The sequence below is a fragment of the Nonomuraea sp. NPDC052116 genome (genome assembly GCF_040680035.1).
GTDB lineage: Bacteria > Actinomycetota > Actinomycetes > Streptosporangiales > Streptosporangiaceae > Nonomuraea > Nonomuraea angiospora_A.
This window is the reverse complement of the sequence record NZ_JBFAWA010000029.1, coordinates 1-57,120: the sequence shown is the minus strand read 5'-3', so window position 1 is coordinate 57,120 and position 57,120 is coordinate 1. Positions and strand designations below refer to the sequence as shown.

At 71.0% G+C, this 57,120-nt stretch carries 49 protein-coding genes and 1 pseudogene; 26 read left to right on the top strand and 24 right to left on the bottom strand.

The genetic code is table 11. The annotated features are described in order from the left end of the window. Positions 1-409 precede the first annotated feature (409 nt). Entirely contained in the window at positions 410-1,399 is a 990-nt protein-coding gene (locus AB0L65_RS42645) for an aldo/keto reductase family protein (RefSeq protein ID WP_364258450.1), read from the top strand. 57 nt (positions 1,400-1,456) lie between these two features. Here the strand turns inward: AB0L65_RS42645 and AB0L65_RS42640 are convergent, their stop codons facing one another. Then, positions 1,457-2,071: a hypothetical protein gene (locus tag AB0L65_RS42640; RefSeq protein ID WP_364258177.1), complete on the bottom strand. Its 615-nt coding sequence runs from the start codon at positions 2,069-2,071 to the stop codon at positions 1,457-1,459. Next, positions 2,068-3,027, bottom strand: coding sequence for an oxidoreductase (locus tag AB0L65_RS42635; protein ID WP_364258174.1), 960 nt, complete (start codon positions 3,025-3,027; stop codon positions 2,068-2,070). Before AB0L65_RS42635 ends, AB0L65_RS42640 begins: the two co-directional genes overlap by 4 nt. Before the next feature lie 93 nt (positions 3,028-3,120). Between AB0L65_RS42635 and AB0L65_RS42630 the strand changes: the two genes are divergently transcribed. Next, positions 3,121-3,732: a TetR/AcrR family transcriptional regulator gene (locus tag AB0L65_RS42630; RefSeq protein ID WP_364258171.1), complete on the top strand. Its 612-nt coding sequence runs from the start codon at positions 3,121-3,123 to the stop codon at positions 3,730-3,732. A 25-nt stretch (positions 3,733-3,757) separates the two neighbouring features. Here the strand turns inward: AB0L65_RS42630 and AB0L65_RS42625 are convergent, their stop codons facing one another. After that, complete coding sequence (locus AB0L65_RS42625) at positions 3,758-4,339, bottom strand: TetR/AcrR family transcriptional regulator (RefSeq protein ID WP_364258168.1); 582 nt, start codon at positions 4,337-4,339, stop codon at positions 3,758-3,760. A gap of 64 nt (positions 4,340-4,403) precedes the next feature. Here AB0L65_RS42625 and AB0L65_RS42620 point away from each other — a divergent pair, with 64 nt between their 5' ends. Further along, positions 4,404-5,447 (top strand): FAD-dependent monooxygenase, encoded by a 1,044-nt coding sequence (locus AB0L65_RS42620; protein ID WP_364258165.1) that lies wholly within the window; start codon positions 4,404-4,406, stop codon positions 5,445-5,447. Here the strand turns inward: AB0L65_RS42620 and AB0L65_RS42615 are convergent, their stop codons facing one another. Next, positions 5,448-6,140: a type 1 glutamine amidotransferase domain-containing protein gene (locus tag AB0L65_RS42615; protein ID WP_364258162.1), complete on the bottom strand. Its 693-nt coding sequence runs from the start codon at positions 6,138-6,140 to the stop codon at positions 5,448-5,450. It abuts the gene before it with no gap. A gap of 181 nt (positions 6,141-6,321) precedes the next feature. Continuing rightward, entirely contained in the window at positions 6,322-6,591 is a 270-nt protein-coding gene (locus tag AB0L65_RS42610; protein WP_364258159.1) for a hypothetical protein, read from the bottom strand. Positions 6,592-6,808: 217 nt separating this feature from the next. Here AB0L65_RS42610 and AB0L65_RS42605 point away from each other — a divergent pair, with 217 nt between their 5' ends. Then, a complete protein-coding gene (locus AB0L65_RS42605) occupies positions 6,809-7,339 on the top strand; it encodes a hypothetical protein (protein ID WP_364258157.1) in 531 nt (176 codons plus the stop codon). A 103-nt stretch (positions 7,340-7,442) separates the two neighbouring features. On the opposite strand, the gene AB0L65_RS42600 is transcribed toward AB0L65_RS42605, so the two are convergent. Continuing rightward, the gene (locus AB0L65_RS42600) at positions 7,443-9,443 is read right to left on the bottom strand and encodes a serine/threonine-protein kinase (protein ID WP_364258154.1); all 2,001 of its coding nucleotides are present in this window, start codon (positions 9,441-9,443) and stop codon (positions 7,443-7,445) included. A 93-nt stretch (positions 9,444-9,536) separates the two neighbouring features. On the opposite strand from AB0L65_RS42600, the gene AB0L65_RS42595 reads away from it, so the two are divergent. Then, the gene (locus AB0L65_RS42595) at positions 9,537-10,364 is read left to right on the top strand and encodes a DUF899 domain-containing protein (protein WP_364258151.1); all 828 of its coding nucleotides are present in this window, start codon (positions 9,537-9,539) and stop codon (positions 10,362-10,364) included. On the opposite strand, the gene AB0L65_RS42590 is transcribed toward AB0L65_RS42595, so the two are convergent. Then, positions 10,343-11,080, bottom strand: a complete 738-nt coding sequence (locus AB0L65_RS42590; protein ID WP_364258148.1) for an SDR family oxidoreductase — start codon at positions 11,078-11,080, stop codon at positions 10,343-10,345. The two genes, AB0L65_RS42595 and AB0L65_RS42590, sit on opposite strands and share 22 nt — an antisense overlap. 132 nt (positions 11,081-11,212) lie before the next feature. On the opposite strand from AB0L65_RS42590, the gene AB0L65_RS42585 reads away from it, so the two are divergent. The 6 genes from AB0L65_RS42585 to AB0L65_RS42560 all read left to right on the top strand — a co-directional run bounded on the left by AB0L65_RS42585 (position 11,213) and on the right by AB0L65_RS42560 (position 19,069). Beyond that, positions 11,213-11,569 carry a helix-turn-helix domain-containing protein gene (locus AB0L65_RS42585; RefSeq protein ID WP_364258145.1) on the top strand — a complete coding sequence of 119 codons (357 nt, stop codon included), beginning with the start codon at positions 11,213-11,215 and terminating at the stop codon, positions 11,567-11,569. A gap of 214 nt (positions 11,570-11,783) precedes the next feature. Next, the gene (locus tag AB0L65_RS42580) at positions 11,784-13,838 is read left to right on the top strand and encodes a CBM35 domain-containing protein (RefSeq protein WP_364258142.1); all 2,055 of its coding nucleotides are present in this window, start codon (positions 11,784-11,786) and stop codon (positions 13,836-13,838) included. A 36-nt stretch (positions 13,839-13,874) separates the two neighbouring features. After that, complete coding sequence (locus AB0L65_RS42575; protein WP_364258139.1) at positions 13,875-15,968, top strand: glycoside hydrolase family 36 protein; 2,094 nt, start codon at positions 13,875-13,877, stop codon at positions 15,966-15,968. A gap of 11 nt (positions 15,969-15,979) precedes the next feature. Then, entirely contained in the window at positions 15,980-17,299 is a 1,320-nt protein-coding gene (locus AB0L65_RS42570; RefSeq protein ID WP_364258136.1) for an extracellular solute-binding protein, read from the top strand. A 1-nt stretch (position 17,300) separates the two neighbouring features. After that, positions 17,301-18,215, top strand: coding sequence for a sugar ABC transporter permease (locus AB0L65_RS42565; RefSeq protein ID WP_364258133.1), 915 nt, complete (start codon positions 17,301-17,303; stop codon positions 18,213-18,215). Then, a complete protein-coding gene (locus tag AB0L65_RS42560; RefSeq protein ID WP_355210575.1) occupies positions 18,212-19,069 on the top strand; it encodes a carbohydrate ABC transporter permease in 858 nt (285 codons plus the stop codon). Before AB0L65_RS42565 ends, AB0L65_RS42560 begins: the two co-directional genes overlap by 4 nt. 8 nt (positions 19,070-19,077) lie before the next feature. On the opposite strand, the gene dapB is transcribed toward AB0L65_RS42560, so the two are convergent. The 5 genes and pseudogenes from dapB to AB0L65_RS42535 all read right to left on the bottom strand — a co-directional run bounded on the left by dapB (position 19,078) and on the right by AB0L65_RS42535 (position 23,285). Further along, the gene (gene dapB, locus AB0L65_RS42555; RefSeq protein WP_364258129.1) at positions 19,078-19,878 is read right to left on the bottom strand and encodes a 4-hydroxy-tetrahydrodipicolinate reductase; all 801 of its coding nucleotides are present in this window, start codon (positions 19,876-19,878) and stop codon (positions 19,078-19,080) included. 95 nt (positions 19,879-19,973) lie between these two features. Continuing rightward, a pseudogene (locus AB0L65_RS42550) lies at positions 19,974-20,066 on the bottom strand (SAM-dependent methyltransferase); the annotation flags it as partial. 40 nt (positions 20,067-20,106) lie between these two features. Continuing rightward, positions 20,107-22,281, bottom strand: a complete 2,175-nt coding sequence (locus AB0L65_RS42545) for a fibronectin type III domain-containing protein (RefSeq protein ID WP_364258126.1) — start codon at positions 22,279-22,281, stop codon at positions 20,107-20,109. 191 nt (positions 22,282-22,472) lie between these two features. Then, complete coding sequence (locus tag AB0L65_RS42540) at positions 22,473-22,655, bottom strand: PQQ-binding-like beta-propeller repeat protein (protein WP_364258123.1); 183 nt, start codon at positions 22,653-22,655, stop codon at positions 22,473-22,475. A 21-nt stretch (positions 22,656-22,676) separates the two neighbouring features. Beyond that, a complete protein-coding gene (locus AB0L65_RS42535) occupies positions 22,677-23,285 on the bottom strand; it encodes a TetR family transcriptional regulator (RefSeq protein WP_364258120.1) in 609 nt (202 codons plus the stop codon). Positions 23,286-23,372: 87 nt separating this feature from the next. Here AB0L65_RS42535 and AB0L65_RS42530 point away from each other — a divergent pair, with 87 nt between their 5' ends. Continuing rightward, positions 23,373-24,164: an SDR family oxidoreductase gene (locus tag AB0L65_RS42530; protein WP_364258118.1), complete on the top strand. Its 792-nt coding sequence runs from the start codon at positions 23,373-23,375 to the stop codon at positions 24,162-24,164. A 115-nt stretch (positions 24,165-24,279) separates the two neighbouring features. Beyond that, positions 24,280-25,635: an OFA family MFS transporter gene (locus AB0L65_RS42525; protein ID WP_364258115.1), complete on the top strand. Its 1,356-nt coding sequence runs from the start codon at positions 24,280-24,282 to the stop codon at positions 25,633-25,635. Positions 25,636-25,738: 103 nt separating this feature from the next. Here AB0L65_RS42525 and AB0L65_RS42520 read toward each other — a convergent pair whose 3' ends face one another. Next, on the bottom strand, positions 25,739-28,630 hold the full coding sequence (locus AB0L65_RS42520) for an alpha-L-fucosidase (protein ID WP_364258112.1): 2,892 nt from the start codon (positions 28,628-28,630) through the stop codon (positions 25,739-25,741). Between the two features lie 124 nt (positions 28,631-28,754). Here AB0L65_RS42520 and AB0L65_RS42515 point away from each other — a divergent pair, with 124 nt between their 5' ends. Genes AB0L65_RS42515 through AB0L65_RS42495 form a run of 5 tightly spaced genes read left to right on the top strand, consistent with a single transcriptional unit; the run spans position 28,755 to position 33,121 of the window. Further along, on the top strand, positions 28,755-29,339 hold the full coding sequence (locus AB0L65_RS42515) for a hypothetical protein (RefSeq protein WP_350742817.1): 585 nt from the start codon (positions 28,755-28,757) through the stop codon (positions 29,337-29,339). A gap of 18 nt (positions 29,340-29,357) precedes the next feature. Next, positions 29,358-30,053 carry a fibronectin type III domain-containing protein gene (locus AB0L65_RS42510; protein WP_364258109.1) on the top strand — a complete coding sequence of 232 codons (696 nt, stop codon included), beginning with the start codon at positions 29,358-29,360 and terminating at the stop codon, positions 30,051-30,053. 7 nt (positions 30,054-30,060) lie between these two features. Next, the gene (locus tag AB0L65_RS42505; protein ID WP_364258106.1) at positions 30,061-31,359 is read left to right on the top strand and encodes an extracellular solute-binding protein; all 1,299 of its coding nucleotides are present in this window, start codon (positions 30,061-30,063) and stop codon (positions 31,357-31,359) included. Beyond that, positions 31,359-32,294: a sugar ABC transporter permease gene (locus AB0L65_RS42500; protein WP_350742822.1), complete on the top strand. Its 936-nt coding sequence runs from the start codon at positions 31,359-31,361 to the stop codon at positions 32,292-32,294. Before AB0L65_RS42505 ends, AB0L65_RS42500 begins: the two co-directional genes overlap by 1 nt. Further along, on the top strand, positions 32,291-33,121 hold the full coding sequence (locus AB0L65_RS42495; RefSeq protein WP_350742823.1) for a carbohydrate ABC transporter permease: 831 nt from the start codon (positions 32,291-32,293) through the stop codon (positions 33,119-33,121). The genes AB0L65_RS42500 and AB0L65_RS42495 overlap by 4 nt, the downstream gene beginning before the upstream one ends. On the opposite strand, the gene AB0L65_RS42490 is transcribed toward AB0L65_RS42495, so the two are convergent. Then, the gene (locus tag AB0L65_RS42490; RefSeq protein ID WP_364258102.1) at positions 33,096-35,162 is read right to left on the bottom strand and encodes a glycogen debranching N-terminal domain-containing protein; all 2,067 of its coding nucleotides are present in this window, start codon (positions 35,160-35,162) and stop codon (positions 33,096-33,098) included. The two genes, AB0L65_RS42495 and AB0L65_RS42490, sit on opposite strands and share 26 nt — an antisense overlap. 162 nt (positions 35,163-35,324) lie before the next feature. Between AB0L65_RS42490 and AB0L65_RS42485 the strand changes: the two genes are divergently transcribed. From AB0L65_RS42485 to AB0L65_RS42465, 5 genes are read left to right on the top strand one after another with little or no spacing between them, the layout of a single operon-like run. After that, on the top strand, positions 35,325-36,308 hold the full coding sequence (locus AB0L65_RS42485; RefSeq protein WP_364258100.1) for a LacI family DNA-binding transcriptional regulator: 984 nt from the start codon (positions 35,325-35,327) through the stop codon (positions 36,306-36,308). 43 nt (positions 36,309-36,351) lie between these two features. Then, positions 36,352-37,602 (top strand): extracellular solute-binding protein, encoded by a 1,251-nt coding sequence (locus tag AB0L65_RS42480; protein WP_364258097.1) that lies wholly within the window; start codon positions 36,352-36,354, stop codon positions 37,600-37,602. Further along, positions 37,599-38,624, top strand: a complete 1,026-nt coding sequence (locus AB0L65_RS42475; RefSeq protein WP_364258094.1) for a sugar ABC transporter permease — start codon at positions 37,599-37,601, stop codon at positions 38,622-38,624. Before AB0L65_RS42480 ends, AB0L65_RS42475 begins: the two co-directional genes overlap by 4 nt. Beyond that, complete coding sequence (locus AB0L65_RS42470; protein WP_364258091.1) at positions 38,617-39,462, top strand: carbohydrate ABC transporter permease; 846 nt, start codon at positions 38,617-38,619, stop codon at positions 39,460-39,462. The genes AB0L65_RS42475 and AB0L65_RS42470 overlap by 8 nt, the downstream gene beginning before the upstream one ends. Positions 39,463-39,516: 54 nt before the next feature. Next, complete coding sequence (locus tag AB0L65_RS42465; protein WP_364258088.1) at positions 39,517-40,554, top strand: hypothetical protein; 1,038 nt, start codon at positions 39,517-39,519, stop codon at positions 40,552-40,554. 10 nt (positions 40,555-40,564) lie between these two features. On the opposite strand, the gene AB0L65_RS42460 is transcribed toward AB0L65_RS42465, so the two are convergent. From AB0L65_RS42460 to AB0L65_RS42440, 5 genes are read right to left on the bottom strand one after another with little or no spacing between them, the layout of a single operon-like run. Continuing rightward, on the bottom strand, positions 40,565-41,482 hold the full coding sequence (locus tag AB0L65_RS42460; RefSeq protein WP_364258085.1) for an NAD(+)/NADH kinase: 918 nt from the start codon (positions 41,480-41,482) through the stop codon (positions 40,565-40,567). 25 nt (positions 41,483-41,507) lie between these two features. Then, positions 41,508-42,779, bottom strand: a complete 1,272-nt coding sequence (locus tag AB0L65_RS42455) for an MFS transporter (protein WP_364258082.1) — start codon at positions 42,777-42,779, stop codon at positions 41,508-41,510. Between the two features lie 28 nt (positions 42,780-42,807). Next, positions 42,808-43,602 carry a hypothetical protein gene (locus tag AB0L65_RS42450; protein WP_364258079.1) on the bottom strand — a complete coding sequence of 265 codons (795 nt, stop codon included), beginning with the start codon at positions 43,600-43,602 and terminating at the stop codon, positions 42,808-42,810. Further along, on the bottom strand, positions 43,599-44,639 hold the full coding sequence (locus tag AB0L65_RS42445) for a Gfo/Idh/MocA family oxidoreductase (RefSeq protein ID WP_364258076.1): 1,041 nt from the start codon (positions 44,637-44,639) through the stop codon (positions 43,599-43,601). Before AB0L65_RS42445 ends, AB0L65_RS42450 begins: the two co-directional genes overlap by 4 nt. Continuing rightward, positions 44,636-45,514 carry a sugar phosphate isomerase/epimerase gene (locus AB0L65_RS42440; RefSeq protein WP_364258073.1) on the bottom strand — a complete coding sequence of 293 codons (879 nt, stop codon included), beginning with the start codon at positions 45,512-45,514 and terminating at the stop codon, positions 44,636-44,638. The genes AB0L65_RS42445 and AB0L65_RS42440 overlap by 4 nt, the downstream gene beginning before the upstream one ends. A gap of 172 nt (positions 45,515-45,686) precedes the next feature. On the opposite strand from AB0L65_RS42440, the gene AB0L65_RS42435 reads away from it, so the two are divergent. Further along, entirely contained in the window at positions 45,687-46,325 is a 639-nt protein-coding gene (locus AB0L65_RS42435) for a TetR/AcrR family transcriptional regulator (protein ID WP_364258070.1), read from the top strand. Positions 46,326-46,376: 51 nt separating this feature from the next. On the opposite strand, the gene AB0L65_RS42430 is transcribed toward AB0L65_RS42435, so the two are convergent. The 4 genes from AB0L65_RS42430 to AB0L65_RS42415 all read right to left on the bottom strand — a co-directional run bounded on the left by AB0L65_RS42430 (position 46,377) and on the right by AB0L65_RS42415 (position 53,483). Further along, the gene (locus AB0L65_RS42430) at positions 46,377-47,672 is read right to left on the bottom strand and encodes a VCBS repeat-containing protein (protein ID WP_364258067.1); all 1,296 of its coding nucleotides are present in this window, start codon (positions 47,670-47,672) and stop codon (positions 46,377-46,379) included. A 122-nt stretch (positions 47,673-47,794) separates the two neighbouring features. Continuing rightward, positions 47,795-48,640 (bottom strand): ABC transporter permease, encoded by an 846-nt coding sequence (locus tag AB0L65_RS42425; RefSeq protein ID WP_364258064.1) that lies wholly within the window; start codon positions 48,638-48,640, stop codon positions 47,795-47,797. Then, positions 48,637-49,527: an ABC transporter ATP-binding protein gene (locus tag AB0L65_RS42420; RefSeq protein ID WP_364258061.1), complete on the bottom strand. Its 891-nt coding sequence runs from the start codon at positions 49,525-49,527 to the stop codon at positions 48,637-48,639. The genes AB0L65_RS42425 and AB0L65_RS42420 overlap by 4 nt, the downstream gene beginning before the upstream one ends. A 122-nt stretch (positions 49,528-49,649) precedes the next feature. Then, entirely contained in the window at positions 49,650-53,483 is a 3,834-nt protein-coding gene (locus AB0L65_RS42415; protein WP_364258058.1) for a S8 family serine peptidase, read from the bottom strand. 115 nt (positions 53,484-53,598) lie between these two features. Here AB0L65_RS42415 and AB0L65_RS42410 point away from each other — a divergent pair, with 115 nt between their 5' ends. Both AB0L65_RS42410 and AB0L65_RS42405 read left to right on the top strand, forming a co-directional pair. Beyond that, the gene (locus tag AB0L65_RS42410) at positions 53,599-54,552 is read left to right on the top strand and encodes a LuxR C-terminal-related transcriptional regulator (protein WP_355210662.1); all 954 of its coding nucleotides are present in this window, start codon (positions 53,599-53,601) and stop codon (positions 54,550-54,552) included. 34 nt (positions 54,553-54,586) lie between these two features. Next, positions 54,587-55,567, top strand: coding sequence for a helix-turn-helix domain-containing protein (locus tag AB0L65_RS42405; protein WP_364258055.1), 981 nt, complete (start codon positions 54,587-54,589; stop codon positions 55,565-55,567). A 197-nt stretch (positions 55,568-55,764) separates the two neighbouring features. Here AB0L65_RS42405 and AB0L65_RS42400 read toward each other — a convergent pair. Continuing rightward, positions 55,765-57,120 (bottom strand): N-acetylmuramoyl-L-alanine amidase (locus AB0L65_RS42400; RefSeq protein ID WP_364258052.1); only part of this gene is annotated, 1,356 nt, incomplete at its 5' end.

The following is a 57,120-nucleotide window of genomic DNA, read 5'->3' as shown; positions in this document are numbered from 1 at the left end:
GAGGAGGGCTCTGGCGGCCTAAACGCACGCGCCCGGCACGGACATCCTGCTCAGTCCTTATGTGATCCGGTGCTTCTTACACGACCGCTTCGACCCCGGCCGCGCCCCACCACATCCCGCGCAAGGCGTACCTGCCGTTCGGCGCGGGCCCGCACAATGCATCGGCAACGCCCAGCCCTGGGCCGAGCCGGTCACCGTACCGGCCACACGGTGACCGCCGTCCCCGGCCGGACAACCTTCTCATGATCCCGGAACCTCGCACGCAAGCCCCCGACGAGCGACCTGCGCAACATTTGACAAATTCACCTTCACCTGCTCTCTCAATTTACCCTGAGAGCGCCTTTAATTAATTTGTCAAATCGCCTGAATAAAGGCCCGAGTGGTCAAAATGAAGCGCTACCTTAAATGCATGGAATTTCGTCGTCTCGGCCGTAGCGGCCTGTCCGTCAGCGCGATCTCCTACGGCCACTGGCTCGCGTACGATGCCCCGGACCAGGAAGAACGTGCGCGAGCGTGCGTCACGGCGGCGCTGGACGCGGGCATCACCACATTCATCACCGCGGACGCGTACGCGAACACCGCAGCCGAGTCGGTGCTCGGCCGCGCACTGAAAGGACAGCGGCGGGAAAGCCTGGAGATATCCACGAAGGTGTTCTGGCCCACCGGGCCGGGCGGGCCCAATGACAAAGGTCTGGGCCGCAAGCACGTCATGGAGTCGGCACGTGCGTCACTGCGGCGGCTGGGCACCGACTATCTCGATGTGTACCAGGCGCATCGATTCGACCGGACGGTGCCGCTGGAGGAGACCATGATGGCGTTCGCCGATCTGGTCAGGCAAGGCCATGTGCTCTATGTCGGCGTCTCCGAATGGACGGCCGAGCAGATCACGAGGGGCGCCGCGCTCGCCCGGGAGCTGCACGTGCCGTTGGTCTCCAACGAGGCGCAGTACAGCGCGTTGTGGCGGGTGATCGAGGCCGAGGTCGTGCCGGCGTGCGAGCGGGAAGGGGTCGGCCAGCTCGCCTGGTCCCCTGTCGCACAGGGCGTACTGACGGGTAAGTATCGGCCGGGGCAGCCCGCCCCTGCCGGGTCGCGCGGCGCGGACCTGAACGGTGCGGGCAGTTTCATCCAGCCCTTCCTGCGCGAGGACGTGCTGGAACGGGTGCAGCGGCTGCGTCCCCTGGCCGACGAGGCCGGACTGTCGCTGGGACAGCTCGCGCTGGCCTGGGTGTTGCAACGCCCGAACGTGACCTCGGCGATCATCGGGGCATCGCGGCCCGAGCAGGTGCGGGAGAACGTCGAAGCGGCCGAGGTCCGGCTCGACGCCGACCTCATGGAGCGCATCGATCAGGTGCTGGACGGCGTCGTCGAAACGAACCCGGCGCTGACGACGAGCCCGTAAAGGGCCTTCACCCAGGTCGACCGGGCGCGGGTTGATCTTGACACAGGCTCCGATCAGTCAGCCACCACGCAGGTCGTCGACGATCACGGTCGGGCCAGGCCACGCGCTCGCAGAGCGGCACAGGTCATCGGCGAGCGGGGGCAGGTGCGCGCCGGGAAGAAAGTGCACGGTCGTCCCCGTGGTGCCGTCGCCTGCGATGGGCTCCAGGCCGGTGACGGGGACGCCGTGCTCGTACCGCTGGGTCCAGGACCCGTTCAGGCGGCGGTTGGTGTGGACGAGCCACTCGCTGAGCGCGGCGACGACGGACATGCCGCGGCGCGGATGCCCGTCGGCAAGCACCTCCGCGCCCGGGTCGTCGAAGAAGCGCAGGTCCTTGGACGCCATGACGGGCTTCTTCACCGGCCGCCCCTGCTCGTCGAAGCGGGTGTCGGTGCCTCGCCCCTCGTCGGCCACGGACACCGAGCCGTCGGCGTGGAGGGTGACGGTGCAGCGTCCGGCGCCCGTGCTCGCCATCTCGTCGGCCGGGTAGGCGAGGACTTCGAGGATCAGGTGCCGGACGCCGCCGGGGGCGAACTCGTCCGGGTTCTCCCGGATGTGGGAGAGGTGACCGAGGTCGACGTCGGCCGCCCAGTCATGGGTGGTGTTACGCCAGGAGGCTCGGGGTGCGCTCACCCCCGCACCCTATCCACGGTGGCTGCGGACAGAGCGTAGGTGACGCCGGTCAGGCGTTCGGACAACTGCCAGAGGCGTGCGGCCGTGGCCGTGTCGCGGATGGCGCGCTCACGAGTGCGACCGGTGGGCTCTCCGCGCAGTTGCAGCGGCCCGTCGGGGACGATGTAGCTGCCGCCGGGCAAATCCGGCGCGGTCGCCGCGTACAGGGAGGTCTTCGCCCCTTCCGGGGTGGGCCGGAAGGCCACGCGCACCAGCAGGCGGGCAAGGGCCGCATACAGCCGTCCCCTGCCGCTGTTGGCGCCGCCGGTGAGCACGTTGGTGCGGGTCAGCCCGGGGGCGACCGCCATGCTGCGCAACCGCCGTCCGGCGGCGTCGGCCCGGCGCTGCAGCTCCATCGCGAAGTAGAGGTTGGCCCGCTTGGACTGCACGTAGGCGAACGCCGTCCGGTAGCCGCGTTCGGCGTTGAGGTTGGCCAGGTCGAAGCGGGCGAAGCGCTGGCCCTCGCTGCTGACGGTGACCACCCGCGGATCGGGCGCGGCGAGCAGATGCGGCAGGAGCAGACCGGTCAGGGCGAAGGTGCCCAGGTGGTTGACGCCGAACTGCGACTCGAACCCGTCGATGGTCAGCGCGTACGGCACCATCGCCACCCCGGCGTTGTTGACCAGCAGATCGATCCGGCCGCGGTCCCAACCGGCGGCGAACTCCCGGATGGAGGCCAGGCTGCCCAGGTCCACCCGGCGCAGCTCCACGTGAGCGCCGGGCACCTCACCCCGCATGCGGGTGAGGGCGGCCCGGCCGCGTTCGGGGTCGCGGCAGGCCAGCACGACGTACGCGCCACGACGGGCCAGCTCGCGGGCGGTCACGTAGCCGATGCCGCTGTTGGCTCCGGTCACCACGGCGACGCGCCCGGTCTGGTCAGGGATGGTACGGAGAGTCCTGGAGGGAGAGTTGCGCATGATGTATCACCTCAACGGGATATGTATCGCAACTTCGAGTTGCGATACATTCATCCTGTCAGCAGCCTCCGAATATCGCAACTTGGAGTTGCAATGCAGTCCGATCCTTCCACCGCCAGGCCGGTCGGCCGCGGCGCCAAAGTACGCGCCGCCGTCCACGCCGCCACGCTCGCCGAGCTCGTGGACAAGGGCTACGCCGCATTGACCATCGAGAACATCGCCCAGCGCGCCGGAGTCCACAAGACGACGGTGTACCGGCGATGGAAAGATCGAGAGAGCCTGCTCACCGACGCCCTGTCCGAGCACATGGCGCTGGACATCCCCGTCCCCGACAGCGGAGCGATCGAGACCGACCTGCGGGCGCTGGCGCGCTCGCTCGCCCAGGCGTTCACCAGCCCGACCGGGCAGGCCATCCTCGCCGCCATGTTCACCGGGGCCGCCCATCTTCCGGAGATCGCCGCAGCCCGGCGTCACGTGTTCGACGACCGGCTCGCCAGAGCCGAACCGGTGGTCACGCGCGCCATCGAGCGCGGCGAACTTCCCGGCGGCACCGACCCCGCCGAGCTGTTGAAGACCTTGGCCGCACCGATCTACCTGCGCCTGCTCATCACCGCCGAACCGGTCGACGAGACCACCGCCGACCAGGCGGTGCGCGTCACGCTCGCCGCCGCGCACGCCGGCGCCCTGCAGCCGGCCAAAGGATGACACGGCCCAGCCCTGGGGACGCCGGTCAGCTTCGGTGGCGGGGGTAGGCGGAGGCGAGGAGGCGGCTCAGGAATTGGTCGAGGTCGTCGAGTCCGTAGGAGGCGAGCACGTCGGGCGGCTGGGTGAGCAGGTAGGTCAAGGCGCTGTTGACGGCCAGGGTCACCATGGCGGCGCTCTCACGGGTGACCGGGAGGCCGGCGGCCTGCTGGGCGGCCAGGTGCAGGTCGAGGTCGGCGCGGGAGAGCCGGGCCAGCGTCTCCTGCACCTGGGGGTTCCTGGCGGCCTCGGCGTGCAGCTCGATGTAGGCCAGGACCCGGGACCGGTTCACCGTCATCGCCCGCTCGATCATCAGGCGCAGCAACGCGAGCAACTGGTCGACGGTGTCGATCTCGGCCTGCTGCAGCTCGCTCCAGTAACGCTCGACGCAACGCTCGGCGGCGGCCTGGAGCAGGCTGTCGCGGGTCGGGAAGTAGTTCTTGGCCGTGCCTTCCGGCAGCTCGGCAGCACGGTCCAGCGCCCGGTGGGTCAGCCCTCTGCCACCCTCCCCCGCCAGCACCTCGATAGCCGCGTCGCGCAACCGGTCGCGGCGGTCCCTGTTCTCCACCATGACCCCCATCCTCCCGCCTTTGTGTAATCACCATAGCTGTGGTACCACATGTGTGGTGATTGAGATGAAAAGAGCTGTCGTCGTCGGCGCCGGAGTCGGCGGGCTGACGACCGCGATCGCACTGCGCGCGATCGGCTGGGATGTTTCGATCTTCGAGCGATGGCCTCAGGTCGTCGCCGAAGGCACGGCGCTGGGCCTCCGCCCGGACGCCCAGGCCGGCCTGGCCCGTCTGGGGCTGGGTGAGCAACTGCGCGAGCGCACCGTCCCCTACCGGCGCGCGCGGATCCGCACCCCCGATGGCAGGCGCCTGGCCGACCTGCCGTTGGAGCGCATCGAACGGCGCGGAGGGGCGCCGGTCCGCATGCTGTCGCGGGTCTCGCTGATCGAGATGCTGGTGCAGCGGGTGGACCCGGCGACGATCAGCACGGGCGTGGAGATCACCGATCCCGCCGCGCTACGCGCCGACTACGACCTGGTGATAGGCGCCGACGGGGTGCGCAGCGCGGTGCGCCAGGCGTTCTTCGGCGCCGTGACCCGTCCCCGCTACGCGGGCATCGTCGCCTGGCGCGGCGTGATCAAGGGCTTCGAGCCGCAGGACTACGGCGAGACCTGGGGGCGCGGGCAGATGTTCGGGATGACGCCGCAGGCTCCGGGGGTGACGAACTGGTACGCGCCCGTACGCACCCCGGAAGGGGTTCGCGAGAGCCTCGACGACCTGCGCGCACGCTTCGCCGGCTGGCACGACCCCATCCCGCGCGTGCTCGCGGCCGCCGAGGCGGACGCCGTGCTGCGGCACGAGGTCTACGACCTGGCGCCACCCCTGGGGTCCTACGTCACGGGGAACGTGGCGCTGATAGGAGACGCGGCCCACGCGATGACGCCCGCACTGGGGCAGGGCGCCTGCCAGGCCCTGCTCGACGCGGTCGAGCTCGCCACCTGCCTGCGTACGCACCCCGGCGACGTGGCGAAGGCGCTGCTCTCCTATGACGCACGGCGGCGCCCGGCCGCCCAGCGGATGGTCACCGCCTCCAGTTGGATGACCCGCCTGGCGGGAGCCGGTCGCCTGGCAGGGCCGCGCAACACTCTGATGCGGATGCTGCCCATCTAACTACGAGAGGACCTTGAGCAGCCGGTCGGCCAGGACGGCTGCCGAGGCCGGGTTTTGGCCGGTGAGCAGGTTGCGGTCGACCACCGTGTACGGCTTCCACGCCTCGCCCTTGGTGAAGTCGACGCCCAGGTCAATGAGCTCGTCCTCCAGCAGCCAGCGGGCCCTGGGGCCGAGACCGACCGCGTTCTCCTCCTCGTTGGTGAACGCGGTGACCCGGTAGCCGGCAAAGGGCGATACGCCACGGATCCTGGTCGCCAGCATCGCCGCCGGGGCGTGGCAGACCACGGCCAGGGGCTTGCCGGAGGCCAGCGCCTCGGTCAGCAGCCGGCCGGCGTCCGCGTCGACGCACAGGTCTTCCATGGGGCCGTGGCCGCCGGGGAAGTAGACCGCGTCGTAGTCCTCCAACCGGGCGTTCGCCAGTCGGATCGGCCGCCGCATCTCCTCCGCGGAGCGGATGATCGCCTCCAGATCGAGAGCGATCTGGGCGCTACCGGCCATTTCGGGGCGCAGGCTCATCATGTCGACGGTCGGGACCACTCCGCCGGGCGTGGCGACGACGATCTCGTGGCCGGCGTCGGTGAGCGCCTTGTACGGGGCCGCGAACTCCTCGGCCCAGTAACCCGTCGCATGCCTCGTGCCGTCCTTGAGCGTCCAGTACGCCGTCCCGGTCATCACGAAAAGTAGCTTCGCCATCGGACAACCGCCTCCCCGTCCCGCGTCTGATGCGGTTGGCGCAGGTCTTACAGACAGCATTTTATGTCCGGCGTGATGTTCCAGATGAAAGCCTGCTACGCCGACATTGTTCTCTTTTTGCCAGGCCGCCGAGTTTCCGGCAGTCGCCGGGACCGGATATTCACCGGCGAATGATGAAGGCTTACGAACACGAGACCCACCGCTCACACGGCGTTTCCCGGCGCGCCTGAAAGCGAGTCAGGGGCAGGCGCACTCCGAGGACCCGTTCGACGCTGTCCTCCATCTCGGCCATCGTCATCGGCGCACCCGGCCCCGGGAAATCGCCTGCCGGTTGATCATCCCATTCGGCCGTGTTGACCAGCGGCCGCTCCGGGTCGTGCGCGAGGAGGGTGAAAACGCCCCGCTCGGTACGGTGGAAGTGCGCCGGGATCTCGCCGAGGCCCTCGATCACGACCCGTCCCCCCGGCACGAAACGGAAGCGGTCGCTCGGCCCGCTGAGTGCGCCGTCTCTGAAGCCAGATCGACGGAGTGACACGTCGGGCCAGAGCATCGGCGGTACGGGACGCGTACCTCAACGGTCGCGAAGACATCTGATGATCTCGTCAATCACCGGCACCCCCTGCCGCGTTCGGGCTACAGTTTGCAGTCATGATCACGGAGGAAGTGCTGTGAAACAGTCCAAAGCCCAACGAATCGGCCGGTCGGCGCTGGTCACTGCGCTGGCCGCAGGCGTCATGATGGCAGGCGTCGCGCCCGCGGCGAACGCCGCCGCCACCGCCCAGAAGAGGACGCTGGGACCGTTCGGGTACGGCAACCTCAAGCTCGGGATGACGGAGGCGCGGGCCAGGGCGACCGGGAGGATCGTCCGCAAGACCATCGACGTCCCCACCAAGTGCTCGACTTATGACCTGAGGGAGCGGCGGTACAGCGGCAACCGGGCAGGGATGTACATTTCGAAGAAGCAGGGCGTGGTCACGATCTCCGCGCCCGGCCGCGGCGTCAAAACGCCCCAGGGCATCGGCATAGGCGCCACTCCCGCGCAGTTGAAGGCCGCCTACCCCAACCTGAAGCAGAATGCGCTGTACGGCACCTTCGCCACCGTGCCGGGCAACCCCAAGGCGTCCTACGTCTTCCTCGTGTCGAAGAGGATGGTCCTCGGTGTGACCCTGGTCCTGACCGCTCAGGACTGCCTCGGGTAGCGCGGTCCCTTCACAGGAACGCGAGACCCGGTGGCAGGCCTGCCTGGCGCCCGAACAGCTCAACGGGGAGCTCGCCGAGGCGGGCTCTGTCGATGGAATCCGTTCATGGCGACGGGTACGGGGAGCTCAGGCTCCAGACCCGGACCTTGCCGTCGTTGCCCCCGGAGACCGCCACCAGACGGCCGTCCAGGTGTCCGGTTGCCACCGCTTCGATCAGGCCCACGTGGTCCTTGAAGGGTTCGCCGATCGGCTTGCCGGTCGCCAGGTCCCACACCCGTACGGTCTGGTCGTTGTAGCCGCCGGAGACCACGATCGGGCGGCCGTCGTCCAGCTGCGCCGCGGCCAGGCCGAGCGCCCAGCTCCGGTGGCCCCTGAAGGGCCGGCCGATCGGTTCGCCCGTGGCCAGATCCCAGACGCGTACGGTGTGATCGCCCTTCCCGCCGCCGGAGATCGCCACCGGGCGGCCGTCGAGTCGCGCCACCGTCGCCGATTCGACCGGCCCCTCGTGAGCGTTGACGCGTCTGGCCATGGGAGTGCCGGTGGCCAGGTCCGTCATCAGGATGGTGCCGTCGACGTCCCCGGAGACCACGACCGGGCGGCCGTTCACCTCGCCCACCGCCACCGAGAGCACCCAGCCGCGGCCGGTGCCGACGGGGTCGCCGACCCGGTCGCCGGTGGCCAGGTCCGAAACCTGCACCGTGCCGTCGAGACCGCCGGACACCGCCACGGAGCGGCCGTTCACCTGCCCGACCGCCACCGATTCGACCGAGCCCCGATGGCCTTGGAAGGGTTTGCCGATCGGTTCGCCGGTGGTCTGGTCCCAGACGCGTACGGTGCCGTCGCGACCACCGGAGACGACGACCGGGCGGCCGTTCACCTGCCCTGTCGCCACCGACCAGACCGGACCCTCATGCCCCGCGAACGGGGAGTGGAGGGGTACGCCGGTGGCGAGATCCGATATCAGCACCGTGCCGTCGTAGCCTCCCGAGGCGACCACGGGACGGCCGTCCCACTGTCCGACGGCCAGCGACAGCACCCACGGCTGCCAGCCGTTGAAGGGCTCGCGGATCAGGGTGCCGAACGGCGCGCCCGTCGTGGAGGGCTTCGCGTCGGCGGTGGGGAGCATGGTGCCGGGGAGGCCCCCGGGCAGGACGGACGCCAGCCATAAGACCACGGGGATCGCGAGGACGACGGCGGCCGCCGCGAACACCTTCGCCCAGCCGGGCGGACGTCGACGGCGGCGGCGCGGGGCGTTTCCGGGCGGCGGTGCGGGACGCCGGTAACCCGTGTCCTGGAGGGGGGTCTCGTGGGTGAGCGCGGTGAACAGGTCGGTGATGCTCGGCCGGGACGCGGGATCCTTGGCCAGGCCGGCGGCCAGGAGGGGACGGAGGCGGTCGGGGACGCCGGCCAGGTCGGGCTCGCGGGTCATGATCGCGTTGAGGACTCCCGCGGTGACCGTGCCGGAGAAGGCCCGGTGCCCGGTGGCGGCGTACACCATGGTCGCGGCCCAGGCGAACACGTCCGAGGCGGCCCCGGCCGGCTCTCCGTTCAGCTGTTCGGGCGCCAGGTAGGCCGGGGTTCCGATCAGGCCGGATCCCGTGGTGGAGTGGTCCAGCACCCGGGCGATGCCGAAATCGATGACGACGGGGCCCTCCTGGCCCATGATCACGTTGCTGGGCTTGAAGTCCCGGTGCACGATGCCGGCCCGGTGGATCGCGTCGAGCGCGACCAGGGTGGTGATCGCCAACCGGTCCAGCCCGCCGCCCGTGCGCGGCCCCTCCCGGGTCACGAGCTCGTCCAGGGACGGGCCCTGTACGTACTCGCTGACCAGGTAGGGCGCCCGGTCGGCGATCCCGGCGTCGACGACCCGCGCCGTGCAGAACGCCGCCACGGACCTGGCTATCTCGGTCTCGCGCAGGAACCGCTCCAGGGCTTCGGGCTCGGAGGCCATCCGGGCGTGCAGCGTCTTGACGGCCACCTGCCGGCCCGAGGGGGCCCGCCCCAGATAGACGACCCCCTGCCCGCCCACGCCCAGCACGCCGATCAGTCGATAGTCCCCGATCTGCCGGGGATCGTTCTCGGCCAACGGGCGCGGACCGGACATGAGGCAATCTTCTCCTGGGGTCAGGGAGGATCCACTCGGCTGCTCAAAAGGTATACGTCCGCATGATGACGTAAAAGCCTTGCCAATGGGCGTATGTGGCGGCGATCGCTCAACGCCTCTCCGAGGCGGGCCCGCGACCGGGACGGCACGCCGGAGGCGTTGAAGGATCATCCCGACGGGGAGGGGGAGGGGAACGCGGAACTGGACGGGAAGGTGAACGACACCATGAAGACACCCGCGATCGTCACGCCACAGGAGTGGGAGGCAGCGCGCCGTCGGTTGCTCGTCAAGGAAAAGGAGCTGACCCACGCCCGGGACGCGCTGGCCGCGGAGCGCCGGCGGATGCCGTGGCTGGCGGTGGAGAAAGACTACGCGTTCGACGGGCCGGCGGGTAAGGCGAGCCTGCCGGACCTGTTCGAGGGCCGTCGTCAGCTGGTCGTCTACCGCGCCTTCTTCGATCCCGGCGTGCACGGCTGGCCCGATCACGCGTGCGTCGGGTGTTCCATGGTGGCCGATCATGTCGGGCACCTCGCCCACCTGAACGCCCGTGACACCACTCTCGTCTTCGTCTCCCGCGCGCCCCAGCCGGACATCGCGCGGGTGAAGGCGCGGATGGGCTGGACGATGCCCTGGTACACCCTGACCGACGACTTCGACGCCGACTTCGGCGTGAACGAGTGGCACGGCACCAACGCGTTCATCCGCGACGGCGGCAGGGTGTTCCGCACCTACTTCATCAACGACCGCGGCGACGAGGCGCTGGGGAGCACCTGGAGCTACCTCGACATGACCGCGCTCGGGCGGCAGGAGGAGTGGGAGGACTCCCCCGAGGGCTATCCCCAGACCCCGCCGTACCAGTGGTGGAACTGGCACGACGAGTACGGCGCGGACGAGGGCCGTCAGCCGGACAGGACCCGATAGCCCGCGTCCACCGGGATACGGGCGCCGGTCACGGCGTCGAACCCGCCGTCAAGGATGGAGCCGATCACCGCGGCGACGTCCTGCGGATCGAGCATCCGGCCGAGGACCGAGCGGCGCCCCAACGCCGCCTCCGTCTCGGGTGTTCGCATCATGGCGCTGGCTTCGGTACGGACCGCGCCGGGCGACACGACGTTCACCCGGATTCCCCAGGCATCGGCCTCCGCGGCGACGTGCTGGGCAAAGGTGTTGAGCGCCGCCTTCGCCGTCGCGTGCGCGGCCGCGCCCGGACGTACCAGCTCGGCGCTGAGGCTGGAGACGTAGACGATTCGGCCGTCGCCCTGCTCGCGCATGCGGTCCAGTGCCCGCTGGGTGAGGTGGAAGACCCCGGCGAGCTCCCCGGTGACCTTGCCGGCGAAGTCCTCCCACGACATCTCGGCCAGCGGGCCGAACGGCGGGGGGATGTTGGCGTTGCAGACCAGCGCGTCCACCCGCGCGCAGGCCTCGACGAGTTCGGCCACCTGGCCAGGGTCGCGGACATCGGCCTGGACAGCCTGCGCCGTACCGCCGGCCGCCTGGATCTGCTTGACCACCGAGGTGGCCGCCGACGTGTCGGCGCGATAGTTGACGATCACGTGGAAACTGCGACGGCCCAGCTCATGTGCTGTCGCGGCACCGATACCGCGCCCCGCGCCGGTGATGAGTGCGATGCGTCGCATGTCATGCCTCCTCTGCTCTACGGCTTCGGGGGCAGACTCTAGGTATTGAGCATTCCAGGAGAAAGTACCTACCTCTTGGTAAGCTCCATACCTTGCCGTCGGCTCTCTGCTCGTCAAGGGGTGGCACGAGGTATGAGTGACGCGTTTCACAGGGACTGCCCCGCGCGCATGGTGCTCGACCACGTCACCAGCCGCTGGGCGGTGCTCGTGCTGACGGCCATCCGCGGTGGCCCGCTACGGTTCCACGAACTGCGCACCAAGATCGAGGGGATCAGCGAGAAGATGCTGTCCCAGACGCTGCGCACCCTCGAACGCGACGGCTTCGTCCGTCGAACGGTCACCCACACCACGCCGCCACAGGTCAGCTACGGCCTGACGGCCCTCGGCGAGGGGATCACCGAGCCGCTCCAGACCCTGTCCGACTGGATCCGGGACCATGCGGGTGACATCCTCGCCGCCCAGGCCGTGTACGAACAGGAAACTCCCTGAGCGGTTCCGGCGACCCGGGGTGGCAGGCCGCATCCCGCGCACGCGGCGGACTCTCGCTCGAGATTTGCCGGTAACAACCTGGTAACAGGGTCTTCTCCTCGGCAATGTGAGCGGTCACACTCAGGCAACAAGAAATGTGACCGGTCACATCTGCGCACCTCCACGTCCCCCCAAGGGCTCTGACGCCCGCAGCACGCAAGGAGGTTGTCTCGCCATGAGGAGGAAACATGCCTGGTCAGCGATGCTGGCGGTGGTCCTGTTGACGGGTGCCGTGCACGCCGCCCCCGCCCAGGCCGCGTCTCAGCTCGTCGTCGATCTCGGCAGCTCGACCGGCGCGCTCAGGTACGGAGCCACCGGCTTCCTGTACGGGCTCGGCGACGAGGGGATCCCGAACGAGACCATGCTCGCCGCCCTCAAACCGCAGGTCACCGCCCAGAAGGCGCCCGACGGCCTGCAGCACCCGAACGGCGACGCGCTCAAGATCGCCCCCATGTTCAAACGCGCCGGCGGCCGCGAGATCCAGATCTACATGCAGGACGTCTACAAGCAGTGGCCGTACGAGAACCTGGGCATCACCGACTACCTGGCCAAGGTGGACACGATGGTCAGGAAGGTCGTCGCCGACCCATACCGCACCTCGTACGTCTACGTCCCCTTCAACGAGCCCGACCAGATCTGGTACGGCGGCAACCTCGCCGGGTTCATGAACGACTACCGGACCGTCTACCGCCGGATCCGCTCCCTCGACCCCGGCGCCCGCATCGCGGGCCCGAACTTCGCGAGCTACCGCTCGGCCGACATCCGGACGTTCATGCAGTTCGCCCGGGACAACGCCATGCTGCCGGACGTCACCACCTGGCACGAGCTCGGCGACGACTTCTTCACCAGCTGGCACACCCACTACACCGACTACCGGGCGATCGAGTCCAGCCTGGGCATCTCCCCCAGGCCGATCACCATCAACGAGTACGGGCGCTTCGCCGGGGACCTCGGCGTGCCGGGCAACCTGGTGCAGTTCGTGGCGAAGTTCGAGAACAGCAAGGTCGACGGCTGCCTGGCGTACTGGACGACGGCCGGCGGACTCAACGACCTGGTCACCAGGAACAACCAGGCGACCGGCGGCTGGTGGCTGTACAAGTGGTACGGCGAGCTGACCGGCAACACCGTGGCCGTCACCCCACCCGCTCCCGACGGCTCCCTCCAGGTCCTGGCCGCGCTCGACCAGGGCAAGAAGCAGGCCAGGGTGATCTTCGGCGGCAACAACCCGGCCGGCGGCACGTACGACACCAACCTGGTCGTCAAGGGCATCCCGGGCACCCTGGGCACCACGGTCCACGCCGCCGTCTGGGGCGTGGACAACACCGGGCTGAACCCCTCCCCCGGCCCGTACAAGGTCACCGAGGCGGACTTCACGCCGTCCGGCGGCCAGATCACGATCCCGCTCACCGGGCTGAAGGGCTCCTCGGCGTACCAGGTGATCGTGACCCCGGCCAAGGACCCGACCGCCGGCTCCCGCTACGAGGCCGAGTACGCCGCCGCGCCGGGCGCGATCACCTACGGCCCGGTCTCCTACGCGGACGGCGGCGCCAAGTTCGTGGTCACCGCCCCCTCGGACGGCTACTACAACGTTGACCTGCGTTACGCGGCCTCCGCCGCCCGCACGGCCAAGCTGCGGCTCAACGGCTCCGACCTGACCGACGTCAGCCTGCCCGCCGCCGCGAGCTGGAGCACCGTCACCACCAAGGTGTTCCTGACCGCCGGGATCAACCGCCTGGAGGTCAGCGCCGCCGGCGTCAAGGTCGACTACCTCGACGTGTCGGCGACCACGGGGACGATCACCGCGTACGAGGCCGAGTCCAGCGCCAACACCCTGGGCGGCGCCGCCAGGGTCGCGGCCAACTCCGCCGCCTCGGGCGGGAAGTACGTCGGCTACGTCGGCGCCGGCGCGGCCAACACCTTGCGCTTCAACAACGTCACCGTCGCCTCGGCCGGCCGCTACCGCCTGGTCGTCACGTACGCCAACGGCGAGCTGGGCGAGGGCGCCACCAACTACAACAGCAACATCGTCGACCGCTACGCCGACATCTCGGTCAACGGCGGCGCGGCCCAGCGGCACTACTTCCGCAACACGCTGGGCTGGTCGAACTACCGGACCACGGTCGTGGACGTCACCCTGGCCGCCGGAGCGAACACGATCACGTTCGGCAACGCCTCCACCGGCTACGCGCCCGACATCGACCGCATCCAGATCGCCAAGCCGGTCGGCTGAGACAAGCCGGCCGGTAAGAAGCAGCAGAGGAGATCCATGAACACCAGCGTCGTCTGGGGCCACCCGAGCCTGCGGGTCGTGCTCGACGTCTCACCCGACGGCCCGGTCGGCGTCCGGTCGCTGTCCGGCGGCGACGCCGCCACGGCGCACCTGCCCAGGGCGACGCAGCCGCTGGTGGAACTGCTGGTCCCGGAGGAGGGCCGGGCGCGGGCCGCGCACCGCTTCTCCCGGACGGCCGTCGGCCTGCGCCTGGCCTACCGGGGCTGCGAACAGCGCAGGGAGGGGGCCTGGCACGTGCTGCAGCTCGACCTGCACGACGCGCGGAGCGGGCTGAGCGCCGAGGTGTTCCTGCGCTCGGCGGAGGGCGTCAGCGCGTTCCAGGTCTGGACGCGGGTGACCAACCGCGGCCAGAACCCCCGGCTGCTGCTGGGCCTCACGTCGTTCGCCGCCGCCTTCGCGGGGGCGGTGGACGACCTGGACGTGGTACGGGCCGACAGCGAATGGCTGGGCGAGAGCCGCTGGGTCCGCGAGGCCCTGCGCGGGCAGGCCGTACCCGATCTCCGCCTGGGCGGCCACGGGCAGGACGGCCGCGGGCGGCTCGCGGTCGTCAGCACCGGCACCTGGTCGACCGGCTCCCACCTGCCCACCGGCGGCCTGATCGACCGCGCCGGCGGGCAGGCGTGGCTGTGGCAGATCGAGCACAACGGCGCCTGGCGCTGGGAGGTCGGCGAGCGGCTCGACGACCCGTACGTCGCGCTGCTCGGCCCGACCGACATCGACCACCAGTGGCAGCACCTGCTCCAGCCCGGCGAGTCGTTCACCACGGTGCCGGTGTCGGTGGCGGTGTCCGGCGCGGGCCTGGAAGGGGCGGCCGCGGCGCTCACCGCGCACCGGCGGATGATCGTCCGGCCGCACCCCGACCGGGAGCGGCTGCCGGTGGTGTTCAACGACTACATGAACACGCTGTCGGGCGACCCGACCACGGCCAAGCTCCTGCCGCTGATCGACGCCGCCGCCTCGGCCGGGGCCGAGACGTTCTGCGTGGACGCGGGCTGGTACGACGACGGCGGCACCTGGTGGGACAGCGTCGGCGAATGGCAGCCGTCGCAGACGCGCTTCCCGCGCGGCATCGAGGAGGTCCTCGGCCGCATCAGGGAGCACGGCATGGTGCCGGGCCTGTGGCTCGAACCCGAGGTGATAGGCGTCCGCAGCCCCATGGCCGACAAGCTGCCCGCCGAGGCGTTCCTGCAGCGTGGCGGCGTACGCCTGGTCGAGCACGGCCGCTACCACCTCGACCTGCGCCATCCCCGCGCGATCGTGCACCTGGACCAGGTGGTGGACCGGCTGGTGGAGGAGCTCGGCGTCGGCTATTTCAAGCTCGACTACAACATCGACCCGGGCGCGGGCACCGACCTGGACGCCGACAGCGCCGGGGACGGGCTGCTGGCCTGCAACCGGGCCCACCTGTCCTGGCTGGACGGCGTCCTGGCACGCCATCCGGGGCTCACCCTGGAGAACTGCGCGTCGGGCGCCATGCGCATGGACTACGCCATGCTGTCCCGGCTGCACCTGCAGTCCACCAGCGACCAGCAGGACTTCCGCCTCTACCCGCCGATCGCGGTGTCGGCGCCGATGTCCGTGCTGCCCGAGCAGTCGGCGAGCTGGGCGTACCCGCAGCCCGACATGTCGGACGAGGAGATCGCCTTCGCGCTGTGCACCGGCATGCTGGGGCGGCTCTACCTGTCCGGCCACCTGGACGGGATGAGCCCCGCCCAGCTCGACTCGGTCCGCGACGCCGTACGCGTCCACAAGGAGATCCGCGCGGACCTGGCCCGCGCGACGCCCGTGTGGCCGCTGGGGCTGCCGAGCTGGAGCGACCGCCACCTCGCCCTGGGTTTGCGGACGGCTGACGTCACATACCTTGGCGTATGGCGACGCGACGGGGCGAAGCCCGTACGGCTGGACCTGCCACATTTGGCGGGCCGCGCGGTCGAAATCGACGTGATCTACCCGCGGCACCTGCCGGACTGGGCCCGCGACTGGCAGCCCGGCACCGGCGTGTTGACGCTCACCCCCTGCTGCGACGAGCCCCACTCCGCCCGGATCCTCCGCATCCGCACCGCCTCATGAAAGAGACCACCATGAAGACCACCTGGACGGCCGCCGCCGCCGCGACGGCGCTCGCGCTCGGCCTCGCAGCGTGCAGCGACCCCTCCGTCGAGACCTCCACCGCCGCGCCCGCCACCGCCGCGGCCTGGCCCGGCCCGGCCACCAAGCTCGACGGCGTCAAGCTGACGATCTGGGCCGCCCAGAACAGCAACACCGTGCCCAAGGCGGTCATCGCCGGGTTCCAGCAGGCGACGGGCGCGACGGTCGAGGTCGTGACGATCCCGGACCCGTACGAGCAGGGCATCCAGACCAAGGTCGCCACCGGCGACAAGCCCGACCTGGCGTTCTGGCAGCCGACCGCGTCCATGCTGACCGCGATCAACGCCAAGGCCAACCTCCAGCCGCTGAACGACGCGCCGTGGCTGGCGCAGCTGTCGCCGGACCTGAAGGACATCACCGGCATCCTGGACGGCGCACGGTACGCGGCCCTCATCACGAGCCCCGCGGTCGAGGGCGTCTACTACAACAAGGAGGTCTTCGCCGCCAACAAGATCACCAGCACGCCGAAGAGCTTCGACGAGATGGTGAAGCTGGGGCGCACGCTGAAGGCCAAGGGCGTCACGCCGTTCTTCGAGATGGCCGGTGACAAGTGGGCGACCCAGTGGTGGGTGCAGGTCCAGCTCGCGGACGCGGCCAAGGACGGCCTGTGGGAGCGGATCAACACGGGCAAGGAGACGTTCAACGGCCCGGCCGTCGTCGGGGCGATCAAGACGTACAAGTCGCTGATCGACGAGGGGCTGTTCAACTCCGACATCAAGACCGCGAAGTTCGAGGACCAGGGCGCGGCGCTGCTGTCCGGCAAGGCGGCCATGGTCGTGCAGGTGAACTCGTTCTTCGGGCAGCTGCAGGCCTCGGCCGACACCGCCACGCTGAACAAGAAGATCGGCTTCTTCCCGATCTCGCCGTCGGGGAACGTCGGCACGTTCATCCCCGACCAGTCGAACGCGCTGGTGGCGTTCAAGACCGGGGACGCCAAGCGCGAGGCCGCGGCGCGGCAGCTGCTGGCGTACTGGATGGGGCCCGGCTACAAGGACTTCGTCGCCGACCGCAACACCGTCTCCCTGGAGCCGTCGGTGCCCAGCCCGGCGGGCGTGCCGCAGGCGCTGCTGGACGTGCACGCCGCGCTGCCCACCGCGGTCGGGTCGATGCAGGCGCTGGCGGTGGCCAACCCGGACCTGTACCTGAACCTGGCCGACATGATCACCGGGACCATGACGCCGGAGAAGGTCGCCTCGGCCACCCAGGATCAGTTCGCCCAGCTCGCCAAGGCCGCCGGGGCGAGCGGTTTCTGACGTGCTGATCACCACTTCGCGGCAGGCCGCCTCCCGCACCACGGCCGCCGCCCGCGGGCGCCCGGTCGTCGGGAGGCGGACGCACCCCATGTGGTTCATGGCTCCGGCGTTCGCCATCCTGCTGGTGTTCTTCTTCCTGCCGACGCTGTTCAACTTCGTCTACGCCTTCACCGACTGGTCGGGCTTCAAGAGCGCGATCCGGCCCGTCGGGCTGGACAACTTCACCGACCTGGCCTCCAACGGCACGCTGTTCCGGTCGCTGCGGGTCACGGTGGTGTACGCGGTGCTGGTGGCGCTCTTCCAGAACGCGTTCGGCTTCGGCCTGGCCGTGCTGCTCGAACGCGACACCTGGCTCAACCGGGTGGCCAGGGTGTTCTTCCTCATCCCGGTGCTGATGTCGGCCCTCGCCGTCGGCTACATCTTCCAGGCCCTGCTCAAGCCGACGGGCGGCCTGAACCGGCTGCTCGGGATCGACTACGCCTGGCTGGGCGACACCACCTGGACGGTCGTGGTCGTCGCGCTGATCCACGCGTGGAAGTGGATGGGGTTGTCGATGCTCATCTACCTGGCGGGGCTGAAGACCGTCCCGGAGGACATCGTGGAGGCCGCCCACATCGACGGGGCGTCGCGGTGGCGTACGTTCTGGGCGGTCCGCTTCCCGCTGCTGGCGCCCGCGATCACGTTCAACGTCGCCACGGCGCTGCTGGGCTCGATGAACGGCTTCGACATCGCCCAGGCCACCACCGGCGGCGGGCCGGCCCGCACGACGGAGATCCTGAACATCTTCATCTACCGCACCTTCGGCCAGGGGCTGTTCGCGCAGGCCACGACGATGAGCCTGGTGCTGTTCCTGCTGGTGGCCCTCATGGCCTTCCCTGTCATCTACGTGCTGCGCAAGCGGGAGGAGATCCTGTGACCCCCGTCGTCCCCGACCGCCGCGGGGTGAGCGACGCGCCCGTGTGGCGCCGGCTCCAGCCCGTGGTCACGTTCGTGCTCGTGGTGCTGTCCATCGGCATCCCGCTGTGGCTGGTGCTGGTGACGGCGGCCAAGTCCCGCGGCGAGGCGCTCACGCCGGACCTGTCGCTGCCGACCGAGTGGCACCTGCTGGAGAACCTGCGGCAGGTGTGGGGCGACGGCGAGGTCCTGCGGGCGTCGCTGGGCAGCCTGCTCGTCGTCGTGCCCTCGGTGATCGGGGTGCTGCTGTTCGGGTCGATGGCGGCCTGGATCCTGGCCCGCCGCGCCACGCGGCTCAACGCCGTCCTGTACGCGCTGGCGATCAGCGGCATCGTGCTCCCGCCCGCCGTCGTGACCGTCGTCCTCCTGCTGCGCCAGCTCGGCCTGGCCGGGAGCGCGGTCGGGATGATCGGCGTCTACATGGGCATCTACATGTCCACGGTGATCTTCTTCGTCACCGGCTTCGTGCGGACCATCCCCACCTCCCTGGAGGAGGCGGCTCAGCTCGACGGGGCGAGCCCGATGCGGGTGTTCTGGCTGGTGGTGCTGCCGCTGCTGCGCCCGGTGCTGGCCACGGCCACCATCCTGGTCTGCCTGTACGTGTGGAACGACGTCTTCTACGCCTTCTTCGTGATCGGCGGACGCCTGGACACGCTCCCCCTCAACCTCTTCCGCGTGGCCAGCGCCGGGCTCTATCTCAACAACTGGCACCTGATCTTCGCGTACGTGATCCTGATGAGCCTGCCGCTGGTCGTGGTCTTCGCCGTCGCCCAACGAAAGATCATCTCGGGTATCACCAGCGGCGCCGTCAAGTAGCGGGCCGGTCAGCTCCTGAAGAGCAGTGAGTCCAGTCCCCTGCGCACGCCGGTCTCCTCGCCCGCGTGGCGCACCGCCAGCATCGTCCCGGCCACGTACGGGCTGGGGTCGGTGCCGGGGTCGTGCCGCATGACCAGGCGTTCCCCCGGACCGCCGAACACGATCTCGGTGGACACCACGAAGCTGGGCAGCCGAACCGAGTGGATGCGGCTCCCGGCGACCTCGGCACCGCGCGCCTCCACCGGGCCGTGCAACTCGCCGAGCGGCACGGCCGGCTCGGGCGTGCGGACCGTCGCCAAGGTCTCGGCCAGCTCCCGGGCGGTGCCGCTGGGCACGTCCGGCTTGGTGACGCCGGCGTAGTCGATGATCTCCCAGTGGTCCAGGTGCTCGGCGGCCATCGCGGCCGCCCGGCGCAGCACGGTCGCCATCACGGAGAAGTTCCCCGCCGCGATCACCCCGACGCTGTGCTCGCGGGCCAGCCGGTCCAGCTCGGCGTAGTCGTCGGCGGTCAGGCCGCTGGAGCCGACGACCACGTTCACGCCGGCGCGCACCGCCGTCCACACGTTGTCCTTGACCGCGGCCGCGCTGGTGTAGTCCACCAGCACATCGACCGGAGCCGCCGCCAGCGCCTCGGCGACCGACCCGTACACCCGCCCGGCGCTCTTGGAACCGGCCGCCTCCGCCAGGGACTGCCCCGCCGCGGACCGCGACACCCCGGCGGTCAGCGTCAGGTCGTCGGCCCGGTCGATCGCCGCGACGATCGGCGGCGCCGTCCAGCCGGTGACCCCGGCGAAACACACGTTGATCATGCCGTCACTCTAAGCGTCCGGGCCGCGCGTCACGACGCCTTCTCCCAGACCGACACGTGGCTCCTGCTGTCACCGGTGAAGGGGCTCCCGCTCCCAGCCGGCGACAGTTCGATGCCGTGCACCCGGACACCGCGCCGGCTGAGCGGCAACGCGATGCGACCGGTCCCGATGCCCAGCTCCGCCCGGCCCGGGATTGGCGGGCCGGGCACGACGGGAGAGCCGGGGCGGTCAGGCGCAGGTGTAGCCGGAGGGGAGGGCGGTGTTGCCGTTGGGGCGGGTCGCCTGGAAGCCGACGCTGGTGGTGGCGGCTCCGGGGGCGAGGGTGCCGTTGTGGCTGACGTTCCTGATGGTCACGGTCTGCCCGCTGACGGTGGCGGTGCCGTTCCACGAGCCGGTCAGCGTGTGCCCGGCCGGCAGTGTGAAGGTGACCGTCCATCCGTTGATCGTCGAGGTGCCGGTGTTGGTGATGGTCAGGGGCTGGATGACGTACCCGGTGGCCCACTGGGTCTGGACGGTGGGGACGGCCGTGCACGTTCCGGTGGAGGTGCCGGGCTGGGTGGTGACCTGCGCGGTGTTCGAGACCGGCGAGGTGTTGCCCGCGGCGTCGCGCGCCCTGACCTGGTAGCGGTAGGTGGTGCTCGGGGTCAGGCCCGTGTCGCTGAACGAGGTCGTGGCCGAGGCGCCGACCTGGGTGAACGTGCCGCCGCTCGCGCCGGGCGCGCGCAGGATGTCGTAGCCGGCGACGCCGGTGTCGTCCGTCGAGGCCGTCCAGCCCAGGGTCGTGCCCGTGGACGTGGTCGCCGAGGCCGCCAGGCCGGCCGGGGCCGTCGGCGGCGAGGTGTCGCCACCGCCGGTCGTCGTCGTGAACGTGACCGGTGGCGAGTCGCCGGACAGGTTGCCCGCGCCGTCCCGTGCCCGCACGTACACCTGGTACTGGGTGTTCGCGGTCAGCCCGGTGAGGGTGATCGAGTTGGTGGTGGACTGGCCGAGCTGCGGGTCGGTGGTCCCCTGCTCGCGGTAGACGTTGTAGCCGGCCAGGCCGGAGCCGCCCTGGTCGGTGGACGCGGCCCAGGTCAGCGTGGCGCCGGTGGCGGTCACGTTGGACGCGGCCGGGGTGCCCGGGGTGCTCGGCGGGGTGGTGTCGCCGGAGTCGCCGAGCGTGGGAGTCTGCCAGTCCCTCCACTCGGCCAGATTGCCGAGCGCCTTGGACGAGATCCTGATCGCGCCGGGGGCGTTGCCCGTCTTCAGCAGGAACTTCTGGATGTTCTGCTGGAGCGGGGTCCGCCATTCCGCCCTGTTGGCGCAGTGGTTGCCGTCCTGGATGTCGGACCAGTACGTGATGTTGTCTCCCGCGCCGAGCGCCTTGTAGACCTCCGCCCCGCCCAACGCCGCCACGCTGGCGGACTTGGGTCCGAGATTGGTGATGTGCGGATTGTCCATGATGAACAGTCCGCGCGGCGCGACCATGGCCACCATTTCATGCGTGTCCACCGGCAGCCTGGTCGGGCTGCTCGTGAAGGAGCCGAAGGCGTCGCCCAGCCACGGCTGCTCTCCGTACGCGCTGCTCAGGCTCTGGGCGCCCTCCCCGGGAATTCCGCGGAAGATGGGAACGCCGGCGCTGCCCGACTCGATCGGCATGGTCAAGGCGATGCGCTGATCGAACGCGCCGATCACGAAAGCGCCCTTTCCGAAGCGCGAGCATCCCGTGACGCCGGTCGCATCCGCTTTGAGAATGCCGCCGCCCGACTGTTCGATGACGTCGATGATCCGGCTCACGCCCCAGGCCCAGGCGAGCAGCAGCCCCGTGCTGCTGGAGGAGCCGTAGACGCTGTAGAACGCGCCCTGCTTGTTATTGCGCGGCGTTCCCTCTTTTCCGACCGCGTACGGGTCGTAATTGATGACGGCGGCGCCGGCCGCTTTGATGGCGGCCGTGTCCGCGCCGAATCCGCCCAGGACCACGACGGCCGGGAACGGTCCGGAACCGCTCGGCAGATCGACGCTCGCCGAGAAACTCGAGCTCTTGCCGTTGTGGTTCACGTTCACGGTGATGCCGGTCCTCGAGACCGTTCCGGTGACGCTCGCCGGCTTTCCCGGCTTCTCGCCATAGACGAATTTCTCCGCCAGTTTCTTGATCTCCTGGCGTCGGCACCGCCAGTCGGACTTGGCGGAGATGCGCGTACCGTCCAGCTTCTTGAAGGGGTCGGGAAGCTTGGAGTCGGTGGGTAAGGAGCCCGCGTCGGGCAGGCCGGTCACCGTGCAGTCGGCACCCTCGTCCTCGACTCCGGCCGCCGCGACGGCCTCGGGGGGCGCTATCGTCACCGCTCCGGCGATCGACAGCGTCGCTGCCGCCGTCAGCGCGACGACCCTCGTACGGATCTTGGAGCGGGCCAAGCTGGTGATCACCAGGGCTCTCCCTTCCGGGTGGAGTGTTGGCGATCAGTCTGGGAATCCCTTTGAAACATGTCAATATAAGACAGAAATATTTCAAAGATCAATCTTTTGCCAGGATTGTGAGCTGGGAATACACCAGCGCGAATGTCGAAACTTTCGGGGATCGGGCGATGCATAGAGCATCACCGTCCCCATTGAGCCCGCTATCCCGAAAGTTTCGAGATATCGCCGTTCGAGCCGCCGACGTACACGAAGTCGCCTGCCACGACCGGTCTGGTTTCGATGGGGCCGCCGGTCGGGAAGCTCCGGCGCACCGTACCGGTGGTGGGGTCGAGCGCGTGCAGCATGCTGTCGGCGCCTGTGGCGTACACGAGTCCGGAGGCCACGGCGGCGCCCGCTCGCCTTTGTCAACGGCCGATAGGCGGACGGCTCTCGGCGAGGGTGCGGACGGCCGACACCACGCTCTCGCGGCGCCGGGCCAGGGCCGCCTTGTCGTCCTGCTCGTCGAGGACAAGGCGGCACAGCTGGGGGACGGCGAAGTTCCAGGCGACCAGCCCGAGCACGGTGAACATCCAGTCCTGGGCGGCGCAGGTGCGCTCGGGCCCGTCCAGTCCGGCGCCGACGCCGGCGTCCACGAGGTCGCGTACGTTGTCCCGGTACGCCGCGCGCCGTTCGTCCTCGCCCTGGACGGGACCCGGGCCGCTCTCCAGGGCCTCCCACAGCAGCAGCCTGATCAGGTCCGGGTGGTCCTGGTACCAGTCGAACAGCTGCCCCACGGAGTCGGCCACCGCACCGGGATCGAGGGTGTCCGCGTGGCAGACCTCGTCGACCTTGGCCTGCACCACGGCGCCGAACAGCTTCTCCTTGCCCCCGAAGTACAGGTAGATCGCCTGCTTGTTGGCCTTGGCGGCGGCGGCGATGCGCTCGACCCGGGCGCCGGCCAGGCCGTGCGCGGCGAACTCGGCGGTGGCGGACTGGAAGATCCGCTGTCGGGTGGCCTCCGCGTCGTAGCTCATGAACTGAATTAAACCATCCAGTTGACTTTCTGCGCGACATCCGCTTCGATCTAAACCAACCAGATGGTTTATTGCTGAGGAGACATCATGTCCATAGCTCCCGTACCGGTCCGCTCGCCGCTCCCCACCGGCCTGGCCGGCTCCACCGTCGTCCTCATCGGCGGCACCTCGGGCATCGGCCTGTCCGCCGGTGTGCTGCTGAGCGGGGTGGGCGCCCGGGTCGTGCTGGTCGGCCGCGACCAGGCCAGGCTCGCCGCCGCAGTGGACCGGGTACGCGACGCGGCCCCGGCGGACGGCCCGGCGGACTCGGTGCTCGGCATCTCCGCGGACGGGTCGGACGAGGACGCGCTGGCGGAGATCTTCGAGCGGGCCGGGCAGGTCGACCACGTGCTCGTGACGGCCGGCGGCCTGAGTGGCGCGGGCCCGGTGACCGAGCTCTCCCACGACGACCTCCGCTCGGCCCTGGACTCCCGGCTCTGGGGGGCGGTCGTCGCCGCCCGGCTCGCGGCGACCCGGCTGCCGGCGGGCGGTTCGATCACCTTCACCTCGGGCACGTACGTCGTCCGCCCGATCCCCGGCATGACCGGCCCGCTGGCGGCCGTCGGCGCCGTCGAGACCTTCACCAAGGCGCTCGCCGTCGAGCTCGCGCCGAAGCGGCTCCGGGTGAACGCCATCCGCTACGGCACCTTCGACACCCCGCTGCTGCGCACGCTGTCCGGGCTCGACGGCGACGACGCGGTCGCCAAGGCCGGAGAGGGCTCCCCGCTCGGCCGCTTCGGCACCGCCGAGGAGGCCGCCGCGTCGGCGCTCTTCGTGATGGCCAACAACTACGTCACCGGCCAGGTGATCACCGTGGACGGCGGGCAGAGCCTGGCCTGAGCCGACCGGGGTGAGCGGCCCGGGCGCCGCTCACCCTTGTCCGCTCGTCGCTCGTTTCTGACCGCTCATCGTAAAGATCTTCAACACTGCATACCGTATGTGGTACGCGTGTGAGGTGGCAAGATTCCTCGACCGTTCCCGGATCGTGGCGGCACCCGGCTGGAGCCGGTGGCTGGTGCCGCCCGCCGCACTCTCGGTCCACCTCGCGATCGGGCAGGCGTACGCGTGGAGCGTGTTCAAGCCCCCGCTGGAGTCCTCCCTTCACCTGTCGGGCACGCAGAGCGCGCTGCCGTTCCAGCTGGGCATCGTCATGCTCGGCCTGTCGGCGGCCTTCGGCGGCACGCTGGTGGAGCGCAACGGGCCGCGCTGGGCGATGTTCGTCTCGATGGCCTGCTTCTCCTCCGGCTTCCTGCTGTCCGCGCTCGGCGTGGCCACCAGCCAGTACTGGCTGGTCGTGCTCGGCTACGGCGTCGTGGGCGGGATCGGGCTCGGCATCGGCTACATCTCCCCCGTCTCCACGCTGATCAAGTGGTTCCCCGACCGGCCCGGCATGGCGACGGGGATCGCGATCATGGGGTTCGGCGGCGGCGCGCTCATCGCCTCGCCGTGGTCGGCGCAGATGCTGGAGTCGTTCGGCACGAGCACGGGCGGGATCGCCACCACGTTCCTCGTGCACGGCGTGGTCTACGCGGTCTTCATGACGATGGGCGTGCTGCTGGTGCGCGTCCCGGCGGAGGGCTGGTCGCCGCCGGGGTGGACGCCGCCGGTGGTCGCGTCGAGACCGCTGATCACCGACGCGGACGTCTCGGCCCGCAACGCGATCCGCACCCCGCAGTTCTACTGCCTGTGGGTCGTGCTGTGCTGCAACGTCACCGCGGGCATCGGGATCCTGGAGAAGGCCGCGCCGATGATCAGGGACTTCTTCGCGGACACGGCCACGCCGGTCGCGGTGGGGGCGGCGGCGGGGTTCGTCGCGCTGCTGTCGCTGGCGAACATGACCGGCCGCTTCGTCTGGTCCTCCACCTCCGACGTGATCGGCCGCAAGAACATGTACCGCGTCTACCTGGGGGTCGGCGCGCTGCTCTACCTGGTGATCGCGCTGGCGGGCAACTCCTCCAAGCCGCTGTTCATCGTGTGCGCGCTGGGCATCCTGTCCTTCTACGGCGGCGGCTTCGCGACGGTCCCGGCGTACCTGAAGGACCTGTTCGGCACCTACCAGGTCGGCGCGATCCACGGCCGCCTGCTCACGGCCTGGTCCACGGCGGGCGTGCTCGGCCCGCTGATCATCAACGCCATCGCCGACGCCCAGAAGGCGGCGGGACGGTCGGGGCCGGCGCTCTACACGACCTCCCTCTACATCATGATCGGGCTGCTGGCGGTGGGCCTGCTCGCCAACGAGCTGATCCGGCCGGTGAGCGACAAGTACCACGAGAAGCCGGCCGAGCCGGCCATGGAAGGGCAGGCGACATGACGTCCAGGCGGACCGCCCTGATGGTGCTGGCGTGGGCCTGGGTCGCGCTGCCCTTCGCGTTCGGCGTGTACGAGCTGGTGCTGAAGCTCACGCAGCTGTTCGACTAGCCGAGCGAGATCCGGTCCAGGTCGGGCGCGGCCTCCGTGTCGTTGTAGATCTTGACGGTGTTGGCGCCGGCCCGCAGCGTGACGGGCACGGTCGTGGTGTAGGGGGTGTTGTTGCCGGCGCCGCTCACCTTCACCTCGACCGGCGCCTCGCCGTTGACGCTCACGAAGTACGAGCGCGGCCCGTTGACGGTGAAGTCGATGAACAGCGTGTACTGCCGGGCCTCGGGCACCACCACGTCCTCGAACCGCACGAAGGCGTCGGGGGCGCCGCCGAGGTTCCGGACCTTCTGGCCGCCGGAGCACGGCGAGCAGTTGGTGATGCCCGCGCTGCCGAGCCCGTTGCGCGAGTCCTCGGCCTCGCGCATGAACACCCGGTCGGCGGGGCGCGGCCGGACGCGTACCTGCCGGGTGACCGTGCCGGGCCGGCCCAGCACCTCGAACGCGGCCGTCACCGGGATGTCGGCCGGCGTGACGTCCTGGCCGGGCGGCGAGGTGAGGGTCCAGGTGCCCTCGAGGGTCTGCCCGAGCCGCATCGAGGCCGCGGTGACGGGGTCGCCCTCGACGGTCCAGCCCGCGGGCGCGACCGGGGCGAGCCGCACCTGGTCGAGCGCGTCGTCGGCGTCGAGGCGCAGCTTGGCCGACACCTTCATCGTCTGCTGCCCGGGGCCGGCCCACTGCAGGCCGCCGGGTTCGACGGTCATGGTCGTCTTGGGCACGTACGAGGCGGGCGGCAGCGGCGCCACCGCCAGGCGGTCCACTCCCGGGCCCTTGGCCGCGTCGCTGAACAGGGTGATCGTGTTGGCCCCGGCCTTGAGCGGCAGCGGCAGCGCGGTGGAGAGCGGCACGTCCGGGTTGTCCCCCGGGACCCGGACCTCCACGGGCGCGGCGCCGTTGACGGCGACCTTCAGGGACGTGGGCGTGGCCGCCGTGTGGTCGATCTGCAGGCGGTAGTCGCCGGCCGCCGCCACCGTGACGTCCCGGTACGTGATCGCGTTGCGCGCCCCGCCGCCGAGCCCGGCGACCTGCGCGTGGCCCGAGCACGCCTGGCACAGGTCGGGACGGGCCACGCCCGAACGGTGCTGACGCTCGGCCTCCAGCGGCACCGGTTCGCCGAAGGAGAGCGGATATTCGTTCGCGACCCTGATCTCGTCGATCTGCAGCTCACGGAAGAAGCGCGGCGCCTGCGGGCCGGCCCAGGTGTTCAGCACCTCGAGCTTGAGGTAGCGGGCGCGCAGCTCGCCCAGGTCGACGACCTGCGTGCCGCGGGCGCTGCGCATCGCGCCGGCGCGGACCGGCCGGCCCCAGTGCCGTCCGTCGTCGCTCGCGTAGACGCGGTAGTCCTTGATCCGCGCGGAGTCCTCGGGGCGGCCGAACGTCTCCCGCGCGTACGTCGGCGACCATTCGCGCTGGCTGACCGCCAGGTACGCGGCCTTGCGCACGCGGCCGAGGTCGAGCGTCACCGAGACGGGCAGGCTCGCGCCGCTGTCCCAGTAGACCTCGTGGCTGCCGTCCACGAGCGCCGCGGCGGGGTGGCCGTCACGGGAGGCGGAGGCGGTGGCCTTGAGCCCGTCGTGGAAGCCCGGCCGGCCGGCCGTCTCGACCTTGAACACCGTGTCGTAGTCGTCCCATCGGGTGACGCCGAGGATGGTCAGGTAGCCGCCGGACTGGCTGAAGCGCATCCGCTCGCCCGTGCGCAGGTCGCTCACCCGGGTCACCCGGTGGCCGTTGTCGCGCAGCCGCACCTGGTCGGTGCTGGGCCTGGTCACGACGTGCGCGTACTGGATCTTGGCGCCGGGCTCCACGGTGACGACGCCGTGGGCGCCGTCGTTCCAGAAGCCGGGCTGCAGGCCGCCGTACATGTAGCCGCCGCCCTCGGTGCCCCGCAGGGACGCCTGGATCGGCGGGACCCACGTGGACATGAAGGCGTTGAACTCCTCCTGCTGCGGCGGGAACCTGCCGTTGACCATCGGGGTCTCGGCCATCAGCGACTTCATGGACGAGCCGGCGTTGGTGACGTAGCGGCCGGTGCTGAGGCGGAAGTCGACCGGGTGGCTGCCGCCGTCGTACCACCAGTCGCCGGTGGTGGGCAGCTTGTAGTCGGCCTCGACCAGGCGCGGCATCGGGGTCCAGGCGGCCTGCGGGTAGTCGTAGGCCGGGGTCATGCCGGTCTTCTGCTCGTTGCTGACCGTGTCCATGATCGGGGTGTCCTCGTTGTTGTTGCTCAGCAACCAGGACGGGCGCTTCTCGCGGATCTGCTCGTAGAGCCGGTTCTGCTCCCAGTACTCGTTGTCGTTGTCGATCCAGAACCCCGCCAAGTCCTGATATTTGGCCATTACTTCGAAGAAGAGGTCATAGCTGAACATGCCGAAGCCGGCGCGGGTGGTCAGATCGACCTGCCGCCCCTTGTACGCCGAGTACGCGGCCGAGTCGAGCGTCTCGACCCCCTGCTCGTTGTGCCACTGCGGATCGTCGGTCATGTAGAGGATGACCCGCACATTCTTGGCCTTCCCGGCGTTCACCAGCTCGCCGAGGAAGTCCCGCTTGGTGCTGCACGAGCCGGGGATCTGCGACGGCCACGGCCGCGCGTACCCGAGCCTGCTGTGGAAGGTCGCCAGCACGATGTACGAGGCGCCCAGCTTGCGGGCCTCGTCCACCCAGTAGTCCGGGCTCCAGCCGCCACCCGTGACGTCGCTCTCCCAGGCCGCGCAGTCGAGGTGGCGCGGCGCGGTGAACATGCCCCAGTGCAGGAACAGCCCGGCGGTCGAGTCGCGTAACCACTCCTGCCTCGGATGCTGAACCTCCGCGCCGGCGGGCGCCGCGCACAGGCTCGCGATCACGGCGAGAACGAGTGCGGCGAGGAGGGTACGGCGATGCGGTCGAAGTCCCATAGATCGCTTCCCTTCAGACATCCGACGAATACAGCAGCCACAGCCCTCGGTCAAGAGACTTGACGCGCCGACGCGCTAAGTGATCCTATGACTCGTGATAGGAAAGTTTCCTAATGGAGGGTCGATGCGATTACTCACGACGAGCGCGCTGACCGCCGGACTGCTGCTGCCCGCCCTCCCGGCCGCGGCCGACCCCGTGGAATCGGGGCCGTGGACCTCGTACTCGCCCACGTTCACCGTCCAGGAGCGGGGCTGCGGCGACGTCGGTGACCTGACGTTCAAGCTGACCTGCTCGACCGACAGCGGCGACCAGCGGGCCGAACGGCGCTACGCCACCTACTCCGACGGCACGCGCCAGTTCGAGGGCTACTTCAAGATCACCAGCCTGCCCGGTTCGCGGATCAGCCTCAAGCAGACGTTCAAGACCACGGGCCCGTTCTTCATGCTCGCCGTCGAGCGCGGCGGACGGCTGTACGCGGTGCACGGCGGCGACACGATCGCCACGGGCGCGACGATCGGCACCACGGTCCGCGTCAACACCGTCCACGTGGTCGGCAGCGTCCACCGCACCTACATCAACGGGTCGCTGAAGCACACCGTGGCCAGCGAGAGCGGCAGCTTCTACGACAAGTTCGGGGCGTACCGGACGGCCAGCGGGCAGGGGCCCGCCACGGTCGAGTGGAGCGGCGTCCGCTTCTGGCGTAAGTAGGGGGCGATGAGGGCCCGGATGGTGTTGGCGTTGGCGCTGGTGGTCGTCGGGTGCGCGGCCCCGCGGCAGGATCCGGCGGTCCGGCTGGAGGCCGCGCTCGTGTCGCCGACCGACGTCGCGCTGCGCTGGCGGGGCCGCGATCCGGGCGCCGCCGGGCACGTGATCGAGTTCGCCACCGAGCCTCAGGGGCCGTACACGATCCTGGGTTTCCTGCCGCCGGAGCAGACCGCGTACACCCATCCCGACCTGATGCCGCGCACCACGTTCCACTACCGGCTGCGGCCCTACTACGGCGCGGCCTCCGCGCCGGTCGACGTCACGCTCGGCGACGGCCCGTACCCGAAGCCCGGCCCCGGCTGGGCCGAGCCGCGCGTGATCCCGGGAGGGTCCCCCGGGAGCCGGTCGGTGGGCGGCGAAGGGGCCGCGCCCACCGGCCTGACGGCCACGGTGACGCAGGCCGACGGGATCGCGTTCCGGTGGGCCGACCGGGCCCGCGACGAGGAGGGCTTCCTGCTGGAGGACCGGCCCGCCGGCCGGCCCGACTACCGCGTGACCGCCGTGCTGGCGCCGGACGTCAACGCGTTCGGCCTGGTGACCCTGCCCGAGGAGCGGCACGCGTCGTACCGGGTGCGCGCCTTCCGCTACGGCCCGCCGTCGAACGTCGTCAGGCGGACGACCGGCGACCTCCCATCCCCCACCACCGGAGAAGACTGAGCTCACCATGAACAAGCTGTCCGCGGCCGGCGCTCTCTCGCTGGCCGTCACGTTGGCGCTGAGCGCCTGTTCGAGCGGTACGCCGAGCACGTCCGCCGCACCCTCCACCGCGTCCTCCGCCGGGGGCAAGCAGAAGGTCACCTTCCTCGTCTTCCCGTCGCCGAACCTGCCGGAGTCGTACTGGAAGGCCCAGGTCGCGCTGGTGACGAAGGCCAACCCCGACCTCGACGTGGAGCTCGTCGCCGCGCCGTCGGAGTCGGAGCGCAACGACTACGCCAAGCAGCTCGCCGCCTCGGGCCAGCTGCCGGACGTGCAGATCGGCATGCAGGACCTGATCGCGCTGGAGCCGAACCTGGCGACCTGGACCGAGCAGGAGCTCAAGGACTTCATCTGCCCGACCTGCGGGGCGGTCAACGGCAAGGTGCTGCAGCTGCCGGCCAACACCCAGACGATCCCGAACGTCTACTACAGCAAGAAGCTGTTCAAGAAGGCCGGGATCGAGGCGCCGCCGAAGACGTACGCCGAGCTGCTCGCCGACGCCGGCAAGCTCCAGGCCGCCGGGATCACGCCGTTCGTGAGCGGCGGGGTGTTCGTCACCTCCCAGCCGTGGACCGCCATCCTGGCCACCGACCTGTACGCCAGGACGCCCGACTGGATCGCCAAGCGGCGCGCCGGCCAGGTGACGTTCGCCGCCGACCCGGCCATGAAGGCGGCCACGCAGAAGTTCGCCGACCTGGCCGCCAAGGGTTTCATCGACAAGCGGCAGATCGGCCAGGACTACCCGAAGACGCAGGAGGCGTTCCTGGGCGGCAAGGGCGCGATGTACGCGATGGGGAGCTGGTTCGCCGCCGCGGCCGACCAGTCGGAGATGAAGGACGACATCGGCGTGTTCGCCTGGCCGAGCGACGACGGGAGCCTGCATCTCCCGGCGTTCACCGGCGGCGGCCTGTCCGTCAGCGCCACGGCCAAGAACATGGCCGCGGCCAAGAAGTTCGCGCTGGCCTTCCAGCTCACCAAGGAGAACCTGGACGCCTCGGTCAAGGCCGACGCGCTCTTCCCCGCCGTCAAGGGCTACACGCCGCCGCCCACCACCGGCCCGGTCTTCAAGGCCGTGTACGACCTGTGGCAGCAGGCGCTCCAGCAGAACGCGACCGTCCCGGCGTTCAGCTGGGAGGCGGGCGACGCGGCGATGCTGCCCGGCATGCAGGGCAAGTTCTGGTCGACCGCGCAGGACCTGGTCAGCGGCAAGAAGACGACGGACCAGGCGCTGGCCTTCCTCGACACCGAATGGGAGAAGAGCGGCTGATGGCCGTCAGCACCACCCATCGCAGGCCCGGCACGCTCACCCGCCGTGGGAGCAGGCGGCCGGCGTGGCCGGGCCTGTGGCACTTCCTGACGTTCGCGGCGCCGGGCACGCTCGTCTACACGTGCCTGGTCCTGCTGCCGATCGCGATGAGCGTCGGCTACAGCCTCACCAACCAGGCGCTGCTCAGGCCGAACACGCAGTTCGTGGGCCTGCGCAACTACGCGCTGCTCCTGCGGGACGAGACGTTCCTGAACTCGCTGCGGGTCACCACGATCCTGACGCTGATCGTGGTCATCGTCCCGAACGTGCTCGGCGTGGCCGTCGCCGTCGTCCTCGACCGGCGCGGCTGGCTCTACAACGCGCTGCGCAGCGTCTTCTTCACGCCGATGGTGATCAGCTCCGTGGTCATCAGCGTGATCTGGACGCGCGTGCTCGCCGACGACGGGCCGGTCAACCAGGGGCTGCGGGCCCTCGGCGTGGCCGAGCCGCCGGGCTGGCTGTCCGACCCGGACATCGCGCTGTACTCGCTGGCGTCCATCGTCTGCTGGCAGATGCTGGGCTTCTGTGTGGTCGTCTACCTGGCCGGGCTGCAGGGCGTGCCGCAGGAGCTGGCCGAGGCGGCCGCGATCGACGGGGCCGGCCCGCTGCGCCGCTTCTGGAAGGTGACCTGGCCGCTGCTGGCGCCCGCGCTGACCATCAACACCGTCGTGCTGCTGATCTCGGCGTTCAAGATCTTCGACCACGTGAAGGTCATCACGAACGGCGGCCCGGGCACGGGCACCACGGCCAGCGTGGCGTTCGTCGTCCTCCAGGAGGGGTTCGTGGAGAACCGCACCGGTTACGCCTCCGCCGAGGCGGTCGTCATGCTCGTCGTCATCGCCGCCCTGTCGGTGGTCACGCTGCGGATCCTGCAGCGCAGGGAGGTGCAGCTATGACCGGTTCGCGGCTGCCGTGGGTGCGCCCGCTGGTGGCGCTGGTCATCGGCGCGGTCTTCTTCATCCCCCTCTACATCGCGCTGATCAACGTCTTCAAGGCGAGCGGCCAGGTCTCCCGCGACACGATGTCGCTGCCCGATCCGTTCACCCTGGACAACCTCACCCGCGTGCTGACCGACCCCGACAGCCTCTTCTGGTCGTCGCTGCGCACCAGCGTCGTCGTCACCTCGCTGTCGATCGTCATCCTGACGCTGCTGTCGGCCATGCTGGGCCACTACCTGGCGCGGCACACCCAGTGGTGGTCGCGCGCGGTCATGGTGCTGCTGCTGTGCGGGCTGATGATCCCGCCGCAGGTCATCCTCATCCCGGTCACGCAGGTGCTGAAGTCGCTCGGGCTGATGTCCACGCTCCAGGGGCTCATCCTGTTCAACGTCGGCTACTACGTGCCGTTCGGGGTGTTCGTCTTCTCCGGGTTCATGAAGGGCATCCCGCGCGAGCTGGAGGAGGCGGCCGCGATCGACGGGGCGACGCGCTGGCAGACGTTCTGGCGCGTCGTCTTCCCCCTCCTGCGGCCGGCCACCGCGAGCGTGCTGATCTTCCTCGGGGTGTGGATCTGGAACGACTTCCTCAACCCGTTGATCATTTACGGCCCGCGCGAGGGCACGACGATCATGACGGGCGTGTACAAGTCGCTCGGCCAGTACGCGGCGGACTTCGGCGGCATGTTCGCGCTGATGTTCCTGGCCACGCTGCCGATCCTGGTCTTCTACCTGCTGCTGCAGAAGCAGTTCGTCAAGGGCCTCACGGGCGGCGCGACGAAGGGGTGACGGCCTCCTCCAGGCGGATGCCCGGGGGCAGGCCCTTGACCGTGGCGGTGCCGTCGTGGTCCACCCGTACCTCGACCTCGGCGTCCGCCACGCGCAGCCCGGCGGTCAGCGCGCCCAGGGGCGCGCCGGACAGCGGGCGCAGCTCCACCCGGCCCGCCGGCACGTCGGGGTAGAGCCCGGCCGCCGCATGGGCGATGACGACCGCGGCGGCGGCCGACCACGCCTGGGGGCGGCAGGAGGCCGGGTAGGCCACCGGGCGGCCCACCCGGTCCCGGGCGTCGCCCGCGAACAGCTCCGGCAGCCGGTAGCCGAACGACTCGGCCGCCTCCAGCAGCCCTTCGGCCAGGGTGGTGGCCTGCTCGTCGAAGCCCTCCCTGGCCAGGCCGGCGATGACGATGGCCGTGTCGTGCGGCCAGACGGATCCGCAGTGGTACGACAGCGGGCTGAACCCGCCCTCCTCCGACGACATCGTCCGCAGCCCGAACGCCTCCGCCATGCCGGGAGAGGCCAGCAGGCCGGCGACCCGGGCCGACTCCTCGCGCGAGAGCAGGCCGGTGCCGAGCAGGTGGCCGATGTTGCTGGTCAGGGAGTTCACGGGGCGCTTGTCGCGGTCGAGGGCGAGCGCCGGGAAGGGGCCCTGGGGTCCGTCGACCCAGAAGGCGGCGCGGAAGCGCTCGGCCAGCGTCCCGGCGTAGTCACGCCATCGGCCGGCCCCCGGGAGGTCGAAGGCGTCCAGGAGGGCGGCCCCGTGCAGGGCGGCCTGGTGGGCGTAGCCCTGCACCTCCGCCAGCGCGATCGGCGGCTCGGCCTGGCGGCCGTCGTGGAAGCGCACCGAGTCGCCCGAGTCCTTCCAGCCCTGGTTGGCCAGGCCGCGGCCGCTGGAGTCGATGTACTCGAGGAACCCGTCCCCGTCGGGGTCGGCGTGGTCGGCGAGCCAGCCCAGCGCGGCCTGGAGGTTCGGCAGCAGCGCCCGCACCTCGGATTCCGGCAGGCCCCAGCGCCACGCGTCGTGCAGCAGGCTGATCCAGAGCGGGGTGGCGTCGATGGTGCCGTAGTAGGCGGCGGGCAGCCGCCCGCCCTTGTCGTCCAGGTCGAAGGCGTCCCGGCGCAGCTCGTGCATGATCTTGCCCGGGGCCTCGCCGGAGTCCGGGTCGAGGCGCCGGCCCTGGCGGCGGGCCAGGACGCGCAGGGTGCCCGCGGCCAGCCGGGTGCCGAGCGGGAGGAGCATGCGCGCCGCCCAGATGCTGTCCCTGCCGAAGAGGGTCAGGAACCAGGGCGCGCCGGCCGCGAGGAAGGTGTCGCCGGGTTCGCCGGGCTCGGCCAGCCGCAGCGAGCGCAGGTCTTCGAGCGACTGGTCCAGCAGCCTGGTGACGCGCCGGTCGGCGGCGGTGACGTGCGGCGGGGTCCATTCGAGGGTCGCGGCGGGGGGCACGACGACGGCGGCGGGGTCCTCGACGGCGAGCTCCCAGCGCAGGGTGGCCCGGCCGCGGGGCGGCAGGCTCACCTCCCACCGCAGGCAGGCCCCGTCGCCCGCCGTCGCGTGGGCGCCGTGGCCGGTGACGGTGACGCGGGCGGTGTCGGCGTGCCAGGTCAGGCGTCCGTCCCCGGCGGCACCCGCCGGTACGAGGGTGCCGGAGCGCCCGGACTTGACCGCTTCGACGGCCGCGAAGTCGCACGCCAGCTCGACGGTGACGGTGGCCGTGACCGGCGACGACGCGGTGGAGACGATCTCCACCTGCTCGCCCATGCCGAACGGCGACACCTCCCGCGAGCGCTCGATCCGGACCGTGGGGTCGATCGTGCGGTCGCCGAGCCAGCGGGCCAGGGACACGAACCGGGCCTGGCCGGCGGCCCCGGGCGCGTACCCGATGGACTCCGGCTCGCGCCCGTCCACGAGGAGCCGGGCCTGGGACAGCACCCGGCGGTCCGCGCAGAAGAGCCCCTGCACGCCGGCCTGACGGATCTGGCCGTCGGCGTCGCTCAGCGCGCTCGCCGGCGCCATGACGGTGCTGACCAGATCGTGCAGCAGCGGCTGAAGCACTACGTTTCCCCCTGAGGTTAGGTCAATGATCACCCCGGGTCTTGACAGACGGACGCCGGGGGTGCAGATTTCGAAACACTCCGCTAACTTTGAACGATCAAATCATGCCTCACCAGACTTTGAACGTTCAACCCCCTCGAAAGGCGATTTATGGCGGAAAAGGTGACGATCACCGATGTGGCGAAGGCAGCAGGCGTGTCGCGCCAGACGGTGTCGAACACGCTCAACAGCCCGGAAGTGGTCCGAGAGGAGACCCGCAAGCACGTCCTCGAGGTGATCGAACGGCTCGGATACCGCGCCAACCAGGCCGCCCGCCAGATGCGCACCGGCCGCTCCCGCCTGATCGCCATCGGCATCGAGCCCGACGGCGACGGGATCAGCGGCTCGTGGGCCGACCGCTTCCTGCACAGCCTGTCGGAGACGGCCGCGCAGGAGGGGTACCGGATCCTGCTCTACACCGCCGCGGACGACCACGCGGAGATCGCGACGTACGAGGACCTGCTCGGCGCGTACAAGCCGGACGCGTTCGTGCTGACCGGCACCCACCACGACGACCTGCGCGCGTCCTGGCTGCTGGAGCGGGGGCTGCCGTTCGTGGCGTTCGGCCGGCCCTGGAGCGACCTGCCCGACGCGCGCCATCCGTGGGTGGACGTGGACGGCGCCGCGGGCACCGAGGCCGCCACCCGCCACCTGCTCGCCGCCGGTCACCGCCGCATCGGCTTCATCGGCTGGCCGCCCGGCTCCGGCGTGGGCGACGACCGCCGCGCGGGCTGGGCCAGAGCGCTCGGCGGTCAGGACCTCAGCGGGCTGCAGCGCTCGGTCGAGGACGGCATCACCGCCGGTGAGAGCGCCGCCCGCGACCTGCTCGCGGCCGACCCCGGCGTGACCGCCCTGGTGTGCGCGAGCGACTCCCTCGCCCTCGGCGCGCTGCAGGCCCGCGAGCCCGGCCGCCCCGTCGCGGTGATCGGCTTCGACGACACGCCCGCCGCCAGGGCCGTCGGCCTCACCAGCGTCCACCAGCCGCTCGGCGAGGCCGCCGCGGCCTGCGTCGACCTGCTCGCCCGCGCCCTGGAGAGCCCCGACGCCGAGCCTCCTTCCGCGCACGTGCTGCTGCCCCCCTCTTTGACCATCCGCCAGTCCGCCTGAACCCTTTCACCCCCCGAATAACGCGAGAACAGGAACAACTCCGATGACGTCACGTACCCGCCGCGCCGCTGCGATCAGCGGCCTCGCCTGCGCCACGCTCGTTCTGTCAGCCTGCGGCAGCGGCTTCGACGACAAGCCGAGCCAGGCCCCCCAGCAGAGCGGCGGCCAGGTCAACCTGCAGATCCTCATCGGCTCCTCCGGCGAGGCCGAGACCGCCGCCGTCAAGCAGGCCGCCCAGACCTGGGCCTCCTCGGCGGGCGCGGCCGCGACGGTGACGCCCGCTCAGGACCTCGCCCAGCAGCTCGGCCAGGCCTTCGCCGGTGACAGCCCCCCGGACGTGTTCTACGTGGACGCCTCCCGCTTCGCCGACTACGCCAGCGTCGGCGCCCTGGAGCCGTACGGCGACAAGATCAGCCAGCCCGACGACTTCTACCCCTCCCTGCGCACGGCGTTCACCCGTGACGGCAAGCTCTACTGCGCTCCCAAGGACTTCTCCACCCTCGCGCTGATCGTCAACAAGGACCTGTGGTCCAAGGCCGGGCTCACCGACGCCGACGTGCCGACCACCTGGGAGCAGCTCACCTCGGCCGCCGAGAAGCTCAAGGCCAAGGACGTCACCCCGCTGGCGATCGGCCCGACCCGCGACCGCGTAGGCGCGTTCATGGTGCAGGCCGGCGGCTGGCTGACCAGCCCCGACGGCAAGCAGGCCACCGCCGACAGCCCGCAGAACCTCGCGGCCCTCGAGTACGTGCGCTCGCTGGTGTCGGCCAAGCTGGCCCGCTACCCCGACCAGCTCGACGCCGGCTGGGGCGGCGAGGCGTTCGGCAAGGGCAAGGCCGCCATGACCATCGAGGGCAACTGGATCAAGGGCGCGCTCAAGGCGGACTTCCCCGACGTCAAGTACTCGGTCCACGAGCTGCCGGCCGGCCCCAAGGGCAAGGGCACGCTGTCGTTCACGAACTGCTGGGGCATCTCCGCCAAGAGCAAGCACAAGGAGCAGGCCATCTCGTTCGTCGAGGCGATGACCAAGGCCGACCAGCAGATGACCTTCGCCAAGGCGTTCGGCGTCATGCCCTCGCGCCAGTCCGCCAAGGCCGCCTACACCGCCGAGTTCCCCGACGACGGCCCCTTCGTCAACGGCGCCGACTACGCCCAGGGCCCCGTGAACGCCCCCAAGATGGACAGCGTCCTGGCCGACTTCGACACCGGGCTGCAGCAGCTGGCCACCACCGCGCCCAAGACGCTGCTCCAGCGGACGCAGAAGAACATCCAGGCCGCGCTCGGCACGTCATGACCATCAGCAAGACTCGTGAGAACCTGGCGGGCTGGCTTTTCGTGGCCCCCGTCGTGGTGATCCTGGGCCTGTTCATGCTGGCGCCGATCCTCATGGCGCTGTGGGTGAGCCTGACCGACTGGAACGGGCAGGGCAGCCCGTTCCGGGGCAGCGTGCCGTTCGTCGGCGTGGACAACTACACCCGCCTGTTCACCGAGGAGGGGCTGACCAGGCAGGACTTCATGACGAGCGTCCGCAACAACGTCTACTACGTGGCCATCGTGGTCCCGTTGCAGACCGCGCTGGCGCTCGGCCTGGCCCTGGTCGTCAACAGCCGGCTGCTCAGGGGCCGGACGTTCTTCCGCGCCGCGTTCTTCTTCCCCTCGGTGACCAGCTCGGTGGCGATCAGCGTGGTGTTCCTGTTCGTCTTCGCCAACTCCGGCGCGGTCAACGCCCTGCTGGGCCTGTTCGGCGTGGACGGGCCGCAGTGGTTCGCCGACTCGCGCGGCGTGCTGCACCTGCTGCTCGGGTCCGTCGGCCTGGTCGATCCGGCGGCCCCGCCGGAGGCGCTGACCTCCGGCGGGCCGTTCGGGCTGTCGTGGTGGGAGTGGCTGTCCGGGCCCAGCGTGGCGATGACGACCATCATCGCGCTGGTCGTCTGGACCACGTCGGGGACGTTCATGCTCATGTTCCTGGCGGCGCTGCAGGACATCCCGGTGTCGCTGGAGGAGGCCGCCATGCTGGACGGGGCGGGCCGCCGCCAGGTCTTCAGGAACGTGACGCTGCCACTGCTCAAGCCGACCATGTTCCTGGTGCTCACGCTGGGGCTGATCTCGACGTGGCAGGTCTTCGACCAGGTGTACGTGATGAGTCAGGGCAATCCCGCCAAGACCACCCTCACGCCGGCGTTCCTGTCGTACCAGACGGCCTTCCGCAGCTTCGAGTACGGCTCGGGCACCGCGATCTCGTTCGTGCTGTTCGCCATCATCGTGGTGCTGACCCTGGTCCAGCGCTGGGTGATGAGAGAGAGGCGTCATGCGTAAGGACAACGCGCGGTCGCTGGCCTCCACCTTCACCGGCTACTTCATCCTGATCTTCTTCGCGCTCGTCTTCCTCTACCCGTTCGTCATCCAGATCGCCGCCTCCTTCAAGACCGAGTCGGACGCGGCGGCGCATCCCCTGTCGCCCATCCCCGACCCGGTGACGCTGGGCGGCTACGAGAAGGTGTTCCTCAGCACCGACCTGCCGCTGTGGCTGGGCAACTCGTTGCTGGTGACCGTGATCATCACGGTCGGGCGCGTGCTGCTCGACTCCATGGCCGGGTACGCGCTGGCGCGGCTGCGCTTCCCGGGGCGGCGGGCGATCTTCTCGACGGTCATCGCGATGCTGGCGGTGCCGGGCGTGGTGCTGTTCATCCCGAAGTTCCTGGTGCTGAACCAGTTCGGCCTGTACGACAGCTACACCGCGCTGATCCTGCCGGTGATCGCGGACGCGGCCGGGGTGTTCATCATGAAGCAGTTCTTCGAGTCGCTGCCGGTCAGCGTCGAGGAGGCGGCGAAGGTGGACGGGGCGGGCGTCTTCCGCACGTACTGGTCGATCGTGCTGCCGATGGCCCGGCCCGCGCTGCTCACGCTCACCATCATCTCGTTCCAGGGCTCCTGGAACGAGTTCGCGCACACGCTGGTGGCGGTGCAGAACCCCGAGCTGTTCACGCTGCCGCGGGGGCTGGCCGACCTGGTGAGCGGGTCGCTGGGCAAGGGCACGCAGTATCCGCTCAAGCTGGGGGCCGCGCTGATGGCGACCATTCCGGTGGCGGTGGTGTTCGTGATCTTCCAGCGGTACTTCGTGCGCGGCGCGAACGAGGGCTCCGACAAGGGCTGACCGTTCCTCTGGACGTCAGCGGATGTTCAGAAGCACCCCCTAGATTCCGGTCACGTGAAAGTCGATGACAGATCTTCCCTGCTCACCCGTCGTTCCCTCCTCGCCGGCGCGCTCTCCGGAGCGGGCCTCGCCGTCCTGGGCGGCACCGCCGCCCAGGCGGCCACGCTCGGGAGGGCGCCCCGGGTTCTGATCGCCACGAACGAGCCGTGGGGCACCTACCACGTGGCCCCGCTGCTCCCGGAGGCGCGGCGGCGCGGGTGGGAGATCACGCAACTGGTGCCCGACCTGACGGGGATCAAGCCGGGCGACCCGGTGCCGGTCGCGACGCCGGACCGCGTTCCGGACGCCGATCTGCTCGTCGTGACGGGCGCCGGGGACTGGCCGGCGGAGTGCGCCGCCCGGTTCCGGACGCTGCCGTTGGTCGCGAGCTCGCTGGCGTACCAGCTGCCGGTCGAGGCGCCGCGCGCCAAGGAGTTCCGCGACCGGCTCAGGGCGGTCACCGCGTCCTCGCCGGCCGAGGCCAAGGTGTTCGACGACTACCTGGGCACGCGCCGCCCGATCACGGTGGTCGGCACCCCGCAGACCGACGACCTGCCCAGGCACGCCCCTGAGCCCGGCACCGTCCTGGTGCTCACCAGCGTGACCAAGTCCAGCAGCACGGGCGGCTCGGCCCCGGGCACCGAGCTGCTGCTGGCCGCCGCCGATCGGCTGGCGGCGGCGGGCAAGCACATCCTCGTGGGACTGCACCCCCGCGAGGACCGCTCGCTCTGGGAGAAGTACGAGATCAGCTCCGTGCCGTCGGTCCAGGCGTCGGCCAGGGCCGAGGCCGCCATCGGCATCCCGGGCACGGTCTTCCCGGTGGTCGCGGCCGTGGGCGTCCCGCTGGTGGGCTGCACGGACCCGCGCCTGAACATCCCCGCCTACCTGCTGAGCGTCTGCTCCCACACGATCACCAACGCGGACGAGGCCGTGACCGCCGTGACGCAGGCCGAGCCGGTGTCGCGGGAGGTGCTCTACGAGGCCGTCGGCCCGATCGGCGGCTCGGCCCGCCGGCTGCTGAAGGCGTGGCGGAAGGCCGGCGTCCGGGTCTAGCGGGTCAGGTCTAGCGGGTCATCGTCTGGCGCAGCCGCTCGGCCTGCTCGCGCAGGGGTTGCGGGATCAGCTCGACGAGCTGGTCCGGCCTGAGCGGCAGGTCGAGCAGGCTGAGCTTGATCCGCTTGCGCTGGGCGTAGGTGTCGGCGTCGAACCGTACGACGTCCACCGCGTCCGTACGCAGCCGCGCGGACAGCTCGGCTCCGGGGCCGAGCTGCCTGGCGGGGGTGCCGTCCACGGAGAAGAGCAGCGTCATGTCGTCCGACGGGTTGCGCAGCACGATGTGGTCGTCCTTGCCGAGGATGACCGAGCGGCTGATGCCGGACATCGGGGCCACCGGGGTCAGGGCGACGGCCTCGGTGGACGGGGAGATGATCGGGCCGCCGGCCGCGTGGTTGTAGGCCGTCGAGCCGGTCGGGGTGCAGACGATCACCGCGTCCGCGCGGTAGTAGCCGTGCCTCAGGCCGTTGACCTCGAGGTCGAGGGTCAGGCTGGACAGCGGCTCGGCGGCGGTGACCACGATGTCGTTGAACGCGGTGTGGTCGTCGGCCTCCAGGCAGCTGTGCGGTTCGAGGGTGTAGTGGCCCTCGGCGAGGCGGTCGAGGGCCGGCTCCAGCTCCGACGGGGTCACCTCGATGAGGAAGCCCAGGTGCCCGTGGTTGACGCCGAGCACCGGCACCTGGCGGCCGACCACCAGGCGCATCGCGCCCAGCATGGTGCCGTCGCCGCCCAGGCTGATCACTCTGGTCACCCGCTCGACGAACTCCTCGGGCGTGACGATCTCGACCTCCGGCCCCACCCGCCCGGCGTCGCACCGCCGGGCGATGACCGCGCCTCCGGCGCGCCGCGCGTGCCGGAGGATCAGCCGTACGGAGTCCTGCACCGGCCGGTCGGGGTGCACCACCAGCCCAAGAGTGAAGTGCTTCACGTGGTGCCCCTACCCAGCGATGCGGTCAGCGGACCTTTCGGATGGGAATCACCGTCAGGGCGCCGAGCACGGCGAACACCAGGGCGGCCGTGAAGGCGGCGGGATAGTTGTCGGTGCCGCCGCCGATGGTGAGGAAGAGCGGCGCGATCAGCGGGGCCAGCGACTGGGGCAGCGAGTTGGCGATCTGGAAGACGGCCAGGTCCTTGGCCGCGTTGTCGGGGTTGGGCAGGACCCGCACGACCAGCGCGATGTCGACGGCCATATACGCCCCGGTCCCCAGGCCCAGGATCAGCGAGCCGACCAGGTACTGGGGGTAGGTGGTGGTGAAGCCGAGGGTCAGCAGCCCCACCCCCATGATCAGGGACGCCACCAGCACGAAGATCTTCCTGCGTCCCAGCCGGTCGGAGAGCCACCCGCCGATCGTGGCCGTGACCAGCGAGCCGCAGGTGAAGACGAGCGTGGCGGTGAAGACCAGGGACACGGCCTCGGTGGGGCTGTAGCCGAGGCGGTCGGTGATGACGTAGAAGCCGAACGTCAGCTTGAACGCGTTCCCCGTGAAGATCAGGAAGCGGCCGGCGAAGGCCCAGCCGAAGTCGCGGTGGGCGAAGGGGTTGACCCACAGGCTGCGCAGCAGGTCGAGAGGGCGGAACGGGCCGAGCGCGGCCCGGTCGGCGGGACGGTCGGGCAGGAACGCGATCAGCAGCCCGAGCGCGACGAACGCGAAGACCCCCGGCAGCAGGAACATGAGGAACGTGCTGCCGGCGACGGATGTGGTGATGAACGTGCCGGCCAGGATGCCGACGTTGCTCATCAGGCCGATGACGCCGGAGACCCGTCCGCGCTGCCGCTCCGGTATGTGGTCGGGGTTGATGGCGTTGAGCGCGGCCTGGGCGGCGTTGTAGCCGGCCTGGGTGACGCACCAGCCGAGCAGGATGGTGGGGACGTTCTGCGCGAGCGCCATGATGAGCAGCCCCGCCGCCCCCGCGAGGGCGCCGCCCGCCAGCCAGGGTCGGCGGCGGCCGAAGCGGCTGGTGGTGCGGTCGGAGAGGTTGCCCCAGATGGGGGTGATGGCCATGGACAGGAACGCGCCCACGGACAGGATGAGCCCGAGGCTGGCGGCCTTGGTGTCGGGGGCGACGGCGCCGACCTTGACCGAGAGGGTCACGGTGATCGGGGTCAGCAGGGCGGCCCAGAGGCCGAGCTGGCCGAAGGCGTACAGGGTGATGAAGCGGGTGCTCGCGGGGGCGGCCGGCGCGTCGTGCGGGCCGGTCGCGGCCGGGGTCGGGAGAGCGGTCACGGGGACCTCCGGAGGTGGAGCAGGGGGGTCAGTTGTGGAGCAGGTCGAGGTCGTCGGCGAGGTCGTGCAGCGAATACGGCGGGACCGTGCCGTCGGTGACGGCGGCGTGCAGGTGACGCCAGGCGGCGCGGTACGCGCTCTCGTACAGGGTGGGGAGCAGGCGTTCGCCGTCCGCGTCGGTGCGGACGACGGTGGCCGGGCGGGCCGTCGCGGGATCGGGGAACGAGAGCCGCCACTGGACGGCCGGCCCCAGCACGTCCAGCCGCGCCCGCCGGGTGCCCAGGCCGGAGACGGCCGCGGCGAGGTGCACGGGCACGTCGCCGACGTGGGCCCGCGCGAGGTGCCCGTGGGCGTCGGCCTGGATCACCTCGACCCCCCGGGCGGGGCCGATCGCGGTACGCAGCAGGGCGAGCTGGTCGAGCAGGACGTCCGTTGGTGAGCTCCCGGCCGGGACCGTCGCGGTCACCTCGATGAGCGAGGCGTCCTCGGCGTCCAGGGCTCCGGCGAGGGCTGCGACCGCCGGGTCGAGCGCCCAGGGCCCGGCCACGACGACGGGGATCCCGGCTGCGGCCGCACGTTCGGCGAGCTCCCGCACGTCCGCGACCCCGGCGACCTCGGCGAGCAGGGTGCCGGTGGGTCGGGCATCCAGCGCGCCGCGCAGGGTGGCCAGGGTCGGCACGGCGGTGACCGTGCCGATGATCGGGCCGCCGGGGGTGGCGGGGCGGAAGTACTTGGGCAGCGACGCCAGCGTGGCGTGAACGGCGGGGTGGTCGGTGCTCCCGGTGAGGGTGACGGGCAGCGGTGCGAGAGTGGTGCTGGTCATGCGGCGGTCCCTTGGAGCAGCAGGTCGGCGGCGCGTTCCGCGAGGTCCAGCGCGTAGGCGAGGTCGTCGACGAGGTCGGACGCGGCGTAGCGGAGCGGTTCGGCGCCGGTGGCCAGGGCGGCGAGGTGCTGCCACTCGCCGGTGTAGCCGTTGTCGGGGTGGGGGCCGAAGGTGTGCAGGCCGGCGGGGGTGCGAAGCTCCGCGGTGGCCGAGCCGGCGCGCACGTACGACGGGGTGAAGTCGAGCCGCAGTTCGCCGTCGTCACCCCACACCTCGAAGCTCCACTCCTCCCGCCAGCCCCGGTGCAGGTACCCGATGAGCTCGGCCGTCCGCCCGCCGCCCTGGAAGGTGAGGACGTAACCGAACGGGCTGAGAGGCCGGGTGACGTCCACGCGTTCGACGTGCGGCAGGAAGCGCCGTACCAGCGGGAGGTTGTGGATGGCCAGGCCGAGAACGGCTCCCCGGATGGACGCCGCCCGCACCGCCGGGTCGGACGGGTCGCCGGCGCGGACGGGGAACACCGGTTCGGCGTGCAGCTGGGTCGCCAGCGTCTCGAAGCGGGCGTTGGGCGGGAGCACGATGCGTGAGCGGATCCGGCGGGCGGTGGCGGGCAGGTCGCCCCAGTGGCGCTCGGCGGCCAGCCACGCCGGGTCGTAGGTGTGCATGGCGCCGACCACGATCGGGACGCCGGTGTCGTGTGCCGCCTTGGCGATCCTGCGGGCGTCGTCCAGGGTCGTGGCCAGCGGCTTCTCCACCAGGACCGCCTTCTTCCCCGCCGCGCAGGCGGCCTCGGCCTGCTCGGCGTGGCAGGCGTGCGGGCTGCACACGGCGACGATCTCTACGGCGGGGTCGGCGAGCAGCTCTTCGACGGAGGTGCCGTGGGCGGCCCCGGCGCGGGCGGCGACCGCGGCCGCGGTGCCCTCGTCCACGTCCATGACGCGGGCCACGTGCAGCCGGTCGGACAGCCCGGCGACGGCGGGGAGGTGGATGGCCTGGGTGACCGGGCCCGCTCCGATGAATCCGACGCCGATGGTCATCGACGCTCCTCTGCGGTGGTGAGGTGTTCGGTGACCCACTGGCGCGACAGGAGCGCGCTGTCCTTGGGGGTGCCGTGGTCGGGTACGTCGACCTCGACCACCAGCCACCCGCCGAACCCCGCGGGCAGCGCGGCGAGCGCCCCTTCGAGATCCACGTCACCCTGACCCGGCTCGGTCCACAGGTGGCGGGCCACGGTGGCCTCCCGGTAGTCCGCGCCCGCCTCGCGGGCCTGCCGGGCGACGGCGGTGTGGACGTCCTTGAGGTGGGCCGCGCCGACCCGGTCGCGGTAGCGGGTGATCAGTTCGGCCGGTTCCGCGCCCGCCCAGTGCAGGTGGCCGGTGTCGGGTCCGAAGGAGAGCAGTTCCGGGGCGATGGCGTCCAGGACCGCGCGGGTCTCCTCCTCGGTCTCGATCCAGGTGCCGACGTGCGGGTGCAGGCACGGGCGCAGCCCCTCGCCGGTGATGACCTCGCAGGTCCGGGCGAGGTTCTCGATGACGGTGGCGAGCCTGTCCGGGTCGTACGCGGCGCCGGTCGCGGGTGCGGCGAGCCGTTCCGGGGTGAGGGCCGAGGCGATGAACACCTCGGTCATGCCGAGCGCGGCCTGCGTTCCCGCGTGCCGCCTGGCGTGTTCGAGGAGGCCGGGCATCGCCTCGGGGTTCTCGTACGTGCCCTGGAAGTAGCCGGGCGCGGGGGCGAGTCCGTAGTCGCCGAGGAGGGCCAGGTAGGCGGTCGCCGAGGTGCCCTCGGGCACGTCGGCCTGGACGGCGGTGAAGCCCGCCTCGGCGATCTCGGCGAAGGCGGTGCGCAGGGTGGGGACGTCCAGCGTGAAACCGGACGGCCCGAGCAGCCAGGGTAGCGGGTTGATGCCGATCATCTCGGGGTCCTTCCAAGGGCGCGAGCATGTGGCGTCGCGCCTGCTCCAGGGCGTAACGGAGCCCATCGGGGAAATGTGATCGAGTGTTAACCTTTGGGACTCAAAACGTAAACGCCTGATAGCTTTTGACGCAAGAGGTTGATCCGAAGATTTTCCGTGGGAGGCTCAGAGGGTGGCGAACGTCGGCGGGACCCCGCGCGGCCCGTACCGGAGCGGCATCAAGCGCCGCGAGCAGATCGTCAGCGCCGCCGCCAAGGCCTTCGGCGAGCGCGGCTACAACGGGGCGTCCATGCGGCAGATCGCCGCGGACGTGGGCGTCTCACCGGCGGCCCTGCTCCGCCATTTCCAGGACAAGGAGGAGCTGCTCGCCGCGGTGCTCGAATGGTGGGCGCGGGAGACAGCCGCGCTCCGGCACGAACGGCGCGACGGGCTGTCGGCCTTCGACGACCTGCGCGACCTCATGACGTACCACACCCACCACCGGGGTCTGCTCGAGCTGTTCATCCACCTCACGGGCGAGGCGTCCAACGAGAAGCACCCGGCGCGCGCCTTCATCCAGGACCGCTACACGGGCATCGTGAACATGCTGGTCAAACGCCTGCTCGCGACGGCGGAGACGGGAGAGATCCCGCCGTTGACCGACGCGCAGGCCGAGGCCGAGGTACGCGCGCTCTGCGCCACCATGGACGGCCTGGAGATCCAGTGGCTGCTCGATCCCACCGTGGACCTGGTCGGCCTCTTCGACTTCCACCTCGACCACACGCTGGCGCGATGGAGGAGCGGCGCGTACGCGCCGGTCACGCCCTCCTGAGCCCGCGCAGTCGACGGCGGGTCCTGAAGCGTCACCCCGATGCCGGGGGGTTCAGCGGGGTGGCAGGTCGAAGCGGGTCAGGACGCTCCTGCCGTCCGTCACCATGACGTCGAGGACGTCGTCGCCGGCGGCGAGGACGAGCTCGTCGTCCCCGTCGCCGTCGTAGTCGCCCGCCGCCAGCGGCGCGCCGCGGTCGAGGCCGCTGATGCCGCCACCGGCGCGCAGGCCGCCGGGGCCGCCCCAGAACATCCGGACCGGCTCACGCCCGTCGCGCGCCCCGCCGAAGGCGAGGTCGTCACGGCCGTCGCCGTTGAAGTCGCCGGCGACCGCCGAGCCCCTGTCGCCCTTGAACGTCCGGGTGCGGCCGTCGCCGTAGTAGACGGTCAGCGTCCTGTCGACGTCGGGCGCCTCGGTCTCGGTGCCGGGCTCGTCGTTGCGGCTGCCGTCGTCGCCGACCGCCAGGTCCCTGGCGCCGTCGCCGTCGAAGTCGCCGAACGTGGCCGCCATGCCCTTGCCCAGCCTGCGCCCCGTCTTCGCCAGGCCGTCCGGACCGCCGTTCAGCAGCCACCCGGAGGCCTGCTCGCCGTCGTCGCCCTCGAACACGACCAGCCCGGTCGCGTGCCGCCCGTCGATCTCGTCGACGGCCATCCGCCAGAAGTCGCCACCTGTGGGCGAGGGCTGGACGGTCCGGCGGCTCGGCACGCCCGCGCGGCTGAACGGGCCGTACATCACGACCAGGTTGGAGCCGCCTCGGTTGTCGTCGGCGGACATCGCCACGTCGGCGGCCCCGTCGCCGTCGAAGTCGCCGGCGACGGACCGGAACGTCGCCGTGGTGGTCTTGACGGGCGGCGGCACCGGGGTCGGGAGCGTTCCGGTGTCGATGCCGTCCGGGCCGCCCCAGAAGATGTGCGGGCCCATCGTCTCGTCGCGATCGCCTGGCCGCCCGTAGCCCAGGATGTCGCCGAAGCCGTCCCCGTCGAGGTCGGCTCGGATGCCCGGGTCGATCTGCCAGGCGAAGAACGTCCGCGATGACACGATCGCCGGCCTGCCGGTGCGCAGTCCCCGGGGCGAGCCGTAGACGACCGCGAGGAAGCGCAGGCCCGGTCGGAGCAGCTCGGCGTAGACGAGCAGGTCCGCACGGCCGTCGCCGTTGACGTCGTCGGGCCGCCCGCCGGCCTTGGCCGAACGCCGCGCGGGGGTCGGCGCGGAGGTCGGGGTGGCGGTCGGCGTCGGAGCCGGGGTGGACGCCGACGGCGGCTGACCGGCGGGGCTGGGCGCAGGCCGGACGCCGCCGCATCCGGCGAGCAGGAGGACCAACGCCGGCCAGATCATCACCCTTCGCGGCACAGGCACCGAGCTTAGTGCGCGACCCTGCCGAGCGCCGGGTTTCCGCCACCGCTTTCCGCCACCCGCTTTCCGCCACCCGCGCCCCCGCCGCCCGGGGCCTTCTCGCGGCGTCGCAGGGCGCGTCAGATCCGCTGCAGGGCCTTCTCGCGGCGGGCCGCGACGCTGGAGCCCGACTCCCCGCGGGCCATCCTGCGCAGCAGGAACGGGGCCGTGAGCAGGCCGAGCACGGCCCAGGCCACCAGCACCCCGGCCGTCTCCACCGGCCGCCAGGACGCGCCGATCTCGACGGCCGCCGCGGCGTCCGGGAGCAGGGCCGAGCGCATGCCGAGCCCGAGCCAGTAGACCGGGAACGCCTGGGCGATCCACTGCACCCACTCCGGCAACGCCGTGATCGGGTAGAAGATGCCGGAGATCGCGATCAGGCCCAGGACGGGGAGCTGGATCAGCCCCTGGCTGCGGGCGCTGACGAACACCGAGCCCAGCACCGCCCCCAGCGGCAGCGTCGCCACCAGCCCCAGCACGAGCACCCAGAGCACGGTCAGCCAGGCACCCGCGTCGCCGAACGCCAGGCCGGGCACCAGGAACATGCCGGGAACCAGGAAGATCGCGAGGTCGGCGACCAGCCCGCCGGCGACAAGGATGATCTTCCCGAGCAGGTAGCCGGTCATCCCGTGCGGCGTGGCCTTGGCGCGCAGCAGGGTGCCGTCCTCGCGGTCGGCGGTGAGGTGCTGGCTCATGCTCACCATGGACATCCCGGCGTTCATGCCGAGGATGCCCGGCAGGGCCAGGGCTCCGAGGGAGAGCCCGCTCTGCCCGAAGGACACGTTCCGCAGGAAGTACGTGGTGACCAGCATCAGCACGGGCCAGAGGAAGTGGCCGAACAGGTCGGCGCCGTTCGTGAACGACTGCCGCAGCTCGATCAGTCCGCGGGACCAGCCGGCCCGCCAGGCCGTCGCGGTCGGGCTCATCGGGCTGCCTCCTCCGCCTGCCGGACGAGGGAGAGGTAGGTGTCCTCCAGCGAGGCGCGGCGCACCTCGAGGTCCTCGATCTCCTCGCCGTACCGCTTGAACAGGTCGAACACCAGCCGGGTCGACTCGGTGGCCGATCGGGCGAAGCGCTGTCCGTCGCGGGTCCAGCGCACCTCGTCCTCGCCGGCGATCTGGTGGGCGAGCTGCGCGACCGTGCCGTCCGCGACGATGCGGCCCCCGTCGAGCACCATGATGCGGTCGGCGAGCTTCTCGGCCTCTGCCAGGTCGTGGGTGGTGAGCAGGATCGTGGTGTCGCCCTCGGCGGCGAGCTCCAGGACCAGCTCGTGGAAGGCGCGCCGGGCCACCGGGTCGAGCCCGGCGGTGGGCTCGTCGAGAAAGACCAGCTCGGGGCGGCCCACGAGGCCGACGGCCACGTCGAACCTGCGCCGCTGGCCGCCGGAGAGCGTCCTGATCTTGTGCTCCGCCTGCTCGGTCAGCCCTACCGCCGCGATGAGCCGGTCGGCCCGCCACGGCCGGGCGACGGTCTCGGTGGCGTACGCGGCGTAGTAACGGCCGAGGTGCTCGAGCAGCTCGCGTACCCGCCATTTGCCGTGGTCGCGCCAGGACTGCAGGACGACCCCGACCCGCGCCCGCCAGTCCTCGCCGCCGCGGGCCGGATCGGTGCCCAGCACCTCGACCCGGCCGGCCGACCGCATGCGGAAGCCTTCGAGGATCTCGATCGTGGTGGTCTTGCCCGCGCCGTTCGGGCCGAGCAGGCACACCACCTCGCCCCGGCGTGCCCGGAAGGTCACGTCGTGCAGGACGTCGGCGGGGCCGTAACGCATCCGCAGGCCCTCGACGTCCAGCACGACTTCGCTCGTCGTCATGGATCTCGCCTCTCGTGGGAGCACGCCTCGGCGTGGCGCCCGGAGAGCCCGGCCGCGCAAGCAACCCTAGTTGACTAATTCCGACTTAGTCAACGCAGGTTGCTTGGCGCGGCCGTGCGAGGTCACTTCAGGCCGTACGCCCGCTGGACGGTCTGCTCGACGGTGTTGCCCTCTGCGTCCGTCGCCTGGGCCCGCAGGCCCACGGCGCCCGTGGTGGCCGCCAGCGTGGGAGGTGTGACGGTGGCCTGGCCGGAGGCCGAGACGCGAACCGGCGTCCAGTGGGCGCCGTCGTCGAACGTGACCGAGAGCTTCACGTCCCTGACCTTCGCGTCCGGTGTGCCGTAGGACCCGTGGTAGCCGGTGACGGTGATCCGGTGCGGCGTGCCCGCCTTGAGGCGGTTGTCCAGGTCGAGGGGCACGTCGTAGCGGAGGTTGAGCCGCCGGACCGGCTCGCACGGCGCCAGCTTGCCCGTGGCGAACCAGGCCAGGCAGAGCCCGTCGTCCGTGGTCTGCATCCCGCCGGTGGGCCGCTTCGACTTGAACGTCCAGGCGGTCTCGACGTCCTTGGCGTACAGCTGGGACGGGTTCGGGGTGTGGAACTTGTCGGTGAGCCGGTAGGAGGCCTCCGTCTCCGGGAGGGTGAAGGTCGGCACGATGATCGCGAAGATGGCGATCACGACCGTCGCCTCGACGAGCGGGACCTCCCGCCCGTCGCGGTACAGGCGCAGCTCGTCCTTGCCGCCGTGCTTGTCACCCTGGAAGTTGGCGTTGTACGCGAACGCCTCCTGGTGGTTCGGCACCGGGCCCATGATCGGCAGGGCCGACAGGAAGGTGTCCTTCGTCCGGCAGGGGAAGCACTGGGCGGTCCCGGAGCGGAGCACCGCGTCGGAGACGACGACGTTGCCCGGCACGCGGGGCTGGATCCCCCATGGCTCGGTCCGCGTGCCCGCGGTGGCGAAGATGTCCACCGCGGTCGCCGACAGCGCGCGCTTGTTGTAGAAGTCGCCGCCCTCGTCGTAGTTCATCGTGTTCGTGCGGGTCCAGACGACGTCCGGCGAGACGGGCCCGACGTACTCCGTGAAGGTCGTCTGCGCCCGCACGGTGTGCTCCATGGACCACGTGTTCGCGAACCTGGCAGGCCGCACCATCCCCGCCGACGTGCTCAGCTCGACCGCGCCGGGCCGGTCGGCGTGGAAACGGTCCTCGATGCGCTGCAGGTCGCCGGTCCTGAGCGAGTAGGAGAGGTCGGCGGGGACGCGGCCCTGCTCGGGCAGCATCAGCGAGTACAGGTACGGCGTGGTCGCGACGCCCTCCGCCGTGACCGTCACCGGCCGCCGCCCGGCCAGGGTTGCCAGGGCCCGCCCCTGCTCGGCGGTCAGGCTCATGGTCGGGATCGGGTACGTGGGCCAGCTGCCCGCCGGGTCGAGGAAGGGCCGGTTGACGGCCCCGTACCCGAGGACTCCCACGGCCCCCGCCTGCTGGGCGGCCTTGACCCGGTCCAGGGCGTTGCCCGTGCAGGCCACGGCCGGGCAGAGGTCCTCGAGGTTGAGCAGGACGAGCTTGCCGCGCACGTCCAGACCGCCGAAGTCGGTGCCCTTGCCGGCGTAGGCCAGCGAGAGCCTGCTGCGGCCGTCGAGCTTGGGCGTCTGCGGCGCCACGTCCTGGTAGCGGGGGGTGATGCGGGGGCCGCCGGGCACCGACATGGTGATGGCGGGTGCGCCGAGCTGGTAGCGGCCGTTGAGGGTGAACGTGCCCTGGGTGACCTTACGGGTGGGCAGCATCACGTAGTTGTCCAGCCCGTACTGCGGGTACAGGGACTGCACGTCGACGTAGCCGACGCCGTTGGCCGCGGTGCGCCGGTAGGCGTACTGCGACAGGCGGGTCTCCGACTCGCGCGGCGTCCGCACGGACACCTTGCGCGCCTTGCGCAGGTCGAGCGTGACCGTGGTGTCCTTGGTGATCTCGATCTGCGGGTCGGACGGGAGCGACTGGACCCATTCGCCGTCCGCGCCGCGCCAGGCCAGCGCGGTGAGCACGCTGTAGGTGCCGGGGTAGACCTGGGCTTCGGTCTCGGTGCCCGAGGCGGGGGTGTAGGCGTACTGGAGGTCGTCGCGGTCGTCGGTGCGCATGAACATCCACGGGTTCTCCGTGGCGGCGCTCGCGCCGTCGGGCAGCACCACCCGGGCCCGGACGGTGACCTTCTTCGGCTCGACGAACGCGCCCACGGCCGTGTTCACCTGGACCTGGCCGTTCTCGCCGGTGGCGCGGACGGAGCCCTCGTACCAGGTGTCGGGGCCCGCGGGGTCGAACGTGACCGAGACCGGCGCGGTGCCGTGCGCGGGGACGGTGACCGTGTCACGGTCGACGGTGAGCGTGCGCGCGGGCACGTCGCCGCCCCGGTGCGCCTTGACGCCCGTGCTCAGCGTGAGGGTGACCGGCTGGTCGCCGTCGTTGGTGTAGGTGAGGGTCTTGGTGACCGGGCCGTTCTGGGGCGAGGACAGGAAGCCGAAGTCGATGCCGCCGGAGCCGCGCACCTGCTGCTTGACGGCGCGGGCGACGTCCACCCGGCCGGCGCCCTGCTCGTAGGCGTCCTGGCCGTCGCCGTGGGCGGAGCTGGTGAGCGCGGCCTTGAGCTGGGTGTTCGTCCAGTCGGGGTGCTGCTGGGCGAGCAGCGCGGCGGCGCCCGCGACGTGCGGGGTGGCCATCGAGGTGCCGGACGCGGTGGTGTAGCCGTCCTCGGCGGGCTCGCCCATGGACGTGCCGGCCGCGCGGGCGGCGACGATGTCCACGCCGGGGGCGCTGATGTCGGGCTTGAGGCTGTAGTCGATCGCGGTGGGACCCCGGCTGGAGAAGGACGCCAGCTTGTCCTCGCGGTCCACGGCGGCGACCGTGAGCGCCGAGGCCGCGGTGCCCGGGGCGCCGACCTGGCGGCTCGTGCCGTCGTTGCCCGCGGCGACCACGAACAGCGCCCCCGAATCGGCGGACAGCTTGTTCAGGGCCTGGTCGAGCGGGTTGTCCGGGCCGGGGCAGCAGCCGCCGAGGCTCATGCTGACCACGCGGGCCTTCTGGTCGACCGCCCACTGCATGCCCGCGATGATGTCGGATGACAGGCCGCTGCCGTAGTTGTTGAGCACCTTGCCGACCAGCAGCGACGCCTCGGGGGCGACGCCCCGGTACTTGGCGCCGTTGCCCGCGATGATGGAGGAGACGTGCGTGCCGTGGCCGTGGCCGTCCTGGGCGGTCTTCTCCGAGCTGAAGTTCTCGGTCGCGGCGATGCGGCCGGCGAGGTCGGGGTGGGTGGCGTCGATGCCGGTGTCGAGCACGGCCACCTTGACGCCCGCGCCCTTGAGCCCGGCCGCCCACGCCTCGGGCGCGCCAATCTGCTTGACGCTCCTGTCGAGCGAGACCTGGACCTTGCGGTCGAGCCAGATCTTCTCGGACGCGGCCCTCGCCGTGCTGACCCCGGACCAGAACTGCCCGGCGGCCTTCTTGTCCACCTTCACGGCGGCGGCGTCGATGCTGGCCAGGGTGCGGGCCCCGGCGATGCGCTGCTGCGCCCCGTGCTGGACGATCAGCGGCAGGGTGGGGCTCTCCGCGTCGGAGTAGCCGTTGGCCGCCAGGTAGGCGACGTCGAACAGGCCCCGGTCCAGGCGTCCCGCCGACACCAGGCCCATCACGTCCGTGGGGTAGACGTAGTACGCGGCGGGCTCGCGTACCGACATGAAGAACACCGGGGCGCCGTCCGGGCGCCGGGCCGGCTGGATCTGGGCCTGCGGGCTGCCGTCCGGGGCGGTACTGTAGGTGACCACGTCCCCGGTGATCAATGTGATCTTCTTCGCGGACTCCCCCGCCACGCCGACGACCGGCGGCGGTACGGAGGGAGCGGGAGGTGGGGTCGGGGCGGCCATCCCGGTGGAAAGCAGCACCCCCAACGCGACAAGCGACCGGCCGATCATGCGTCTCCTCAGAGATCATCGTGTCCCCGGGAACCATGACAGATCGCAGTAAAGCCGCGAAAGACGATTGTGAGTCCTCTTCCCGCCATGTGCGGAAATAGGACATGCTGTGATCGTGCTGGAGATCATCGGGCTCTCGTACGCCGAGCAGGCGCTGTACGAGGCGCTGGTGGAGCGCTCCCCCGCCGCGCTCGCCGAGCTGGGGCACGCCGCCTCCACGGCTGCCAGGCTGGAGCAGCTGGGGCTGATCACCCGGCTCCCGGAGGACCCGCCGCGCTATGTTGCGGTCTCTCCCGAGATGGGGCTGGACGCGCTGATCCGGGCGCGCACCCGGGAGCTGGCCGCGGCCCGCCACCGCGCCGCCCAGCTCGCCGCGCGCTTCCACCGCTCGGTGCCGGACGGGGACTCCGCCGACCTGGTCGAGGTGGTGATCGGCAAAGACGCGGTGGGCCGGTGGTTCCGGCGGCTCCAGGAGAGCGCGCGTCGGCAGATCAGCGTCTTCGACGCGCCGCCGTACGCGACGCCCATGGGCGGCAACGCGGTGGAGTTCGAGTTGCTGGAGCGAGGGGTCGAGTACCGGGCGCTGTACGACCGGCGGGCCATGGAGGTGCCGGGCACCCTCTCGCTCATCACCCGCTACGTCGCGGCCGGCGAGCAGGCCAGGGTCGGCGACGTGCCCGTCAAGCTCGCGCTGAACGACCTCCCCATGGCGATCATGCCGCTCCGCCACGACCAGCACGTGGTGGAGTCCGCGCTGGTGGTGCACGACTCGACGCTGCTGGACGCGTTGTCGGCGTTGTTCGAGATGTACTGGGAGCGGGCCGTGCCGCTGCAGGTCAGGCACGGGCGGCTGGCCGAGGCGACCGGCCCCGCCGACGCGCAGCGGGACCTGCTGCCGCTGCTCACCGCGGGGCTGACGGACGCGGCCATCGCCGCCCACCTCGGGTGGAGCGACCGGACGGTACGCCGCCACGTGCGCGCGATGATGGTCCGGCTCGACGCGCGCACCCGCTTCCAGGCGGGCTACCAGGCGGTCGTACGCGGCTGGCTGGACGGGGACGCGCTGTGACCGCCGCCGGGCTCGGCATGGACGGGGACGGGCCGTGACCTCGCTGGGCGCGATCGGGCTCGGGCCCGATGAGGAGGCGCTGTACGAGGTGCTGCTCGACCGCTCCCCCGCCACCCTCGCCGAGCTGGCCGCCGCCTGGCCCCGCGCCGACCTGCAGCCGCTGCTCGCGTCGCTGGAGGCCAAGGGCCTGCTCAACACCTCCCCGGGGCCTCCACTCGCCTACGCCGCCGTCGCCCCGGAGATGGCGCTCGACGTCCTCCTGCTCGCCGCCGAACGCGACCTGCTGCGGGTCCGCGAACGCGCCCGCGAGCTCGAGGAGGTCTTCCAGGAGCGCGCCCGCGAGCGTACGCCGCCGGTGGTCGTCGAGGTGGTCACCGGGCGGCGGGCGGTCGAGCAGCGGCACGCCCAGATCCAGCGCGCCGCCAGGCAGCAGCTCCGGTGCCTGTCCAGGCGGCCGTACTTCGACCCGCTGGGCAGCGTGGCCGCGCAGCGGGAGCTGCTGGAGCGCGGGATCACCAGCCGCATGATCTACGAGCGGGACTTCGTGGCGGCCGAGGGCGCGTTACGGCAGATCGAGGAGATGGTCGGGGCGGGCCAGCAGGCACGGGTGCTGCCCGAGCTGCCGATGAAGCTGTACCTCGTGGACGACCGGCTGGCGCTGCTCCTGCTCAGGCATGAGCCGGCGGACGCGGTGGCGGCGCTCGTCATCCATCCGTCGGGGCTGCTGGAGGCGCTGATCAGGCTCTTCGAGGGGTTGTGGCAGCGGGCGCTGCCGCTCGGGCTGGCGCCGTCCGTCCGCAACCCGCCGCCCAGGGACTCCCGGGACGACGCGCGGCTGATCGCGCTCCTGCTGTCGGGGCTCACGGACGAGGCCATCGCCCGCCAGCTCGGGGTCGGCCACCGGACGGCGGAGCGCCGGATCGCCGAGCTGATGTCCCGGCTCGGCGCCCGCACCCGCTTCCAGGCCGGCGTCCAGGCCGCCCTCTCCCAGCCACCCCCACCACCGTCCCCCTGACGGCGGGAGAGCCACTCCCCCACCGACCAGGGTGGAGGAGCAGGAGGCGTCTTGGGTGGTCGGGGGAGGGGGTGCGGGGGCACCACGCCGGTCGGCGCGTGCGTCCCCGAATGCGCCGACCGGGATCGCAGCTTTTCGGGGAGGACATGGATGTGGCCGGATCGCGAGCCCGCGCGATCCGGCCACAGCTCAGAGGGTCAGCTTCCGCAGTGTTCGAAGGGGCTCTCGTACGTGCTCGCCCCTGCCTTGCCGCCCCACTTGACGCACTTGTCGGCGGCGGCGGCCCGGACGGGTCCGGCGTAGTACTCGAAGTTGCCGGTGTCGGTGACCCGGGCCTTGCCCTCGACCTCCAGGAAGGCCGTGGTGGCGGTGGCCGTGCCCAGCGAGGTCTTCTTGATGGTGGCCACGCAGTTGTTCCCGTTGTCCGCGTTGTACAGCAGGTAGACGGTGCCCGCCGTGCCCAGCGCGCTCGAGTCGATCACCTTGTAGCCGGTACCGCACACCGACTCCGGCGTGTGCGGGTTGGTGCCCCCGCCGCCACCGGTGACGTACTGCATGTACTTGGTCCAGTCCCAGTACTGGCCCGGGTCGGTGTGGTCGGCCTCCGGGACCTCGCTGTGGCCCACGATGTGGGTGCGGTCCTTGGGGATGCCGTACCGGTCGGCGATGTTGCGGGTCAGCGCCGCCGACGCGCGGTACATCGTGTCGGTGAACCACGTCGCGTTGTCGACCCAGCCCTCGTGCTCGATACCGACCGAGCGCCGGTTGTAGTTGCCGGCGTGGAAGGCCCGGTCCTTCTCCCTGACCGTCTGGGTGATGGCGCCGTCGGAGGACCGGACGACGTAGTGGGCCGAGGTGGGGTTCGGCCGGGGCCCGGTCTGGAACCAGTCGATCGTCCCGGCGTAGGTGCCCTGCGCGACGTGAATGACGATGCGGTCGATCGCGTCGCTGGTGGGCCGGTTGGAGACGGCGTAGTTGGTGCTGTGCGCGGGAGCCCACGCGGCGCCCGGGTAGTCGGTGCTCGCCGCGAGGGTGCCGGGCTTGTCGAGGTCGTCCGCCGTGGCGTACGGGCCGCGGTCGGGCGTCACGGCGCGTGCGGGCGCGGTGACGGTCTCCCCTGCGGGCGTCTTGGCGTTCACGCCCTTGGCGAGCTGCTCGTAGACGGTGTCGGCGTACAGCCGGGCCACGGCGGGCGATGAGGCGCCACCGTACTTGGCGACCGCCTGGTACCACTTGCCCGCGTCCTTGCGGGCGGTGGCGTCGAGCTTGAGCTCGTCGGCGAGGGCACGAAGCACGGCCGCGCCGCCTGCGATGTTCGTCGCGTCGTCCGACTTCAGCGCCGAAGCGGACTTCTTCGTCAGCGTGGCGGCCTTGTCGAGGGTCTTGGCGGTGACCAGGTGCATCACGCCGTAGCCGCCGTCGGCGCTGGGCTGGCCCTGGTGGCCGTCCAGGTGGGTCTCGGAGTAGGCCACCGAGACCAGCAGGTCACGGGGCACCTCGTACGTCGAGGCCGCCTTGGTGAACGCGTCGGTCATCGGATCGGCGGCCGCCGC

Bases quoted from the DNA above. Each gene is read 5' to 3' on its own strand.
- AB0L65_RS42645 (WP_364258450.1), top strand. From the start codon at position 410: ATGGAATTTCGTCGTCTCGGCCGTAGCGGCCTGTCCGTCAGCGCGATC.
- AB0L65_RS42635 (WP_364258174.1), bottom strand. From the start codon at position 3,027: ATGCGCAACTCTCCCTCCAGGACTCTCCGTACCATCCCTGACCAGACC.
- AB0L65_RS42630 (WP_364258171.1), top strand. From the start codon at position 3,121: ATGCAGTCCGATCCTTCCACCGCCAGGCCGGTCGGCCGCGGCGCCAAA.
- AB0L65_RS42625 (WP_364258168.1), bottom strand. From the start codon at position 4,339: ATGGTGGAGAACAGGGACCGCCGCGACCGGTTGCGCGACGCGGCTATC.
- AB0L65_RS42620 (WP_364258165.1), top strand. From the start codon at position 4,404: ATGAAAAGAGCTGTCGTCGTCGGCGCCGGAGTCGGCGGGCTGACGACC.
- AB0L65_RS42615 (WP_364258162.1), bottom strand. From the start codon at position 6,140: ATGGCGAAGCTACTTTTCGTGATGACCGGGACGGCGTACTGGACGCTC.
- AB0L65_RS42600 (WP_364258154.1), bottom strand. From the start codon at position 9,443: ATGTCCGGTCCGCGCCCGTTGGCCGAGAACGATCCCCGGCAGATCGGG.
- AB0L65_RS42595 (WP_364258151.1), top strand. From the start codon at position 9,537: ATGTGGCGGCGATCGCTCAACGCCTCTCCGAGGCGGGCCCGCGACCGG.
- AB0L65_RS42590 (WP_364258148.1), bottom strand. From the start codon at position 11,080: ATGCGACGCATCGCACTCATCACCGGCGCGGGGCGCGGTATCGGTGCC.
- AB0L65_RS42585 (WP_364258145.1), top strand. From the start codon at position 11,213: ATGAGTGACGCGTTTCACAGGGACTGCCCCGCGCGCATGGTGCTCGAC.
- AB0L65_RS42580 (WP_364258142.1), top strand. From the start codon at position 11,784: ATGAGGAGGAAACATGCCTGGTCAGCGATGCTGGCGGTGGTCCTGTTG.
- AB0L65_RS42575 (WP_364258139.1), top strand. From the start codon at position 13,875: ATGAACACCAGCGTCGTCTGGGGCCACCCGAGCCTGCGGGTCGTGCTC.
- AB0L65_RS42570 (WP_364258136.1), top strand. From the start codon at position 15,980: ATGAAGACCACCTGGACGGCCGCCGCCGCCGCGACGGCGCTCGCGCTC.
- dapB (WP_364258129.1), bottom strand. From the start codon at position 19,878: ATGATCAACGTGTGTTTCGCCGGGGTCACCGGCTGGACGGCGCCGCCG.
- AB0L65_RS42535 (WP_364258120.1), bottom strand. From the start codon at position 23,285: ATGAGCTACGACGCGGAGGCCACCCGACAGCGGATCTTCCAGTCCGCC.
- AB0L65_RS42530 (WP_364258118.1), top strand. From the start codon at position 23,373: ATGTCCATAGCTCCCGTACCGGTCCGCTCGCCGCTCCCCACCGGCCTG.
- AB0L65_RS42520 (WP_364258112.1), bottom strand. From the start codon at position 28,630: ATGGGACTTCGACCGCATCGCCGTACCCTCCTCGCCGCACTCGTTCTC.
- AB0L65_RS42515 (WP_350742817.1), top strand. From the start codon at position 28,755: ATGCGATTACTCACGACGAGCGCGCTGACCGCCGGACTGCTGCTGCCC.
- AB0L65_RS42510 (WP_364258109.1), top strand. From the start codon at position 29,358: ATGGTGTTGGCGTTGGCGCTGGTGGTCGTCGGGTGCGCGGCCCCGCGG.
- AB0L65_RS42505 (WP_364258106.1), top strand. From the start codon at position 30,061: ATGAACAAGCTGTCCGCGGCCGGCGCTCTCTCGCTGGCCGTCACGTTG.
- AB0L65_RS42500 (WP_350742822.1), top strand. From the start codon at position 31,359: ATGGCCGTCAGCACCACCCATCGCAGGCCCGGCACGCTCACCCGCCGT.
- AB0L65_RS42495 (WP_350742823.1), top strand. From the start codon at position 32,291: ATGACCGGTTCGCGGCTGCCGTGGGTGCGCCCGCTGGTGGCGCTGGTC.
- AB0L65_RS42480 (WP_364258097.1), top strand. From the start codon at position 36,352: ATGACGTCACGTACCCGCCGCGCCGCTGCGATCAGCGGCCTCGCCTGC.
- AB0L65_RS42475 (WP_364258094.1), top strand. From the start codon at position 37,599: ATGACCATCAGCAAGACTCGTGAGAACCTGGCGGGCTGGCTTTTCGTG.
- AB0L65_RS42470 (WP_364258091.1), top strand. From the start codon at position 38,617: ATGCGTAAGGACAACGCGCGGTCGCTGGCCTCCACCTTCACCGGCTAC.
- AB0L65_RS42450 (WP_364258079.1), bottom strand. From the start codon at position 43,602: ATGACCAGCACCACTCTCGCACCGCTGCCCGTCACCCTCACCGGGAGC.
- AB0L65_RS42445 (WP_364258076.1), bottom strand. From the start codon at position 44,639: ATGACCATCGGCGTCGGATTCATCGGAGCGGGCCCGGTCACCCAGGCC.
- AB0L65_RS42440 (WP_364258073.1), bottom strand. From the start codon at position 45,514: ATGATCGGCATCAACCCGCTACCCTGGCTGCTCGGGCCGTCCGGTTTC.
- AB0L65_RS42425 (WP_364258064.1), bottom strand. From the start codon at position 48,640: ATGAGCCCGACCGCGACGGCCTGGCGGGCCGGCTGGTCCCGCGGACTG.
- AB0L65_RS42420 (WP_364258061.1), bottom strand. From the start codon at position 49,527: ATGACGACGAGCGAAGTCGTGCTGGACGTCGAGGGCCTGCGGATGCGT.
- AB0L65_RS42415 (WP_364258058.1), bottom strand. From the start codon at position 53,483: ATGATCGGCCGGTCGCTTGTCGCGTTGGGGGTGCTGCTTTCCACCGGG.